Below are 57,671 nucleotides of genomic sequence, written 5' to 3' on the forward strand. Positions count from 1 at the left end.
GCACCGCGACATTGGTGATGCCGTGTTCCTTGGCGAGATAATAGGCGGTCGACAACCCGTGGCCGCCGCCACCGATGATGATGACGTCGTAGGATGCCTTCGGGTCCGGCTTGCGCCAGGCCGGCTTCCAGTCCTTGTTTCCCTTGAGCGCGTTCGCGAGCAGCGAAAGGGCCGAGTACTCTGCCATGGATATGATGTCCGTTTCGGGCGATGCGGCAGACTATAGAGCAGGCCGCACGCGCAAAGCCAATATTGCGCCATCGCCTTTCGACTGGCCGACGCTCCGGCCACCGCCAGATCAGCGCAGGTGCGGTCGGATCAGGCGACGAGTCCGGGTGACGGGGTCCTTCGCCGGCGCGCTGTTGATGGAGCATTGAACGAAAAAACCCGCCTGTGCGGCGGGTCGTTGGCGCAACTCAGCACCATGACTGAATATCTACCATAGCTGCCTTCACCCAGTCAAGAAAAAATTCCTATCGTAAAGCTGCCGGCACAACGGGACTGGCGGTCGTCAGGTCTTTGTTGCCCCGAGTTCGGAGCCCTGGCGGTCGGATGCGACGGCTTGCCCCATGATATGGCCGTCTTTATCAAGGACAGGCAAATTCAATTGCCATTGCCGCCTTGAGTCGCCAACAAATCATGTTTTTCAAATTGCTTCGTCTCGTCTTGATGTTCGCGCTTGTCCTTGCGGCGCCGCTTTCGTTCGATGCGTCGGCGCAAGGGCTTGGCCAGGCGCCTGCCGGACTGGTCGCCGACCAGCAGAAAATCCTTCAGGACCTGACGACCAAGACCGACAATTTCGACAAGAAGATCCAGCAGGACGGTGATGACGATGCCACTCTCGTCGATATCCGCCTGCAGCTCGAGGAGCTGTCGCGGCAATCGCTGAACAGCGCGCTGGCCTTCCGCACCCGCCTTAGCGAGATCAACAGCCGGCTCGAGCAACTCGGCCCGGCACCCGCCGCCGGCCAGCCGCCGGAGCCCGATATCGTCAGCACCGAGCGCCAGGCGCTGGTCTCCGAGAAGGCCGAGATCAACGCCGTCATCGCGCAGGCGCAGACGCTGTCGATCCGCATCAGCGGGATGATCGACAAGATCGGCAACATGCGCCGCGAGCTTTTCCGCAATCTCCTGACCAAGCGCTATGTGCTGTCGGATGCACTGAGCTCGCAGGTCCTTTCCGACGCCCGCGACGAATTCGGCAATTTCTACAAGGCGGTCTCGTCCTGGCTGAGCTTCGCCTTCAGGTTCAAGTTCCAGGCCGTTCTGGCGGCAACCTTCGTGGCGCTCGGGCTGGCCCTTGTGCTTCTGGTCGGCGGCCGGCGGTTGTTTGGACGGGTGTTCGAAGCCGATCCGTCCAATGAGGACCCGTCCTATCTCAGCCGCCTGTCGGTGGCCTTCTGGTCGACATTGCTGCCGACGCTGGCGGTCGGCGCCTTTCTGGGTTCGACGATTTTCTTTTTCAACTATTACAACGTTTTGCGCGGCGATATTGGCCTCTTCCTCAATGCGCTGGCGACCGTCATTGGGGGAGTGTTCTGCGTCAACCGGCTGGCCAATGCGGCACTCGAGCCGCGTCTGCCCAACTGGCGCCTGATCCCCGTCGAAACCGGGCCGGCGCGCTGGCTGGTTCGCCTGACCACCGCCATGGCGGTGGTCATCGGCGTCAACTATTTCCTGTCGATCGTCAACGACAATATGGGCTGGCCCCTTTCGCTGACCATTGCGCGCAGTTTCGGCGCCGCGTTGATCGTCGGCGTCATTCTGATCCTGATGGCGATGCTGAGACCGTTCAAGGCGCGTGACGGAAGCTGGCGCCCGTGGCCGGCATGGCTGCGCTATACTTCGCTGGCGCTCGGGTTTTTCACCATCATCGCAGCGCTGCTCGGCTATATCGGGCTCGCCCTTTTCGTTTCGTTCCAGGTCGTCGTCACCGGCACGGCGCTCGTCACCGCTTATATCGGCTTCCTGTCGGCACAGGCGATCGGCGACGAGGGCGCCTTCGCCAATACGTCGGTCGGGCGCTGGCTGTCGGCCAATTCCAGCTACGAGGACACCGCGCTCGACCAGCTCGGCCTTGTCGTCAGCGTGGCCATCAACGTGATGATCGTGCTGGTCTTCCTGCCGCTGATCCTGTTGATGTGGGGCTTCCAACTGGGCGACGTCCAGGCCTGGGCCTACAAACTGGCGACCGGGATTAATATCGGTTCGGTGACGATTTCGGTCACCGGCATCCTGTCGGGCATCGTCGTCTTCATCATCGGCTATTTCCTGACGCGCTGGTTCCAGGGCTGGCTCGACGGTTCGGTGATGGCGCGCGGCAAGGTCGACACGGGCGTGCGCAACTCGATCCGGCTGGCCGTCGGCTATGCCGGCGTGGCACTCGCGGCACTGATCGGCATCTCGGCGGCGGGCATCGATCTGTCCAGCCTGGCGCTGGTCGCCGGCGCGCTTTCCCTCGGCATCGGCTTTGGCCTGCAGAACGTGGTGTCGAACTTCGTCTCGGGCCTGATCCTGCTGGCCGAGCGGCCGTTCAAGGTCGGCGACTGGATCGTCGCCGGCGACATCAGCGGCACCGTCAAGAAGATCAGCGTGCGCGCCACCGAGATCGAGACCTTCCAGCGGCAGTCGGTGATCCTGCCCAATTCGAACCTGATCAACAACGCCGTCGGCAACTGGACGCACCGCAACAAGCTCGGCCGCATCGACATCAAGGTCGGCGTCGCCTATGGCAGCGACGTCAAGCAGGTGCACGCCGTCCTGCTCGAGATCGCCCGCGGTCATCCGCTGGTGCTGAAGAACCCCGAACCCTTCGTGCTGTTTTCCAATTTCGGGCCTGCCGCGCTGGAATTCGAGATCCGCCTGTTCCTGGCGGATGTGATGAACGGCAACATCGTGCAGAACGATATCCGCTTCACCGTGCTGGAGACGTTCAGCGACCAGCATATCGAGATACCCTCGACGCCACGCGCGGTCGTCGAGCCCAAGCATGCGAAGGCCTGGCCGACCGACGACGACAAGATCGAGGCCGATTTCGCCGAGCAGGAACGAGCAAAGGCGGAAGCCGCGGCCGAGGCCAAACGTCTAGCCAGATCGGGACGCAAGGCGAAGAAACCTGATCCGGATTAGATCGGCGGTCGGAAGGTTTCAGGCCGTCGAAACCAATTGCGGCATGAATGCGGCATTCAGTTGCGGTTCAGCTTCCATCTCATATAAGCTCCCATGCAAAGGCGAGGATGCCTTGCGAAATGCAACAGAGGCGGTGGGAACACCGATATTGCACATGTGGAAGTCTCTCGTCGCTGCCGTCGCCTTGCTCGCCGTGAGCGGCTCGGCCCATTCCGCCAGCGCGGTCAACAAGGACGCCGAGACCCGCACGCTGATCGTGACGGAAGGCGGCAGCAAGACCGACCTGGCGTTGGCCGCCGGCGAAACCGTGGAATTCTGCCCGAATGGCTGCTTCGTCACCTTGCCCAATGGCGACCTCGAAGCCCTGACCGGCTCGGAAACGGTCGAGATCTCGGGCGGCGTCGCCCGCATCAAGTAATTTCGACGGCATGCCTTGAAAGGCCGGACATTTGTCCGGCCTTTTATTGTTTTCGGTAACAGTTGTTTAACAATGACGCCGGAAATACCGCGGCGGCAGCCGCCCACAACCGGGCGTTTTAACGTTCGTTACGCCGTCTCCCCGCTATACGTCTTGCGAAGACGCCGACAAACGGCGCGGCGGGTTCGAGGCAGGGCAGGACGACATGGACGCGCGGTCCGACGGAAACGCAATACCGCTTGCGGTCGATCTCGACGGCACGCTGATCGCGACCGACCTGCTATGGGAAGGACTGTTCATCCTTCTCAAGAAGAACCCGCTCTACATTTTCCTCGTGCCTTTCTGGGCCGCCGCCGGGCCGGCCCGGCTGAAGCAGGCCATCGCCCAGCGCGTCGATATCGATCCCGCGTCGCTGCCTTACCGCGCGCCATTGCTCGACCGCATACGGGCCGAGCATGCCGAAGGCCGCAAGATCGTGCTGGCGACAGGCACGCCGCGCAAATTCGCCGACGCCATCGCTCGCCACCTCGGTGTCTTCGACAGGGTGCTTGCGACGGACGGGGTCGACAATCTGACTTCCGGCAAGAAACGTGCCTCGCTTGTCGCGGCCTATGGCGATGGCGGCTTCGACTATGCCGGCAACAGCCGCCATGATCTCCAGGTTTTCGATGCGGCACGCAGCGCGATCGTGGTGGCGCCGGACCGCCACGCCGCGCGCTGGCAGGCGGCGCATGGCGCCGAAACCATGTCGGCGCCGAAACCGACATTGCGGACCATCGTCAAAATGCTGCGCGTGCATCAGTGGCTGAAGAATTCGCTGATCGCGGTGCCGATGGTGCTGTCGCATGAATATTTCAACGCCGGCATGATCTGGGAGTGCGTGCTGGCGTTCATCTCGTTCAGCGCGGTGGCGTCGGCCATCTATATCCTCAACGATTTCTTCGACCTGGCGCTTGACCGCAAGCATGCCACCAAGCGTCACAGGCCATTCGCCAGCGGCGCGCTCTCCATCCCGTTCGGGATCGGCGCGATCGCGGTGCTGCTGGCGATCGGCATCGGCACAGGACTGTTTCTGGCGCCCGAATTCCTCGCCGTGCTCGGCGGCTACATGGCTGTCACCACGGCTTATTCGCTGTCATTCAAGCGCATGCTGCTGGTCGACGTGCTGACGCTGGCCGGCCTCTACACGATCCGCGTTCTGGCGGGCGCGGCCGCGACCGGCGTCGAGGTCTCGTTCTGGCTGCTCGCCTTCTCGATCTTCTTCTTCCTGTCGCTGGCGCTGGTGAAGCGCTTCGTCGAATTGCGCACCACGGCCATTCCACCCGGCGAGCGCATTGCCGGGCGCGGATATCGCACCGAGGACCAGGAGATTGTCGCTCAGGCCGGCATGGCTTCGGCCTTCTCCTCGGCACTGGTGCTGGCGCTCTACATGGACAGTGTCGCGGTGCGTGAGCTCTACCCGCATCCCTGGCTGATCTGGCCGCTGCCGCCGATCGTGCTTTATCTCACCATGCGGGTCTGGATCCTGGCGCGTCGCGATGAGATGCATGACGATCCGGTCGTGTTCATCATCCGCGACTGGCGCAGCCAGATCGTGGTGCTGATCGGCGCCGTGCTGCTGGTGATTGGGGGCTGGTAGACATGGCCGGCGAGCGCTTCGACAGCTTCGGGCGCGCGACGTTGCCCGCGCCCCGCGTCATCGGCATCGATGACGCGATCGTGTTGCTGAAGGGCGGCCAGGCCAGGCAAGCCTCGCTGCTTGCTTATGGCAATGGCAGATCCTACGGCGATTCCTGCCAGAACGAGGCCGGCGCGGTCGTCGACATGCGGCCGCTGAACCGCATCCGCGCCTTCAATGCCGAGACCGGCCTTCTCGAAGCGGATGCGGGCGTGCTTTTGTCCGACATCATTGCCCACGCCGCGCCCTACGGCTTCTTCCCGGCAGTCGTTCCGGGCACGCAGTTCGTCACGCTCGGCGGCGCCATAGCCAACGACGTCCACGGCAAGAACCATCACCGGCGCGGCACGTTCGGCTGCCATGTCGAAAGCCTCACGCTGCTGCGGTCCGATGGACAGACCTACCGCTGCTCCGCCACGGACAATCCGCGGTTGTTCCGGGCGACGATCGGCGGCATGGGGCTGACAGGCCTGATCCTGTCGGCCTCGATCCGGTTGATGCGGGTGCATTCCCTCGACATCATCGAGAAGGTGACGCCGTTTCGCGACCTGGGCGAGTTCTTCGACCTGGCCGAGGCGGCGGACCAGGCCAATGAATATGCCGTCGCCTGGATCGATCAGCTCGCCGGCGGCAGGCGCAGCGGGCGCGGCCTGCTGTTCACAGGCAACCACGCCGAGCATGGCTCGCACACCGCCGCGCGTGCCGGCGGCAATTTCGCGGTGCCGTTCCAGCCGCCTTTCAATGTGCTCAGCCGGCCGTTCCTGAGCGCCTTCAATGCGGCCTACCGATGGCGGAAGGGCCGCTCTGCCGCGCCGCGCCAGGTCGGCTACCAGGACTTCTTCTTCCCGCTGGACGGTGTGCGCGATTGGAACAGGCTTTACGGTCCGAACGGGCTGTTCCAGCACCAGAGCGTTGTGCCGGAAGAAGCCGCGCGTGAAGCGGTGCCGATGCTGCTCGCGGCTGCCAGGCGGGCGGGGCAGGGCTCGTTCCTCACTGTTCTGAAACGCTTCGGCGGCGTCCGATCCCCGGCGCTGCTCTCCTTCCCGCGGCCTGGCTACACGCTGACGCTGGATTTCCCCAACAGGGGAGCCGCGACCCTGGCATTGCTGGATGAACTCGACCGCATCGCCATCGGAGCCGGCGGAGCGGTCAACCCCTACAAGGATGCGCGCATGAGTGCCGCGACCTTCGCCGCGTCCTTTCCGGAGTGGTCGCGGCTGGAGGCGCAGCGCGATCCGGCCTTCATGTCCGGCTTCTGGGCGCGCACCGCGAAAAACATCGACCTGGGAAGGCGGGGCGCCGAGGCCGCCGAATAGATAAAATTGAAATGGATCTTGGTTAGCGACTGGTTAACGAGGAGATTTACTCAAAATATCCTTGTGAGTTCACGAAATCTTTTCGGGTTTGTAATAGAAGGCGTCACGGGTGGGTGAGCAGCTATGAAATATATCGTCTTCATTCTCTTTACGGTCATGACCAATGCGGCCGCGCAGCTGATGCTGAAGCAAGGCATGATGTCGCTTGGGCCGATCTCGTTCGAAGGCGCCAACCCGCTTATCAAGCTGTTGCAGATCGTCTTCAGCCCCTGGGTGTTCCTCGGCCTGTGCACCTTCGTCATTTCCATGGCCTCGCATCTCTACGTGCTGTCCAAGGTCGAGCTTTCCTTTGCCTATCCCTTCCTTAGCCTCGCCTATGTCGCCGTCGCGGTCTTCGCCTATTTCGTCTTCCGCGAGGACCTCAACGGCTGGCGCATCGCGGGTATCGCCTGCATCTGCGTGGGCACGGTGCTGATCGCCCAAAGCGGCCGAGACCTGGGTGACCGGGGACATGACGAACAGACCGTTTCCATCACTCCCGACAAGATCGGCACCAGCGAGATCGTTCGATGAGACATGTGATTTTCGGCGGCGACGGCTTTGTCGGCCGCCACCTTGCCCCGAAGCTCGTGGCGGATGGCGAGGAGGTTGTCGTCGCCGACATCGTCAAGAGCGACCTGGCGCATTATCGCAACGTCGGCTTCATCCATTGCGACGTGACCGATCCCGCATCGGTGGCGGCGGTTGGGCTGAAGGCCGACGACATGGTCTATAATCTGTCGGCAAAGATGCTGTCGCCGATCCAGGTGCGCGCCAAGCGGCACGATTTCTTCTTTCCGGTCAATTTCCATGGCACCGAGCATATCATGCAGGCGATGGACAAGGCTGGCGCACCCAGGCTTGTCCACTACACGACCGACATGATCTACGGCCATACGGTCACCTTCCCGATGACCGAGGAGCATCCGGTCGCGCCGCTCGGCGAATATGGCTGGTCGAAGCAGAAGACGGAGGAACTGGCCGCCGAATGGCGCAAGCGCGGCATGTCGATCTCGCTGTTTCGTCCGCGCCTGATCATCGGTCCCGGCCGCCTCGGCATCCTTGAAAAACTGTTCAAGCTGATCGACTGGAACCTTCCGGTGCCGATGATCGGCTCGGGCCGGAATCCATACCAGTTCATTTCTGTTTTCGATTGTGCGGAAGCTGCCCGCGCGGCCTGGAAAGCCGGCGTACCGAACGAGGCCTATAATCTGGGTTCGCTCAACCCGCCGCCGGTAAGGAAATTGCTCGGCGACCTGATCAGGCATGCCGGTTCGAAATCGATCCTGATTCCGACGCCGGGCTGGGCGGTGAAGCGCACGCTCGACCTGCTCGACCTGATGAACCTGCCGATTATGGATCCCGAGCAATATCTGATCGCCGACGAGGAGTGCGTGCTCGACGTCTCCAAAGCGGGACGCCAACTCGGCTGGGTGCCGCAACATCGCGACGAGGACATGCTGATCGCCGCCTACAGCGAATACCGCGCCAGGAAGGCCGGCCACGCCGTCGCCACCAAACATGTGCCCGCCGAATAGCAGCCCGCCAACAGTTTCATCTGCGCACGATCCCCGATCCTGCGCGCGGACAGGAGATTGAAATGACCGTCATGGCCAAACCCGATCAGGCGAGCGCGCGCACCATGGTCAGCGCGCCGGCGCTGTCGCCAGCCACCATCGCCAAGCCTGACCTGATCAGCGTCGAGCAGGCCAAGGCGATGGACGTCGCTGCGATGACCGACCTGTTCAAGGCGCATCTCAACCCGGGCCAGCTGCATTTCATGAAGCTGCTCGGCTTCCACAAGATCAAGATCGAGCGCGCCGAGGGCATGTTCTACATCGACCAGAACGGCCGCAAGATCCTGGATTTCTTCGGCGGCTTCGGTTCGCTGGCCTTCGGCCACAACCATCCGCGCATCCTCGAAGCGCGCAAGAAATTCCAGGAGGAGAAGCGCCAGGAGATCGCCATCGCCTTCATGTCGCAATATGCGGCCGCGTTGGCCCACAACATCGCCAAATGTTCGCCCGGCGATCTCGACATGGTGTTTCTGGGCTCGTCCGGCTCGGAAGCGATGGAAGCGGCGGTAAAACTCGCCGAGCGTGCCGCCGGCCCGAAGCGGCCGAAAATCGTCTATGCCGAGAATTCCTTCCACGGCAAGACCAAGGGTGTGCTGGCGATCACCGACGGCCAGCTCTACCGCGCCGATTTCAAGGTGGCGGACAATGCGGTCCGGATTCCGTTCGCCGACATCGAAGCGGTCGAGCGCGCATTCCGCGCCGATCCCGAGATCGGCGTCATCGTGCTGGAAACCATCCAGGGCGGCGGCGGCATCATCCAGGCGCCCGCGGAATATTGGCAGAAGCTGCGCGCATTGTGCGATCAATACGGTGTGCTGTGGGTGGCCGACGAAGTGCAGTGCGGCTATGGCCGCTCCGGCCGCTTCTATGCTTTCGAACATTATGGCGTCGTTCCCGACGTGACGGCGCTCGCCAAGTCGCTCGGCGGCGGCAAGGCGGCGGTCGGCGCGATGGTCGCCAGGCGCGAGATCTATATGAAGGCCTACGGCACGCCGAAGACGGCGATGATCCATGCCATGGCGACTTTCGGCGGCATGGGCGAGGCCTGCGTCACCTCGATCGAAGCGCTCAACGTTCTCTATGACGAGGGCCTGATCGACAATGCCGCCGCTACCGGCGAGTACCTTTTGCAGCGCCTCCAGGCACTGAAGGACAAATACCCCAAGATCATCAAGGACGTCCGCGGCAAGGGGCTCATGATCGGGCTCGAGTTCCATGATTTCTCGCAGACATTGCCGACCGTGTTGCGGCCGGTGGTCAGCGTGCTTGACGACAAGCTGAAGGGTTCGCTGTCGGGCTTCATCGGCGCGCTGCTGCTGCGTGACTATGACGTGCTCGTCGCCTTCACCGAGTACAACCGCAACGTCATCCGGCTCGAGCCGCCGCTGATCTGCCAGCGCGAGCATGTCGACCGGTTCGTCGATGCTTTCGACAGCCTTTTGTCGCGCGGCATTGTGGGAATCGTGAAGGATTTCGTCAAAAGCCAGGTTCGTTGAGCCCCACGACGATGCTGACCAAGTCGCCCACTCCGCAAAACCCGCTCGACCGGCTCACAGCGGCCGGCCTGGCGTGGGGCGAGGGGACCTATGCGCGGCTGGCGGCACCCATCGGCGCGGCGGCTTTCGCGCTCTACATCCTTTTGACGGCGCTGACGGCCTGGGTGATGCCCGATGCCAATTGGGACATGCTTCCCTATCTCGCCATATCAGAGGAAGGCACATACCCCGATGCGCAGGCGCTGCATGATTATGCCTACAACGCCGTCAAGGCCGGGATCTCGGCAGGTGACTACAAGACGCTAACCGATGATGGCGGCGGCTTCCGCAGCCACATGGCGGAGAATGCCGCCGACTTCCATTCGCTGCTCGGCATGTACCGGATCAAGTTCCTCTACGCCGAGATCCTGTCGACGCTGAGCGCGGCGATGTCCCCGGTCGAAGCGATGCGGCTGGTGCAGGTGGCCTCGGTGCTGCTGTTCGGCGCGATCACGCTGCTCTGGCTGCGCTCGGAAAAGGCCTTGGCGCTGGCGCCGGTGATCGGCGCGGTGTTGATCATGGCCGATTTCGGCGATGCGGCGCGCGCCTCGACGCCGGATCTGCTGACTTCGGCGCTGCTGCTCGGCGGGCTTTACGCCTATGTCAGGGGCCGCGAGGCGGCGACGGCGATCCTGCTCTTCCTCGCCTTCATGGTGCGGCCGGACAATATTGTCTTTCTTGCCGTTTTCGCCGTTCTGCTCATCGCCTTCCGGCAGCAGGCATGGGGTGCGCTGGTCGGTTTTGCGGCGTCCTTCGTCGCCTATTTCGCCATCTCGCACTGGGCGCATCATCCTGGCTGGTGGCCGCATCTGTGGTTCTCCAGCGTCGAGCAGCACTACAACATGGACGGGTTCGAGCCGCCGTTCTCCGTCGTTGCCTATCTCAAGGCATTTGCCGCATCGCTGCTGCGCGCCGTCAACCTGAACAGCTGGGTCGGCGTCTCGGTGCTGGCGCTGGCCGGCTGGTACGCGGTCGGCCGTGCCGGCTTCCGGCTCGACCGACGCGCCGGCATTCTGTTCGCGGCGCTCGTGCTCGGCGCGCTGGCTAAATTCACCGTCTTCCCGATCCACGACACGCGCATCTATTTCCCGCATCTGGTTCCGCCATTCCTGTTGCTGGCCACCCCTTTCATGGCGCTGTGGGCGACAGTCGGCCGTGACCAGCACCGCGCCGTCTTGCATGTCATTCCCGGAGACACGCCATGAGTTCGCTGTCCAGCCTGACGCGCATCGCGCTGTCGCTTGGCCTTCCGGCCGGTTTGCTCGACCGGGGGCCGTCGCTGCGCGGCACGAAATTCCTGGCCGGGGCGGCATTGAAAGCGCGCCTCGGCGGGACAAGGCGGCCCTTCCAGATGGTCAATGTCGGCGCCTGCGACGGCGCGCTGTTCGACGACGTCACGCCCTGGCTGCATCGCATTCCAGGCGCCCGTGCCCTGCTGGTCGAGCCGATCCCCTATAACCAGAAGCGCCTGCGCGCCAATTATCCCGATACCAGCCGCTTCATCATCGAGCCGGTTGCCGTCACGAAAACAAGGGGGACGATCACCGTCCACACCTTCGATGCCGCCGCGCTCGAGGCCGGCACGCTGCCGATCGAGTTCATCGGCTGCTCCTCGGTTACCGACACCAACCTGATGTCGGGCAAGAATGCCTGGGGCGAGGATGACGTGAATTTCAACAAATTCGCGCCCTATCTCAGGGACATCGAAGTGCCGTCCGAGACCTTGCAGACATTGCTCGACCGCAACGGCATCAGCCATATCGACGCCTTCCTCGTCGATTGCGAGGGCGCAGACTGGATGGTCTTCGAGCAACTCGATCTCCAACGCTACCGTCCGGGCATGATCAAGGTCGAGGTCGGCGCACTGCCCGCTCCGGAGATCGGCCAGATCGTGGTCAAGCTCAAGACCGCCGGCTACCAGGTCGGTTTCCAGGCCGAGGACATCTGGGCCTTCGCCTGACGGCAGCGATTTTCCTGATCCAAATCGGGTCGCGACGCATTCGCGGCGTGTCGCAAACAGGCGGTAGCGCGCTCATCGTCGTCTGCATATTGTGCGCCGATCAGACGGGCGCCGACGCCGCCCGCAACAGCACCTGGAGTCGCGGGCAATGGCAGAGTTTCCGAACAAGGCGAAGGTCGTCATCATCGGCCTGGGTGGCATTGTCGGCGCGTCGATCGCCCATCACCTGATCGAACGCGGCTGGGACGACATTGTCGGTATCGACAAATCAGGCATCCCGACCGACATCGGCTCGACGGCGCACGCTTCCGACTTCTGCTACACCACCAGCCACGATTTCCTGTCCTGCTGGACGACGCTCTACTCCATCGATTTCTACGAGAAGATGGGCCATTACGCGCGCATCGGCGGCCTCGAAGTCGCGCGCGTCGGCGATGACAGCCGCATGGACGAAATCAAGCGCAAGATCGCCTCGGCCAAGGCTTTTGGCACGCGCGCCCGGCTGATCGAACCGGCCGAGATCAAGGAGAAATTCCCGCTCATCGAAGAGGCAATGGTGCAGGGCGGCCTGTGGGATCCCGACGCCGGCCTGGTCATCCCGCGCTCGCAGACGGTCGCCGGCAAGCTCGTCGACCAGGCGGAAGCCTCGGGCAAGCTCAAATCCTTCGCCAACACGCCGGCCCGGTCGCTCGTTGTCAAGGACGGCCGCATCAGCGCCGTGGTGACTGACCGCGGCACCATCGAGGCCGACTACGTCATCGTCTGCGCCGGCATCTGGGGGCGGCTGATCGCCGAGATGGTGGGCGAGGACCTGCCCGTCATGCCGATCGACCATCCGCTCACCTTCTTCGGCCCCTACAACGAGTTCGCTGGCACGGGCAAGGAGATCGGCTGGCCGCTGCTGCGCGACCAGGGCAATTCCGCCTATATGCGCGACACCGGTGATCCCAAGACCGCCGAGGGCGGGCAGATCGAGTGGGGTTACTACGAAGAGACCAATCCACGCCTTTGCCATCCGCGCGACCTGCTCGAGAAGGACCAGGCCCGGCTTTCGCCTTCGCAGCGCGACCTCGACATGGAGCAGATCCTGGCGCCGCTGGAGCGCGCCATGGAACTGACGCCGATCCTGGGCGAACTCGGCTACAACGAAAGCCATTCCTTCAACGGCCTGCTGCAGGTGACGGCGGATGGCGGTCCGTCCATGGGCGAGAGCCAGAAGGTGAGGGGGCTGTGGTATGCCGTCGCCATCTGGGTCAAGGACGGCCCCGGCATGGGCAAGCTCATCGCCGACTGGATGACGGACGGCCGCACCTCGATCGACCATCACGCCATCGACTATGCGCGCTTCTATCCGCACCAGACCAAGGAGCAGTTCATCTGGGATCGCTGCACCGAGACGGCGATGAAGGTCTACAATCCTGCCGTGCATCCGCGCGAGCCCTTCTCCAAGGGCCGCAATATCAGGCGCTCGCCGTTCTGGGAGCGCGAGAAGGAACTCGGCGGCTATTTCATGGAGCTGGGCGGCTGGGAGCGCGCGCACGGCTATGCCGCCAACGAGCATCTTCTGGAGAAATACGCCAACCGGGTGCCGGTGCGCGAGAACGAATGGGACAACCGCCATTTCTGGCGCGTGTCCAATGCCGAGCATCTGGCGATGAGCGAAGACTGCGGCATCGTCAACCTGTCGCACTTTTCGATGTATGACATCGAGGGACCCGACCACGTCGCGCTGCTGGAGTGGCTGTGCGCGGCCAAGATCGGCGGCGACAACAATATCGGCAAGGGCATCTACACCCACTTCCTCGACGAGGAAGGCATGGTGCGCGCCGACTTCACGGTCATCCGCATGGCCGACCGCTGCCGTTTGATCGATGGCGCAGACGCCGGCCCGCGCGACTTCCAGTACATGCGCCGCACCGCGCAGGATAAAGGTTTCGATGTCACCATCACCGATGTGACGGAAAAATACGTCACCATCGGCATCTGGGGCCCGAACGCGCGAGCAACCCTGCAAAAGGTGGTCGAGAATCCCGAGGGCCTTGCGCTGGAGAATTTCCCGTTCGCCGCGATCAAGCCGATCCGGATCGCCGGCAAGGACGTCACCGCCTTCCGCATCTCCTATGTCGGCGAACAGGGATGGGAACTGCACATGCGCTACGAGGACGGCCTGGCCGTCTGGGATGCGCTGCGCTCGACCGGCGTCATGCCGTTCGGCGTCGAGACCTATGCCAATACGCGGCGCATGGAAAAGAGCCTGCGTTTGCAGAATGCCGATCTGCTCACCGAGTACAACCTGCTCGAGGCCGATCTTGCCCGCCCGAAAGTCAAGGAGAACGACTTCTGCGGCAAGGCCAAGCACCTGGAATACCGCGCCCGCGAGCACCAGCCGGCGATGCTGTGCACGCTGGTGATGACCGAAAACACCGATTCCAAGGGTGTGGCGCGTTATCCGGTGGGCACGATGCCGGTGCTGGACCCCGAGACCGGCGAGACGTTGGTCGACGAACTCGGCCGCCGTTCCTTCACCACGTCGGTCGCCTACGGCCCGACCATCGGCAAGAACATCGCGCTCGCCTATCTGCCATGGGCCTATGCCCAAGAGGGCCGCAAGCTGAAGGTGGAGTATTTCGGCGAGACCTATCCGGTCGAAGTCGCTGGTGTCGGCTACAAGCCGCTCTACGATCCGGAGAATCTGAAGCCGAGAAGCTAGGCAACCTCCCAGCAGGACTCGTGAGCAAATTTTTGGATAAGCCCGGCGGCCAAGGTCGGGCTTTTCTCTTTTTCGGCTGGCGATTCTGGCTTACCCTGCGGCATGTCTGCTTTTGCTCGCGCAAGACATCTGCTTTCAGGCGCCGCCGCCCTGGCGCTGATGCTGTGGCTGGCCCCGGTGTCGCTCGCGGACGAACCCGTCGACGTCGAACTGGTGCTGGCGGTCGACGTCTCGCTGTCCATGTCGGCGGACGAGCTCGAGATCCAGCGTCGCGGCTACGCGGCTGCATTGACGCACGATCATGTGCTGCAAGCCATCGCCGCCGGCGCTTATGGCAGGATCGCCGTTACTTATGTCGAATGGGCTGGCACCAACTCGCAGCACGTCATCGTGCCGTGGACGGTGATCTCCACTCGCGCCGACGCCGAGCAGGTGGTGGCGCGGCTGTCCGCCCAGCCTCCCAACAGCGCGCGGCGCACGTCTATCTCCGGCGCGCTGGAATTCGGCGCGGACCTTTTCGCAGAAAGTGGCTTTCAAGGGACGAAGCGGGTCATCGATATTTCCGGCGACGGCCCCAACAACCAGGGCGCGCCGGTCGATATCATCCGCGACGAGGTGGTCAAGCAAGGCATCGTCATAAACGGCTTGCCGCTGATGACCCGCGGCGGTTTCACCAGCGCCTACGATGTCAACGATCTCGACCGCTATTACAGCGACTGCGTCATCGGCGGTCCCGGAGCCTTCATGGTTCCGGTCAACGACTGGACGCAGTTTCCCGAAGCTATCCGCCGCAAGCTTGTGCTTGAGCTCGCCGGCCCGGCCTCGCCGCGGTCGGTTGACCAGGCCAATCGTCCGCCGGTGGTGCTGGCGCAGGCCGAACAAACCAGCGATTGCCTGGTCGGCGAAAAGATGTGGCGCAACCGCAATTGGATGCTCGATAGCCGCTGAGAAATTCCAGAAAAAGCGCATAGCGCTTTGCCGGTACGCGCGTAACGCTTTCCCTTTGGAATTGATTGAAAAAAATAGTTAAAGCGGTTCGGCGTTTCCGTGAAATGCCGAACTGTTCCAGGCTTGCCAGTCCGGCAGAAGCAGTGGCAAACTGATCTTGCCGCGCCATCCGGCGGGCGGGGTGACGCGGTCAAACCGAGGAAACACCAGATGAGACGTCTAGCTATCCTGACTGCGGTCGCGTCCATGCTTTACGCCGACGGCGCCAGCGCCCAATACGACGATCAGGCCGCCTGCATCATGTTCGAAAATGGCAATTTTCGCGGACGGTCGATCGCGCTCGGGGCCGACGATTCGGTCAATTTTCGCGGCCGCGAGTTCTGGAACGACCGCGTGTCGTCGGTGATCGTTCGCCGAGGCTGCACTCTCGTTGCCTATGAGGATTCGCGCAGGGGAGGCCGATCGATCGAGATCAGGCGCAGGGTCCGCGATTTCGGCGGTAGCGACTGGAACGACCGAATCTCGTCCGCGGAGTGCTACTGCGACCAGTATTGACGACAAGGTCCTCGGCCTTGCCGTTTTGTGGCGGCAAGGCGAACCTTCGTCGCCGACGATGTGGGCAAACACGGCCCTGTTCATTGACAGCCGGGCGGCGTCCGTGAACATTCCCCCAGAGAAAACAAAGGGGAACTGACATGAACAGGACCATTATCCTTACGCTGGCGCTTGCCGCCGGCTTGTCCGCGCCGGCGACGGCCGCCACATCGGTCACTATCGGGATCAGCGGCTGGACCGGCTTCGCGCCGCTAACGCTCGCCAAACAGGCGGGACTCTTCGAGAAGCACGGCCTCGACGTGACCTTGAAGAAAGTGCCGCAGGCCAGCCGCCCGCTCGCCATCGCCAGCGGCGACCTGCAATGCGCCGCCACCACGGTCGAGACGTGGCAGGTGTGGAACGCCAGCGGCGTGACCACCAAGCAGATCTTCCAGCTCGACAAATCCTACGGCGCCGACGGCATCGTGGTGCGCAACGACATCAAGACCGTCGCCGACCTCAAGGGCAAGACTGTCGCGTCCTCGGCGCCGGGCACCTCGCCCTATTTCCTGCTGGCCTGGGTGCTGAACAAGAACGGCATGTCGACAAAGGATGTCACGGTCGTCAATCTCGAGCCGGACGCGGCGGCGCAGGCCTTCCTTGCCGGCCAGAACGACGCGGCCGTCACCTATGAGCCGTTCATCTCGGCCGTGCGCGACAAGGCCGACCAGGGCCACATATTGGCGACCACGCTCGACTACCCGATGGTGCTCGACACGGTCGGCTGCACGCCCGAATTCCTCAAAGCCAATCCGGACGCCGCTAAGGCGCTTGCCGACAGCTATTTCGACGCGCTCGACCTGATCAAGAAGGACCCGCAGAAATCCTACGGCATCATGGGCGCGGACGTGAAACAGTCGGCCAAGGAGTTCGAGGATTCGGCGAAGTACCTGAAATGGGCCGACCGGGCGGAGAACAAGCAGTTCTTCACCAAGGAGTTCCAGGATTTCTCCAAGACCGCCGGCGAGCTTCTGCTGCAGATGGGGCTGATCAAGGAAGCGCCTGACGTCTCCACGCTGGCCGATACCAGCGCCGTGGCGAACTGAGCGGCCGCTGTCTTGCGGCGGCGCCCCGCGCCGCCGTTTCGCTTCCACAAGGACCGTTGTAAATGCCGCGCCCCCTGCATCCGATCTCGCCGGGCACGCGAACCGTGCTCGGCATTTCCTTCTTCGTGCTGTTCGTCGTTTTCTGGGCGTGGATCACGCTTGGCGGCCACGTCAACCGCATCTTTCTCGCCGATCCGCTGTCGATGCTGCGGGATGGCTGGCGGCTGCTGGTCGAGGACCGGTTCTGGCTCGACATACTGATCACCATCTGGCGCGTCTTCGGCGGCTTCGTGCTGGCATCGGCCGTCGCCGTGCCGCTGGGCATAGCGATGGGCGCGTGGAAACCTGTCGAGGCCTTCCTGGAGCCGTTCGTCTCCTTCGCCCGCTACCTGCCGGCCTCGGCCTTCATTCCGCTGCTCATCCTTTGGGCCGGCATAGGCGAACTGGAGAAGCTGCTGGTCATCTTCGTCGGCTCCGTGTTCCAGATCATCCTGATCATCGCGGTAAAGGTCGGCTCCACGCGTCGCGATCTCGTCGAGGCGGCCTACACGCTCGGGTCCACGGACAACGGCATCGTCAAGCGTGTGATCATGCCTGCCAATGCGCCCGAGATCGCCGAGACGCTGCGGCTGGTGCTCGGCTGGGCTTGGACCTATGTCATCGTCGCCGAACTGATCGGCTCGTCGTCGGGCATCGGCTACATGATCATCAACAGCCAGTCGCGGCTGGCAACGGGGCAGATCATCTTCGGCATCATCGTCATCGGACTGATCGGCCTGTTGTCCGACCTTGCCTTCAAGGCGCTTAATCGTTGGCTCTTCCCATGGAGCCTGGCATGAGCAAGCTTCTCATCGAGGGCGTCTCGCGCACGTTCGCCGGCGTGCGCGGCGGCTCACCGGTCCAGGCGCTGATGCCTGTCGACCTGGCGGTCGCGGCCAATGATTTCATCACCATCCTGGGACCTTCGGGATGCGGGAAGTCGACGCTCTTGCGCATCGTCGCCGGGCTGGAGGCGCCGAGCGAAGGGCGCGTGCTGCTCGACGGCAAAGCGGTGATCCGGCCGGGGCCGGATCGCGGCATGGTCTTCCAGTCCTATACGCTGTTCCCATGGCTGACGGTCGCCGAAAACATCGCCTTCGGCCTGCGCGAACGCGGCATGGCCGAGCGGGAGAGGGGCGAAATCGTCGCCTCCTATATCGACCTCGTCGGGCTGAAGGGCTTCGAGAACCACTGGCCGAAGCAACTTTCCGGCGGCATGCAGCAGCGCACGGCGATCGCCAGGGCGCTGGCCAATGACCCCGCGATCCTTTTGCTGGACGAGCCGTTCGGCGCGCTCGACAACCAGACGCGCGGGCTGATGCAGGAGTTGCTGCTCGGCATCTGGGAACGGCGCAAGAAGACGGTTCTGTTCGTCACCCACGACATCGAGGAGGCGATCTTCATGGCATCGCGCGTGGTGGTGATGACGGCCAGGCCCGGCCGGATCAAGTCGGACGTCGCCATCGACCTGCCGCACCCGCGCCACTACACGCTGAAGACCAGTCCGGAATTCTCCGTGTTGAAGGCGCGGCTGACCGAGGACATCCGCGTCGAGGCGATGCGATCGACAGAGGTGCTCTGAGGCGCGCCTCTATGCCGCCAGCAGCTGCTTGCGGTCGACGCGCTCCTGCTGCGGCGAGCGGGCGTAGAGCTCGCGGTAGCATTTCGAGAAATGCGAGGCCGAGACGAAGCCGCAGGCGACCGCCACCTCGACCACCGGCATCGAGGACTGGATCAAGAGATGCCTTGCACGGTCGAGGCGGATTTCGAGGTAGTAACGGGCCGGCGAGCGTCCCATCTCGGTGCGGAACAGCCGCTCGATCTGCCGGCGCGACAGGTCGACATGGTCGGCGATCTCGATCAGCGACAGCGGCTCCGACAGATTGCCTTCCATCAGTTCGATGATGGTCAGCACTTTCGAGTTCTGTACGCCGAGCCGGGCGCGCAGCGGCAGGCGCTGGCGGTCGGTGGGGCTGCGCACACGGTCGGTCAGCACCTGTTCGCAGACGCGGTTGACGAGATTCTCGTCGAAATCGTCGCCGATTAGCTTCAGCATCATGTCGAGCGCGGCGGTGCCGCCGGCGCAGGTGTAGATGTTCTGGTCGATCTCGAACAGGTCGGCAAAGACATTGGCCTTCGGGAATGCCTCGGAGAAGCCCGGCAGGTTCTCCCAATGGATGGCGCAGCGCTTGTTGGACAATAGGCCGGCAGCGGCCAGAACATGCGCGCCGGTGCACAGGCCGCCAACGGAGACGCCGCGATTGTATTCCTCGCGCAGCCAGGCAAAGGCGGACTTGTTCTGGTAGCGCTCGACATTGGTGCCGCTGCAGACGATGGCCATGTTGGGGCGATCCGGCCCTCCCATCTTCCTGCGCTCCTCCTCCAGCGAGGTGTTGACCGCGCATTCGACACCGTTCGAAGCGCGCACCGGCTTGCCGTCGATGCTGGCGAGGCGCCATCGATAGGCCTCGTAGCCGAGCATGCGATTGGCCGAGCGCAGCGGGTCGAGCGCCGTCGCAAAGGCGATCATGGTGAAGTCGGGAATGAGAAAAAATACAAACGATCGCTTGATCGGATGCTTAACGGCGTTCACGGGAACCTCACGCAGCCATGGCGCGAACAGAATGTCGCGAATAGCATAGCGACAACAGGAAAAACCATCCTTGTCAATCGGCTAAGGAGCTTTAGCAAGATTTAATTTGCGACATGGGTCGCAAATGGGCAATCGTGTTGCGATGCCGCGCAGCCGCGGCGCCGTCCATGATGGAAGCGCCGTCAGCGGTGTGCAAACAAACGCCGCCTCGGCGGAACCGGGCGGCGTCATCTATTCAGGCAGCGCGAGGGAGCGCTGCGTGCGGGATCGGTTCAGGCGACGAAACCGAGGCGTGCGGCAGCCATGGCGCCGGTCTGGCCGGGCATGGTGTTGGCAAGGCGCTGGCGCTCGAGGGCCGTGGTCAGGTTCATTTCGCGGCGAGGGAAAAGGCGGGCAAAAAGCTTCATGTTCATCTCCAATCGGTTGCTCAGACGGGTCGCCTTCGCTTGATGGAGTGGGGCAGCTCGTTTGCTGGCGTGGATATAGGCTTGTGTAAGTAAAAACTAAATCGCAAAAGCGAAGCACTTCATATGAAAAGCGACACGCAAGGCGGGAGCCTTTGTAGGCACTCCCGGATTTTTCGTTAGCTTACAAAGCGTTAGCTCAAAACCCAGCCGCTATGCGGCTTGTTCATATGCGCCATGCAGCGGCAGCATGGCTCCGAAATTCATGTGAACGCAAATAAAACGGCAAAACAGGTCGGTAAAACAAGAAGACCTGCCCGGCGGTTTGCGCGGCAGGCCTTCAATGCATGATACACACGGTTTACTTTGCTCCAGCCCAGGATCCGACGCCGGCGCGTATGCCGGCCTTCGTGTCGGCCGCTTCAGGCCAGCCAATATCCTTCTGCAGCTCGATCGGCAGGGAGCGGATGGCGCGTTCGGTCTGGTAGCGGGCGCGGGCCGCGCTGAATTCGGTCGCAAGCCGACCGATGGATGACAGGATAGACATTTCGATCTCCTCGTGTCGGGGCGGAAGTGCCCGGCAATGCCTTACGTCAGGTCTGTATCAGCTTCATTGCATGTCGAAGGCAGGTCTGTGTCGTGATCGTTTCGTGGCTGCCTTGGCAGCATCCTGCTTCGATGGAGTTGACTATGCGCCCGAACTGATGTTCAATCAAACGAAATGGAATGATAGTTTGCATCAGAAAAATTGAAGGTCGATCGTCATGAACGCCCCACTCAATCATCCGCTGCCGCTGCTGGACCTCGACGTGCTGCGCACTTTCGTGGCGATCGCCGAAACCGGCAGCTTCACCACCGCGGCCAATGCCGTCTTCCGTACGCCCTCGGCGGTCTCCATGCAGATCAAGAAGCTGGAAGATATTCTGGGCCGCTCGGTGTTCGCGCGCGATGCGCGCTCGGTGACGCTGACCACCGACGGGGAAATGCTGCTGGGCTATGCCCGTCGTCTGCTGTCGATCAATCGCGAGGCGGTGTCCAAGTTCATCATTCCCGACATTGTCGGCGTGGTGCGGCTGGGTTCGCCGGACGATTATGGCGAGCGCGTGCTGCCGCATGTGCTGAAGCGTTTTGCGCAGTCGCATCCATCGATCGCCGTCGACGTCACCATCGACCAGAGCAGCAATCTGCGCCGGCGCATGGATGACCGGGCGCTCGACATCACGCTGCTCACCAATTCCTACAAGACCAGCGCGCTCGGCGCCGAGGTGCTGTTGACGGAGCCGATCGTCTGGGCCGGCGCCAAGGGCGGCTGCGCGCATCTGCGCGAACCCTTGCCGGTGTCGCTGTGGGAAGAGGGCTGCGCCTGGCGGGCAGGGGCGCTCGAAGCGCTGAGCCGCGAGGGCCGCAACTACCGCATCGCCTATATGAGCGCGCATACGGCCGGCCAGCGCGCCGCCATCATGTCAGATCTCGCCGTGGCGCCGCTGCCGAAGTCTTTCCTCGGCAACGACATGGTCGAGCTCTGCCCCAAGGACGGCATGCCCGATATCGGCACCTACAACCTCGCCATGGTGGTAGCGCCGGACGCCAGCGCGCCGGTCAAGGCGGTGGCCGACCACATCCGGGCGACGTTCGAAGTCTTCCGGGAAACCGGCAAGTTCTGATCAACCGGGGTACTCTGACTGGAGGCCCTGCCCCGAAGCCTCGGTGGACGGCGCTTCGAAGCCTGCTCCGGCGCCTTCAACAGGGGGTGAGGGGTTCTCGGTCAGAAACGCCACGATCCGTTCGCGCGCGCGGCGCGATTCCGGCATATCGATCAGCGGCCAGACGTGGAACATGCCTTCCTCGTGCACGAGCTCTACCTCGACGCCAGCGGCCCGTGCTTTTTGTGCGAAGATCAGATTGTCGGGCGTGAGAAGATCGCGAGAGCCCGCCAGGAGCAATGTCCTGGGTAGTACCGAGAGATCGCCATAGACGGGGCTGATATGCCAGTCAGTCGGGTCTATTCCGGCACTGTAGAGCCGGATGGCCTCCCGTCCGCCCGCGATGCCCAGCCAGGGATCGTTCCGCTCCGCCTCGAACACCTCGGGGTTTGCAAGCGAGACGTCGAGGCCGGGTGAGATCAGCACATGGCGCGACGGCAAGGGCAGGCCTTCTTCGGCAGCCATCATGGTGAGCACCACGGCCATGTTGCCGCCGGCGGAATCGCCCATGAAGATTATGTCTTCCGCCTCCGTCTCGCCGAGCATCCGGCGATAGACGTCGCCGACCATGCCGAACATGGCGTGGAAGTCATGCTCGGGCGCGATGGGATAGATGGGCACAGTAAAGGCATAGCCCAGCCGGTCGGCCATGTCGGCGATCAGGTGCCAATGATAGGGCGTGATTTCAAAGACATAGGCGCCGCCGTGCAGATAGAGAACCCGCTTGCGCTCGCCGGCCCTGGGGGCGATCTCGTAGACGGGAAAGCCGTCGACGGTGCGCGTCTCGATGTTGAAGCGCTGCTGCACTGACACCGGAGGGTGATGGTCCTCTGTCCGGCGCGCCGCAGCGATCCAGCGCTGCAGGTTTTCCGGGCTGGAAAACGCCTTCTTGCGACTGTGCCTGAGCACGAAGGATACGACGTGGCTTTTCAAACTTGGCATGCGGATACACGAACTTCGGCGGCAGCCGACTAAGAGAAGTCCCCTTCATATTTGAAGATCGTGCCCTGGTCGAAGATGTCAAGATTTACGCTGTGTGCACACGTCGCTGTGATGGGCGCCGCATTTCTCGCGGGAGGGATCAGCGCTGCGGCAGAAGGGCTGCGCGCAGGCGGTTGCTGGTGACGGCCGGAGCCCCTCGCGGGCTCCGGCGCGTGCCGAGCAGTTTGCACTTTTCGGCGAAGGTCATCAGCGCGTAAAGCCCAAAAGCAGGGCGGAAAGCGCCGCCTGCGGGTCGCTGGGCGGCGAGGCCGGCCAGCCGATGTCTTTCTGGACATGCGCCGGCAGGCTGTTCAGGGCGCGGACGGCCTTGTTCCTGGCATGGGCCTGCCTGATGGTCGCACCGTAGCGGCCGAGATTTTCGAACATCGACATTTTCATCTCCCTTGAAGAACGGCGGCGGCCGAGGATTATCTTCGGCCGCCGTTCGATGCCGGGTAAATGCGCCTGCCATGTATCGGTCGGATTTCGCGAAAACGGTGATTTGGTTTCCGGATCAGTCATTCCGGAAACATTTGCATACAAATGAAATTGCAGGGCGATTGACACCCCCGAGCGATCGCTTCTTGGCCGCGTCCAAGAGGGCGTGCCGCGATCCTACCTAGCTTGCCCGTTGACAGCAGATGGCGGATGTCTGCTATTGTGCATTGCAGCATCGGGGGTGCGGGTAAGGAGTATGGCGTGAATGACATTCACAGTATCCAATACCTTCGAGGACTCGCCGCTTCCGCGGTAGTTTGCTTTCACATCAACGAACAGTTCGGCGGTCCGTTCGCGGTCGGTGCTGCTGGCGTCGACCTGTTTTTTGTCATCAGCGGTTTCATCATGTGGGTGACCACGGCCGATCGCCCTGCCAATCCACGGCGTTTCATATGGCGTCGGATTGTTCGCATCGTGCCGCTCTATTGGATCGTCACGGTGCTGACCGCGCTGGCAATTTTCCTCAAGCCGCAATTTCTCTACGGACATGTGCTGAGCCCGGAAAATTTTTTCGGCTCGCTGGTGTTTCTTCCGATCGTGCAGGATGGGGTACTTCATCCCGTGGTGATCCAGGGCTGGACGCTGTGCTATGAAATGATGTTTTACGTCATTTTCGCCTTGGCGCTCTTTTTAGGCGAGAAGCAGCGTTTTGCCGCGCTGATCGGCGTGCTGACGGTGATGGTCGCATCGAACTTGCTGCTCAAAGGCTACCGCTTTACCTCTCCCCTCATGCTCGAGTTCGCGGCCGGCATTGTTATCGGGCGGCTGTGGATGGAGGATATTCGGCTCCGGCTTGTGCCGGCGCTGGCGCTGGTTGTTGGCGGATTTCTCCTGTTGATGACGATCCAGATGCTTGACCCCGAGCTGCCTCGTGTTCTGCGTTGGGGTATTCCGGCGACCCTGATCGTTGCCGGAGCGGTTTTTGCCGAGCGTGCCAGACCGTTCAACCCCGTGGCCCTGCTTACATTTTTTGGTAGTGCCTCGTATTCGATCTACTTGTGGCATGTGCTGGTGGTTGTCGTGGTAACTGGCATCATGCTGCGGCTTGGGGTTCCGCCAAATTGGCAGCCGGCGCCGATTGCCTTGATCAGCATCGCGCTTTCCGCGATGCTTTACCTGTCGATTGAAAAGCCGCTGACGGGCTTTCTCAACCGGTCGCGCGTCAAAAGCATGCCGTTGCTGGCTCAGCGGCCCAGCTTGCGCTTGCCATCGAATGAGGCAAACGACTGACAAGCGGCCAAGGCGCCTCGGCGTTGCATTGTGCCCTAATTTTATTCCCGGCCACGTCGCGCGGCGTGGCCTTCGCGCGAGCGCCGGCGCGGGGTGGCGTCGCCGGCGATGCCGTCTTCGCTCACCGTCTTGCGCGGCGGCAGCTTCACCGCCGCCGACAGTTTCGGGAACGGATCGACCTTGTTCGGCAACGCCATCGCATAGACGAAGTGCTCCTGGAATTTGGGCTCCAGTGCGGTCTCGATCTTCTCGATCTGGCCCACCGTCTCCTCGATCTCGCGACGATAGCCGCGATTGAGCAGCGCCATGCGCGCGCCCGCGCCGGCGGCGTTGCCGACGGCCGAGACCTTGTCGAGGTCGCAATCGGGGATCAGGCCCAGCACCATGGCGTATTTCGGATCGATGAAGGAGCCGAAGGCGCCGGCGAAGTGGATGCGGTCGACATGCTCGGTGTTCTGCTTTTCCATCAACAGCTTGGTGCCGGCATAAAGTGCTGCCTTGGCGAGTTGGATGGCGCGCACGTCGGTCTGGGTGATGGTGATCTTCGGCTCGCCTTCCTTCAGCACGTAGGAGAAGGTGCGGCCGTTGGCGACGATACGCGGCGAGCGCATGCTGAGCGATCCGTCGACGACGCCGTCTTCGGAAATGATGCCGGCCAGATACATCTCCGCGACGATCTCGATGATGCCGGAGCCGCAAATGCCGGTGACGCCGGTCGCCTGCACGCTGTCGAGGAAGCCCGGCTCGTCGGACCACAGTTCAGAGCCGATGACGCGGTATTTCGGCTCGAGCGTGTCGGGATCGATGCGCACGCGCTCGATGGCGCCGGGCGCGGCGCGCTGGCCGCCGGAGATTTCGGCGCCTTCGAAGGCCGGACCGGTGGGCGAGGAAGCAGCCACGACCCGGGCACGATTGCCGAGCACGATCTCGGCGTTGGTGCCGACGTCGACGATCAGCATCATCTCGTCCTGACGATGCGGGCCCTCCGACAGCGTCACCGCCGCGGCGTCGGCGCCGACATGGCCGGCGATGCAGGGCAGCATGTAGAGACGTGCGCCCGGGTTGAGCTTGAGACCGATATCCGAGGCCTTGATGCGCACCGCGCCCGAGACGGCGAGCGCGAAGGGCGCGCCGCCGAGCTCGGTCGGATCGATGCCGAGGAACAGATGGTGCATGATCGGATTGCCGACGAAGACGGAATCCAGGATGTCGTTGCGCTGGACACTGCCTTCCGCGCAGACCTTGTCGACGAGGCCCGAGATCGCCTCGCGCACCGCGACCGTCATGCCTTCGCGGCCATCCGGGTTCATCATCACATAGGAGACGCGGCTCATCAGATCCTCGCCGAAGCGGATCTGCGGGTTCGACGTGCCTGACGAAGCGGCGACGCGGCCCGACAGCAGCGACACCAGATGCATGGCGATGGTGGTCGAGCCGATATCGCAGGCCAGCCCATAGGCCTCGTTCTTGAGGCCGGGCCACAAAGCGATGACGCGCGCGATATCGCTGTCGGCATCCTTGTGGATGGCGGCGGTCGCGGTCCAGTTGCCCTTGCGCAAGATGCCCTGCACCTGCGGCAGCAAATAGAAATCGAATTCGAGGTTCTTGAAGTTCCAGTCCTTCATCAGCGCGATCTTGAGCCGGTCGAGATCGCCTGAAGGATTGTGCATGTCGGGTTCTTCGATTTCGACATAGCACATGCGGATTGCCGTATCGCGCGCGATCACCCTGGTGTCGGCATCCTTGCGGATGGTCTGTGCGTTGATGACCGTGTCCTGCGGCACGTCGATGACAAGGTCGCCGAGGATCTGCGCCGAGCAGGAGAGGCGGCGCCGTTCCGGCAGGCCGCGCACGCGCTCATAGCGCTCTTCCTTGGGCCCCTTGGGCGAGATGTGGTCGTTGGAGGAGACGATCTTGTGCTTGGCGAAATTGCCTTCCTGCACCTCGATCTGGCAGCGCCCGCAAGTGGCGCGCCCGCCGCACACGCTCTCGACATAGACGCCGAGCTGGCGCGCGGCATCGAGCACCGGGGTGCCGACCGGAAACCGCCCGCGTTTGCCCGACGGCATGAACAGCACGAGCGGATCGGTGATGTTGGTATGCGAATTCACGATTGCGCGCTTATCCCCTTGCCATGCGGGCTTCACGACCGCCACGACGGCGACCGCCATTGCCGCCGCCTTCGCCTGGTGCATTGACCGCCGTCGGAGCGGCGACCGCTTGGCCGCCTTCGGCCGGCTTGTAATCCTTATAGGTGCGAATCCAGTTGGTGCAATTCTCGTCGGTGCCGTTCAGAACGTTGGCGCCGCGCACGGCTTCCATTTCCTGCGGACGCACCGGGTTCATGATGGCCGATGTCATGCCGGCGCCGATCACCATCGGGATGAAGGCGGCGTTGATGCCGTGGCGGTGCGGCAGGCCGAAGGAGATGTTGGACAGGCCGCAGGTGGTGTTGACCTTCAGTTCCTCGCGCAGGCGCCGCAGCAGGGCGAACACCTGGCGGCCGGCATCGCCGAGCGCGCCGATCGGCATGACCAGCGGGTCGACGACGACGTCATGCGCCGGAATGCCGAAATCGGCGCAGCGCTGCACGATCTTCTTGGCGACGGCGAAGCGCACATCCGGATCCATCGAAATGCCGGTCTCGTCATTGGAGATGGCGACGACCGGCACGTTGTATTTCTTGATCAGCGGCAGGATGGCTTCGAGTTTTTCCTCCTCGCCGGTGACGGAGTTGACCAGCGGACGGCCCTTGGCGACCTTGAGCGCCGCCTCGATCGCGGCGGTGACCGAGGAGTCGATCGACAGCGGCAGGTCGACCAGGCCCTGGACGATCTCCAGCGTCTGTACCAGCAATGCCGGCTCGGTCGCGTTGGGGTCGACGGCGGTGACGCCGGCATTGACGTCGAGCATGGTGGCGCCGCAAGCGGCCTGTTCCAGCGCGTCCTTGATGACGGTTTCGAAATTGCCGGCGATCATCTCGGCGGCGAGCTTCTTGCGGCCGGTCGGGTTGATGCGCTCGCCAATCACGCAGAAGGGCTGGTCGAAGCCGATGATGATTTCTCGTGTCGCCGAGGCAACGATGGTCCGGGTCATGAAATCTCTCCGTCGTGATATAAAGAGTTCTTTATATCGTTATCTCTTGTCGATCAAGCGAATGGTGGTTCTCCGCGCAAGTCAATGCGCGGTCTTCACCATGTCCACCTGGGTTTCGGTAACATCGTCGTGCAGGATATGGTCGAGCCGGTCGGCGACCATCTGGTCGTCGCGGCGGATTTCGCGCTTCCACGGCTGGCGGCCCTTCAGCACGCCCGATTCATCGACGATCTCGGCGACATACTCCTCCTGGCGGTAGGCCATCACATGGACGCCTGAAACGCCTGGGATTTCCTTCACCTCGTTGATGATGTCGATGCAGAGCTGCTTGCCTTCCTTCTTCTGGTCCTGGGCGCCTTCCAGCCGCTTGATGACGATATCGGGAATATGGATTCCCGGCACGTTGGAGCGGATCCATTTGGCGGTCTTGGCCGAGGCGAGCGGTCCGACACCGCACAGGACGAACACTTTCTCCGTGTGGCCGAGATCGCGTGCCTTTTGCATGAAGGTCTTGAACATCGGTACGTCGAAACAATACTGCGTTTGGACGAACTGAGCGCCGGCGGCGATCTTCTTGCCGAGATGGATCGGGCGGAAGTCGAAGGGCGGTGCGAACGGATTGACGGCCGCGCCGAGGAACAACTGCGGCGGCGTGGTAAGCTTGCGGCCGGACAGGAACTTGCCGTTGTCCCGCATGATGCGGATGGTTTCGAGCAGCGACATGGAATCGAGGTCGAACACCGGCTTGGCGCCGGGCTGGTCGCCGGCCTGCACGCCGTCGCCGGTCAGGCACAGCATGTTGGCGACGCCCATGGCAGCCCCGCCCAGCACGTCGCCCTGGATGGCAATGCGGTTCTTGTCCCGGCAGGCGATCTGCATGATCGGTGCGTAGCCCATACGGGTCAGGAGCGCGCAGATGCCGACCGACGACATATGGCAATTGGCGCCCGACGCATCGACGGCGTTGATGGCATCGACCCAGCCGTCGAAGATCTTCGCCCTGTTGTAGACGTCTTCGGGATCGGCGCTGTCGGGCGGGTTGAGCTCGGTGGTAACCGCGAATTCACCGCGTCGCAGGACGCGTTCGAGCCGGCCGCGCGAGGTGTGGCCGGGCAAGGGGTCGAGCGGCAGATGGATGCCGGCCGGGTTCTCGTCACGCTGGCGGGCGATCATGCGGCCGCTCCGGTCGTCCCATCGGCCGCGGCTTCACGGGCCGCTGCCGCCTGCGCGGTGACGCGCAGCCAGGCGGACGTTTCGCGCAGCGACTGGTCGACCGGCTTCTGCACGGCGAGAATCCTGTCGCCGTGCTCCATGTTGCGCGCCCCCTCCCAGGCCTTGACCCAGACGCAAGGCATGTCGGGCTCCACCTCGCAATTGCCGTTGGCGCGCACGCCGCCACAGGGGCCGTTGCGCAGCTGTTTTGGGCAGTTCATCGGGCACGACATGCCGGTCGAGGACAGGATGCACTGGCCGCACATGCGGCAGTCGAACATGAAGCCCTTGACGCGCTTTTCGACAAACTTCACCGGGGCCTCGACACGGCTGTAACCGATACCTTTCCACAAGGGATGCAGCAGAAGGAACATGTCGGCGAAGCGGGCATAGAACCATTCGAGCAGGCGCGAGTGCCGGACCGACCACAATCTCACCGCGAAGGAGCGCTGCACGCGGCGCTGTGGCGACACGTCGGCCGGCTTGTAGTCGGATTTCGGTGCCGCCTTCTTGACCAGGGTCGCCTGGGTGATCGGCTGGAGAGCCGGGCTCTCCTTGGCGGGAATGGTTTCAGACATTTTCTTTGCCGCCCGCCTTCACCAGAGCGATCAGCCGCTCGCGGTCATATTTCGCGTCGATGTCCTGGAATGCCTTCTCGACCTCGGCTTCGAGGTCGTCGCCGACCGGAACCGGATCGGCCTTGCGCCATTCGGCCAGATAGTCGTCGGTGCCGCCGGCGCCGGTGCGCATGGCGCACATGTCGATCGCCTCGGTGAAGCGCAACGGCAGTTCGCGCTTGGCGTTCTGGCGGCCTTTCCTGACGATGACCTGGGCAGGGATGTCGCGCCAGTAGACGACGATCAGATCGGCCATGAATTCTCACTCCTCGATCTGCGAGCATTGCCGCATGCGCAATTGGGCCGCTTGTTATGGGACGACGCGCGCGCATTCAAAAGCGACGCATTTGGATGTCGTAAAATGAAAGGCAATCTTCAATGTCGGCCTGAGGTAGAAATCAGCAGGAATGATCGATGCTGCCATCGAAGCCATTGTGCCTCAGATCGGCAATGCGGACGATCATGCTCCGTTTGGGATCGAATGGAAGATCCTGAAAAGCGAAGTCGCGATAGAAGTCTCTTACGCCTTCGTCCAGCGGGTGTGTGATAACGCCGAAGCAGCCGATATTGCTGGAAAACCGCACCGCCGTCCTGAGCGCAAACAGGAGAAGGGAGCGCCCGCCGCCGCGTCCCTGATATTTGCGATCGACGGCCAACTGGCCGAGCAGGATTACCGGAATGGGATCAGGCCGATTACGCTGTGCCGATTTGGGCAGGTATGCGCGTTCGATATGGCCAGCGCTCAGCGCAACGTAAGCCGCTATCCCACCGGTTTCGGAATCACAGATGAGGCTCGTCCGCGACAATCCATCCTGCTGGTTGCGCCATGCATGACGGCGAAGCCAGTTGTTCAACGACTCGCGACCGCAATCGAAAGCGTCCCAGTCGTCATCCCCGGCGAGCGGACGGGGTGGCGTCAGTCCCGCCATACTGGCCTGGACGCAGCAAGCCTTTGCAGTCTGGGCTCGGTCTTTGGTGTCGATTTCGCCCAGGCCTCGAATTGTTCCCAATCGACGACGGGAATAACGACGACACGACCGCCCAAAACCTCCATCTCGGCGGCCTCAACAGCCTTGCGCCGAATGAAGTCGCTCAGATTTGTATGAGCCTGCTTGGCGGCGGCCTCGAGAATGTCACGCTCGTCCGAGGTGACGCGAACGCTGACAGGCGCCATGCTGGACATCGATAGGGCTCCATATTTTGTATGACAATAGCATACGATCGCCCGTATCGCCAGCGCTACCAGATGCCGGTTCTGAGCCCGGTCCAGAGATAGAACCAGATCGTCGGGTGGTACCACTGTTTAGATGGCAGGCTTGGATCGAACGTCACGAGTTTTCCGGCCAGAGCATCGCTGACCGCCTCGACGCAGATGTCGCGCGAAAACGCCGTTTGGCGCAGCGCATAGCTTGAGATCGTGTCGCCTGGTTTCGGCTGGCCGTATGCCTGTTTCAGCACGCCGCCCGTGTCCACGCCGGCATCGACCAGATGCACCGTGGTGCCGAAATTCGCGGAATCGCCTGATGCCAAAGCCCAGTAGCCGCCGTTCATGCCGCGATATTTCGGCGTGATGCCTGCGTGATAGTTGAGCACCGGGCAAGGCATCCTGGCCAACATGTCCTTCGACAGGAGTCGGCAGCCGTTAAGCAGGACGACGCCTGGCTGGATTCTCTGGATCGCCGCGAGACACTCCGGCCCATTGGCCGAGGCAACATGGATGATCTCCTGGCCCGGCCGCGGCTCGGTATCGAGCTTCTCCTGCGCAATCAACCGGGCGGCATGGCTGGCGTAGAGCCGCTTGCCCAGCCTGCTCAGCACCATCGTGCCGAACTGGCCGATGGCCTGCAGCCAGCCCTGGCGACGGGCACGGCCAAGCAGCAATCGCTTTTTGGATTCAGGGACTTCCAGGATCACGATGACTGGGCCGACACGATCGGCAATGGCGTTGACCATTGCCCATACGTGCTGGCCGCCTCCGGTGACAACCACGATCGGTCTCGGATTGGTTTCCGGTACTGCCATTGATCTTGCCACCCCCGGGACCAACTGCCACGGCCGGAGATTAGACGAGGCGGGTTAATCCTTGGTATGCCGGAGCCGTCAGGAAGGCTCCGCTCAGCGCTTGAACTCCATGATGTCGAGCTTCGATTCGTAATAGGGAGCGGGGAACTCGATGCGCCATTCCCCGGCGCTATTGCGGAAGGCGTAGCCGACCTGGTCGGTCCGGGGGCCGCTGCCATAGGGTTTTGCCTGATCGTTGTTGACGGAACCGGAGCCGAGATAGATCGCACGCTTTTCGCCGTCGTCGAAGAAGCGGCCCTTGGTGCGCTGCGAGCCGGTGAGCTTTTCCAGCCGCCAGCCGGAGCCGTCGTCGGTCACCCTGCATTTGAACCAGCCATAGATAACGAGCGGGCTCAGCCCGCCCACCTTGATGGTGCGGCATTGCCACTTGCCGGTGAGGTCCTTGTCGGAGAAGGCAACCAGCGGCTTGGCAAGCAAGGCGTCGAGTTGCCTGACCTCGCCAGGATTGCCCGCCTTCGCCTCGGCAAGAGCCGCCTTGCGCGTCTCGCCATATTTGTCCAGCCGCGCCTTGTCGGCGGCGGTGATCAGCTTCTGCACCTCGCCGTCGGCAAGCGCGGGCAAGGTGCAGCAGAGAAGGCCGGCAACGGCAAGCATCGGGCGAAGGGTCATCGGCATTCCTCGTCGGTGTCCGGCAGCCGACCGCTGGACGGCGCCTTTGCATGGCTTGCGCGCAATTTACCCATTCGCGGCAGGCTGTCATCCGTGCTTAACAACGAAACCACGCCGCGATCCAAATTAAGGCAATTGGCCTGGGAACAGATCAAGGCCATTCTCCAGTAGAAGGCGGCGATCCGTCCTGTCTTCGCCTTCGGAAAGGGCGATAATCGCCAATCGCCGCGCAAGAGGGCCGCAGCCCGGCCAGCGTCAGACGTCAGCCGCGGCCTTGGCCAGCCCAGCCGTCAGATCGCCATAGCCTGTCGCGCGCCGCTCATAGACGAGGCCAAGCAGTTTCGCGGCCTTTTCCGCGACCTTGTCGAGCTCCGGATCGTCGGTCTGGGCCAGGTAGATCAGCTTCTCGTAATTGCCGAAATAGTCCTTGATCAGCTCCGGATGCCTGTCGAGACCGAGCGGCTTCATGAAGAAGGCATCGAATTGGCGGCAGAGGAAATCGGTCATGTAGAAGGACATCATGTCGTCGTCGGCGACCTTCGCATAGGCATCCATGCCCTGGTAGAAGGCGAAGCAATGCGGACCGGCCATGCGTTCGACGCCATGCTTCTCGCAGACCCGATCGAGCAGGCCGCCGGTGCCGCAATCGGCGTAACCGACGAAGATGTTGCTGTAGCCTTCCGCCTTGGCCTTTTCGATGGCCTTGTCCATCGCCGGCGCGATGCGGTCCGGATAGAAATGAAACTCGGCCGGGAGGCATGTCAATTCGAGGTGATGGAGCCCGAGCTGTTCCTTGACGGCCAACACCTCGCGCGCAATCATCCCGCAGGCGATGATGAGCAGCTTGTCCGCTTGATTCTGCTTGGGTCTGGGCATCTTCATGAAACCAGCCGAGCCGGCTTTCGTTGCTGTGGGGCGATCTACCGAGAGAGGGATAAACCGTCGATGAAACTGTTACGCATTGCGCCAATCGCAATCCTGGCTTGTGCCTTGGCCCTTTCGGCCTGTGCCAACACCGTCCGCGGCGTCGGCAGGGATATCAAGTCTACCGCGAAAGCCGTTGACGATACCGTCAAGAAACCCTGACCGCCGCTCCCAACATCTGGGAACAAAAAAGCCGCGCTGCAAGGCGCGGCTTCGTTTGTTGAGCGTCCGCCTTGCCTTGTATCAGGCGGAAGCGCGCACATTGTGTTTACGCTTCATGTAGTCCTTGGCCGTCTCGACCGCCACAGCGGCGTCGCGGCAATAGGCGTCGGCGCCGACCGCCTTGCCGAATTCCTCGTTCAGCGGCGCGCCTCCGACCAGGACCACGTAGTCGTCGCGGATGCCCTTTTCCTTCATCGTGTCGATGACGACCTTCATGTAGGGCATGGTCGTGGTCAGCAGCGCCGACATGCCGATAATGTCCGGCTGGTGCTGCTCGATGGCATCGAGATATTTCTCGACCGCATTGTTGATGCCAAGATCGATGACGTCGAAGCCGGCGCCTTCCATCATCATGCCGACGAGGTTCTTGCCGATGTCGTGGATGTCGCCCTTGACGGTGCCGATCACCATCTTGCCCTGCTTGGGCGCGCCGGTGGCGGCGAGCAGCGGGCGCAGGATGAACATGCCGGCCTTCATCGCATTGGCCGACAGCAACACTTCGGGAACGAACAGGATGCCGTCGCGAAAATCCTCGCCGACGATGCGCATGCCTTCGACCAGCGCTTCCGTGAGCACCTTGTAGGGTGCCCAGCCGCGCTCGAGCAGGATGCGCGTGCCTTCCTCGATCTCTTCCTTCAGACCGTCGTAGAGATCGTCGTGCATCTGCTGCACCAACTCGTCGTCGGAAAGCTCGGAGAGGATAATCTCGTCGTCGGACATTGTTTCTCAGGCTCCTTGCTGCCGGGAACGACCATGGCAGCTTAAAATCAACGCGCCAATACCTAACCCGCAAGGGGCGGGTATCCATAGCTGATTTGCGACTTCCCGCAAAAGGAAAGCGACTGAAAAATCTATCGGTTTTCTTGTCGATTTTGCGACAGGCGTTGGCGCGGACGGGCCGTTTCGAATAGGGTGCATGGCTACGATCCGCCGGAAGCCGCGGTAGGCGGCCACAACGGTTCCGGGCCGGGCGCTAGTCAAGCCGGTCCAAATTCAGGGAAGAACGATCATGAGCGAACACGCGGCAGTGGACCAGGAAGCGTCAAACGCGCGACGTGGACGCGGCGCCAGCGGCGGAGCGGCGGCAAGGCGGGCAGCGCGGTCGGGCGGCGGTCCCGGCACCCAGCTCACCTACATCAAGCGCAAGATCAACGTCTATGAAGTGCTCGACGAGGAAGGCCTGGCGCTGATCGAGAAGAACACCGACACGGTGCTCGAAGAAATCGGCATCATCTTCCGCGACGATGCGGAGGCGTTGCAGCTGTGGAAAGAGGCGGGCGCCGACGTCAAGGGCGAGCGCGTGCATTTCCCGAAGGGGCTCTGCCGTTCGCTCTTGAAGACCGCGCCCTCCATCTACACCCAGCATGCCCGCAATTCCGAACGCTCGGTGCAGATCGGCGGCAATGCTACCGTCTTCGCCCCGGTCTACGGACCGCCCTTCGTGCGCGACCTCGACGGCGTCCGCCGTTACGCGACGATCGAGGATTTCCAGAATTTCGTGAAGCTCGCCTACATGGCGCCTTCGATCCACCATTCGGGCGGCACCGTGTGCGAGCCGGTCGACGTACCGGTCAACAAGCGCCATCTCGACATGATCTACGCGCACATCAAATATTCCGACAAGCCGTTCATGGGCTCGGTCACCGCACCGGAACGTGCTGAAGACACGGTCGCCATGGCCAAGCTGGTGTTCGGCGACGACTTCGTCGAAAACAACACGGTCCTGACCAGCCTGATCAACGCCAACTCGCCGATGGTCTTCGACGAGACCATGCTTGGCGCGCTGAAGGTCTATGCGCGCCACAACCAGGCCTGCATCGTCACGCCGTTCATCCTCGCCGGCGCGATGAGCCCGGTGACGGTGGCCGGCACGCTGACCCAGGTGCTTGCCGAGGTGCTTGCCGGCGCTTCGTTCACGCAGCTGATCCGGCCGGGCGCGCCGGTGCTGTTCGGCACGTTCGCCTCGTCGATCTCGATGCAGTCGGGCGCGCCGACCTTCGGCACGCCGGAGCCGTCGCTGGTATCCTACGGCGCCGCACAGCTCGCACGGCGCCTCGGCCTGCCGTTCCGCACCGGCGGTTCGCTCTGCGCCTCGAAAATCCCCGACGCGCAGGCAGCTTATGAAAGCGCCAACACGCTGAACTCGACCATTCTGGCCGGCACCAATTTCGTCCTCCATTCGGCCGGCTGGCTCGAGGGCGGGCTGGCGTCCTGCTACGAAAAATTCATGATGGACATCGACCAGCTCGGCATGACGCAAAAATTCTCCGAAGGCGTCGACCTGTCGGAAAACGGCCAGGCGATGGACGCCATCCGCCAAGTCGGGCCGGGCAGCCACTATCTCGGCTGCGACCACACGCAGGCGAATTTCCAGACTGCCTTCTATCGCTCCAACATCGCCGACAACAATTCCTACGAGCAGTGGCTGGCCGAAGGCGAGAAGACCGCGCCGCAGCGCGCCAACGAACTCGCCCGCCGCTGGCTGGAATCTTATGAGGCGCCGCATCTCGATCCGGCGATCGACGAAGCGCTGAAGGACTTCATCGCCAAGAAGAAGGGGTCGATGCCCGACGCCTTCACGTGAAAGGAGCCCGAGTCAGGCGGGGCTAAAGTCGCCAACATCATCCACAAGGAAGTCTGGCGGAGCGCCTTCTCCGATCCGGTCAAGAAGGGATGATTCCTTCGCGCGGCAGGATGGAGGAGATTGCGGCCGCGCTTGGCGCCGACGGCCTCATCCTGCGTGGCGGCTTCACCTTTGGGGACGGCGAGGCGGCGCCTTGTGGCCGCTCCGGTGCACCAACCAGGTCGGCGCTGCTGGTGGGACAGGCGGGGGCAGCACCCTGGCCGCATTTTCTGCGCTGGCGTGAAAAGCAGCCGCGAGCAATCGCCAATCCGCTCGACACCTGGTCCCGGCAGGTCATAGGCGCGGTCGCGGAAGAATTCGGCGCACGCGCCGTGTCGCCGTCCGACAAGCCCTATCTGCCGTTCCAGCGATGGGCGATGCGGGCCGAGGGCCTGAAGCCGTCACCGCTCGGGATCCTCATGCATCCGCGATATGGGCTTTGGCATGCCTATCGCGGCGCGCTGCTGTTCGAGGACGAGATCGCGCTCCCGGAGGCTCGCGAGGCGGTCCATCTTTGCGACACCTGTGTCGACAAACCGTGCCTGAAATCCTGTCCGGTCGATGCCTATTCCATCCAAGGCTTCGCCTACCAGGCCTGCCTGGCGCATGTGCGCGGGCCGAGTGGCGGGCCCTGTTGTGACGGCGGCTGCCTTGACCGCAACGCCTGTCCCTATGGCACAGCCTATCGCTACCCCTCAGAGGTGCAGGCCTTCCACATGGCAGCGTTCGCGGGCCGGTAAGCTCGTCGCGCTGCCGCACGAAATGTTGACTGCCAAAATCAGGCAACAGCTTGCCCTGTCGGCGTGCCCGGATATGTATCGCCCAGCAACCGAACGGAGCTGGCGATGCCGAAACAGGACCTTCAGATCAAGACCAGGGACGGTATGGCGAGGGCGGGGCTGTTCCGCCCGGCCAACGCTTCCCCGCCCAAGGCCGGCATCATCCTCTATATGGATGCCTTCGGCCCGCGCCCCGCGCTCGACGGCATGGCCGAGCGGCTGGCGGAGGAGGGCTACGCGGTTCTGGTGCCCGATCTCTTCTATCGCAACGCGCCCTACGGTCCTTTCGATGCCAAGACCGCCTTCGTCGAGGAGAGAACCAAGGTGCCGCTAATGGCGCTGATCAGCGGCACGACGCAGGAGATGACGATTGCCGACAGCGGCGCCTTCCTCGACGCACTCGCTGCCGAAGGCGTCACCGGGCCGATCGGCGTTGTCGGCTATTGCATGGGCGGCGCGCGGGCGCTGAACGCAGCCGCCTCCTATCCGGATCGCATCAGGGCGGCGGCCAGTTTCCATGGCGGCAATCTCGCCACCGACGCGGCCGACAGTCCGCACCGCAAGGCGGGGTCGGTCAAGGCACGCGTCCATGTCGGCATGGCCGGCGTCGACAGGAGTTTTCCGCCCGAACAATCAGCGCGGCTGGCCGAGGCGTTCAGGGCGGCGGAAGTCGATTACGTGCTGGAGAATTATGTCGGCATGGCGCATGGCTGGTGCGTGCCGGACCACAGCGTCTACAACGAAGATGGCGCCGAGCGGCATTGGAACCGGTTGATCACCCTGTTTTCCGAGACGCTCGGGTAAAGCCAATCTTCGAGAGGTCGGCGCCGCCCCTCATCCGCCCTTCGGGCACCTTCTCCCGTAGAACGGGGAGAAGGAAGAGGTACCAGTAAAAAAATCTTTCCCTCACCCCAAGGATTGGCCATTAGCCTTCGTCCAACAGGCAAATGATGGCGATGATGCTGGATGAGAGCGAAGCCTCCGACGCCGAACTGATCGGGCGGGCGAAGGGCGGAGACAGGGGAGCTTTCGGCGCGTTGCTCGAAAGGCACTATGACTTCGTCTATCGCGCCGCCTACCGCTGGTGCGGTCGGAAGGCGGATGCCGAAGACATCGCCCAGGAAGTCTGCGTCCGGCTCGGCAAGGCGATCCGCGACTATCGCGGCGGCAGCGCCTTCACCACGTGGCTCTATGCCATGACGCTGAACGCCGCGCGCGACATGATGCGCAAGAGCGCCCGCGAGACGGTCAAGACCGAAGCCTATGGCGTCCATGCGCTGATTTCGGGCGAGGATCCTGCCGAGAACGAGGATCCTGCCGAGGCGATGTGGGTCGCGGTGCGGCAACTGCCCGACAAGCAGCGCGACGCCGTGCTGCTGGTCTATGGCGAGGGCTTGAGCCACGCCGCCGCCGCCGAGGCGATGGCGATCTCGGAGACGACGGTTTCCTGGCACATCCATGAAGCGAAGAAACGGCTGAAGACGCTCATGCGTTCAGCCAGGGAAGTGTGACCATGGTCGACGAGAACGAACTCAAGAGGCTGCGCGACATAGTGATCCCGGCTCCCGGCGAGAGCGCGAAGGCGCGCGCCTTCGAGGCCGCCTTGCGCGCCTATGATGAGGAAAATATTTCCGCCGTCAGCCAAGGATCGGCCGGCGGCCTTCGTCTCACAGAGCGAGCACGAAAGCTCTGGAGCGAAATCATGCAAAAGAAACTCATTGCCACGCCGGCTATTGCCGGGCTCGTCGCGCTGCCGATCGCCGGATACGCCACTTTCCATATGCTGAGGGAACAGCCGTCCACTTTCGGCGGCGGCGAAAAGATCACCGAGACGCTGGCCGACAAGCCCGCCACGGTGAAGCCGCTGGCTAAACAGGCCACGGGCGATCAGGCGATCGACAAACCGCTCGCAACGAGCGCGCCTGAGAAAGACAAGAAGACCGACGCGGAAAGCCGCGACGAAACGGAGGCCTTGGCGGCGCCGAGCAAATCCGAATCGGCCGTTGCTGGAGGCCTGGCGCCGCAGAATGCGCAGGAACAGGTTGCGCCGGCGGAACCTGCGCCACCTGCGCCAACGGGCGCGTTCGCCCTGGATAGCACTGCCGCGCCTAGCACGTCGCGAGCCGCACGCATGTCCAAAATGATAGCACCGCAGCAGCCGGCCGTGGCGCCGGCGGACCAGATCGCACCACCGGAGGAAAATCGCGACCGCGTCCAGGATTTTAAGACCAATCCGGTACATTCGGCACTCGAGGACCCGGTCTCGACCTTTTCGATCGACGTCGACACCGCCTCCTATTCCTTCGTGCGCCGTTCGCTGAAGGAGGGCTTCCTGCCGCAGGCCGACACGGTGCGGGTCGAGGAGATGATCAACTACTTCCCCTATGACTGGAAGGGGCCGGATGCGGCGTCGACGCCGTTCAATTCGACCGTCAGCGTCATGCCGACGCCGTGGAACGCGCACAGCAAGCTGATGCATGTCGCCATCAAGGGTTTCGACGTCAAGCCGGCCGAGCAGCCCAAGGCCAATCTGGTGTTCCTGATCGACGTCTCGGGCTCGATGGACGAACCGGATAAATTGCCGCTGCTCAAGGCGGCATTCCGGCTGCTGGTCAGCAAGCTGAAGGCCGACGACACCATCTCGATCGTCACCTATGCCGGCGATGCCGGCACGGTGCTGATGCCGACAAAGGTTGCCGAGAAGGACAAGATCCTCAACGCCATCGACAATTTGCAGCCGGGTGGCTCGACGGCCGGCGAGGCCGGCATCAAGGAGGCCTACAAGTTGGCCGAGCAGTCCTTCATCAAGGACGGCATCAACCGCGTGATGCTCGCCACCGACGGCGACTTCAATGTCGGCCAGAGCGACGACGACGATCTCAAGCGCCTTATCGAACAAGAGCGCAAGAGCGGCGTCTTCCTGTCGGTGTTCGGTTTCGGCCGCGGCAATCTGAACGACCAGATGATGCAGACCATCGCGCAGAACGGCAACGGCACCGCCGCCTATATCGACACGCTGGCCGAGGCGGAAAAGGTGCTGGTCGAGGATGCCTCCTCGACGCTGTTCCCCATCGCCAAGGACGTGAAGATCCAGGTCGAGTTCAATCCGCAGAAGGTCTCGGAGTACAGGCTGATCGGCTATGAGACCCGCGCCTTGAACCGCGAGGATTTCAACAATGACCGCGTCGATGCCGGCGAGATCGGTTCGGGCCATTCGGTCACCGCGATCTACGAGATCACGCCCAAGGGCAGCGGCGGCGAACAGATCGAACCGCTTCGCTATGGCCAGGCCGCGGTGAACAATGGTGGCGTCGCCAATGCGGACGAATACGCCTTCGTCAAGATACGCTATAAGCTGCCCAACGAGGACCTCTCGAAGCTGATCACCACGCCGGTGACGTCGGCCAACGAGGTTGCGTCTTTCGACCAGGCCACCACCGACCAGCGTTTCTCCGTCGCGGTCGCGGCCTTCGGCCAGAAACTGCGCGACGAGGATGCGACGGCGAAGTTCGGCTATGACAGGATCATGGAGATCGCCACTGCCGCCCGGGGGGCCGACCCGTTTGGGTACAGGTCCGAGTTCCTCTCGCTTGTGCGCCTTGCCTCGGCGCTGGGCGGCAATCGGTAGTGATGACGGCCGGTTTCTTTCAGATGAGATCGTTCTGACGTGAGAAACCGAACCACGGGCGGGTGAGGCAGGCCGGCGAGGGGACATTCCTGCCGGCCTTTTCTTGCGGAATTTGCGATCCGTTAAATTGCGCGGCATTTCCGGTACCGGATCGCAATTTCCTCTTGTTACGCCGGATAGGTGTGTGGGGCTGAGGGAGCCGGAATTGCAGATCAGGACTACCGCCAACTCGACACCGCCGGCACGGGACGCTTCGGCGGCCGCCCAATCAGCCGAATCCAGGCGCATCGGCGACGATGTCGCGCAGGCGCGCCACACCGCCATGTCGGCTCTGACCAACGACCGTTTCCGCATCATGCTGGAGCAGATCACCGATCCGGTTTCATCCGGAGCGCTGATGACGATGCGCGGCGACAATGTCGTCGATCTCAAATCGGCGCAGTCGAGCTACGCTGACAACAGCGAATAATTAGAAAGCGGTGGCTTCAGGCCCGGCTGCGGCGACGCTCGCGGCGGGCCTCGCTGGTCTCGGCGGTGTCCGCCGTGGCCACCTTGTTGCGCATCGGACCGATGCGCTCGACGATCGTCTCGACGGTCGGACGATCCGCCTTGCTGTGGGCGTCGAGCGCCTTGCGCATGGCGGCCAGGTGCTGGAACGAGGTGCCGCAGCAGCCGCCGATGATTTTCGCGCCGCCGTCGACGGCAAGGCGCACATAGTCGGCCATCAGTTCGGGCGTGCCGGAATAGTGGATCTCGGTGCCGCGGAATTCGGGAATGCCGCAATTGCCCTTGACGATCACGGTCGCCTCCGGCTTCGCCTGCGTCATGTCGAGCAGCGAGGCGAGGATGTCGGAAGCGCCGACGCCGCAATTGGCGCCGACGCCGAGCGGGGCTTGCGACAAGCCATCGGCGACGCCGTGTATGTCCTTCGGCAGCAGGCCCATCATGGTGCGGCCGGCGGTGTCGAAGGAACCGGTATAGGTATAGGGCAGGCCGACGCGGATCGCCGCTTGGGCGGCGGCACGGATCTCGTCGGGCGCCGACATGGTCTCGATCCAGGCGACCTCGGCGCCGCCCTCCTTGAGGCCTTCGATCTGCTCGGCGAAGGCGTCGACCGCCTCGTCATAGGTCATGGCGCCGAGCGGCACCAGCAACTCACCGGTCGGGCCAACGGAGCCGGCGACGATCACCTTGCGCCCGGCCTTGTCGGCAACGGCGCGGGCGATCTCGGCGGCGCGCTTGTTCAGAGCGTGCACGCGGTCCTGGGCATGATGCAGCTTCAGCCGGTGACGGGTGCCGCCGAAGGAGTTGGTCAGGATGATGTCGGCGCCGGCATCGACGAAATTCTGGTGCAGGCTGGTGATGGTGTCGGGCTTGGTCTCGTTCAGCAGCTCCGGCGCCTCGCCAGCCTCCAGACCCATTGCGAACAAATTGGTGCCCGTGGCGCCGTCAGCCAAAAGCACGCCTTTTTGCGCCAGCAGCGCGTCGATCGGGTTGGTCGTCGTCATCGGATTGGCTTTCATGTTCTGAATTCGGATAAGGATATAAAGAAGTCTTTATGTCCAGTCAATGAAATAGCGACGGCGGAGTCGCAGTTGAAGGGCGCGGTTACGGGTGCCGCTGTCATGCGGAACCTGATGGAAACGACAGGCCAGCCAGATTGCGCGCGAAGCTTGCTGCCTCATGCGGGTTGACGTCGGCGGCCCGGATCAGATTGTCGAAATGCCGGGTCAAGGCCTGGACCGGCTGGGTGGCATTCAGCACGACGTACATGTCGCCGACATAGATGGCGGCGCGGTAAGGTCCGAAAATGGTGAGCGGGATCGAATAGCGCATGCGGCCGTCGTAGAGAAACAGCCGGAAAGTTGGATAGAGATCGTCAAGCAGCGTCGCCATATGGGCGAGTTGCTGCCGACGGTCGGCCTCCGGAAAGCGGTCCCAGACGCCGAGGCCGCGTGCAAAAATCTCCAGCGTGTGACGCGGCATGCAGACTTCCATGTCGGTTTCCGGGCGCCGGTTGTATTCGATGCGGTATTGGGTCTCGCTGGCCTGTGCGAGCCTGCTCCTGTTGGTGATGTTTGCCTCATAGTCGACCAGCGCGTGGGTCCGCAGAAGATCGGGGATGCCGGCCGGCACATAGCGGATCTTGGTGCCCGCGGCCTCGGCGAACCATCTGGCCAGAAGCGTGCGGTCGAAACCGTCGGGGGCTTCCTCGATCTCCAGGCTTTCGCGGATTTCACCGGTGACGCCCTCGTCCTGGCTGAGGCCGAGCAGCCAATCCAGCGACACTTTGAACTCGGCCGCGATGTTGAGCAGCGTTTCGGCCCGCGGCAAGCGCGTCGACGCGCCCGACATCAGCTGCGACAGCGCCGACCGATCGATGCCGACGGCGGTGGCGAAGGCGGACTGGTTGAGGTCGGACCTTGTCAGGAGCAACTTGAGACGCTCCCGAAAGATTGCTGACAGATCTCGTTTGTCCATCTTCCAAGTCTCCGAATCATGAGGAAAAATTTTCGCCGAGACGTCCTGACGAGGCGCTCCAGGCGTAAATGAATCCCTAGGTCTGTTTACAATCTGTAACATCTGCGGTTGAAAATGCGCAATCGCAACATTTTGTACACTTTGTCTCGTTGAGTGGAATCGTTTCTCCTGACACTATGCTGTCAGGAGCCACTGGGGTTCCGGCGACTGAGGGGCAGTGGTCGATAGCATGACTGGCAAGAGCATCAGGCGACGCAATACACCGGCCATCGAGTGGCCAACCGTAGCCCTCGCTTTCTTCTGTTACGGAGCATGGCTCGCCACCGGCCTTCTGCTCTGGCCGTCCTATCCGATCTTCGCGCTCGCTCTCCTCGGTTTCATCCTGGCACTTCAGTCGTCGATCATGCACGAAGTGCTGCACGGCCATCCGACGCGCGATGCCCTGATCAACGAGGCTTTCGTCTTCCTGCCGATCGGTCTGGTCTGGCCGTTCCGCCGCTTCAAGACGCTTCATCTGCGCCATCATGCCGACGAGCGCCTGACCGATCCGCTCGACGATCCGGAAAGCTACTACCAGGCGCTTTGGCAGCATGACGACCTGCCGCGAGCAATGAAATTCCTGCTCAGGATCAACAACACCATGGCCGGCCGGTTCTTTCTCGGTCCCTGGCTGTCCTGCATCGGCTTCTTCATCGACGACGCCAAACATATGATGGCCGGCGACAAGGCCATCCGCAAAGCCTGGCTGCTGCATGCGATCGGCCTCGCCGTCGTGGCGCCGATCGTGCAGTTCGGCTTTGGCATTCCGCTTTGGCTCTATATTCTCCCGGTGTGGCTCGGCCAGTCGCTGATCGCGATCCGCACCTTTGCCGAGCATCAATGGTCCGAGCATCCCGAAGGCCGCACGGTGATCATCGAGCGCTCGCCGCTGTCGTTCCTGTTCCTCAACAACAATTTGCACTTCGTCCACCACAAGACACCAACGGTGGCCTGGTACAGACTGCCCCAGCTGTTTCGTGAACGTCGCGAGGAATGGCTGCGGATGAACAATGGCTATGCCTATCCCAACTATTTCGCGCTGATCAGGTCCTATGCTTTCAAGGCCAAGGAGCCGATCGTGCATCCGGTGTTGCGGCGCCAGCCGGAGCCGGGCAGGGCATTCAAGCCGCGCGTCAGGGCGCGCAACATCAGCGGGCTCGGCACCGCGCCAGTCCCGGCCGAGCCGCCCAAGGAATGAAGCCCGCGACACGACGGACGGTGTCGGCTATCTCAAATCCGACGCCGCGTTTTTGTGAACCTCTCTCCAGATTTAATGGTCAGATCCCGGCATGAGCGAATTCGTTGCAGCGCTGCCGATGTATGACTGGCCGGAAGTGCGCCGCGAGGTCGACGCCCAATGGGCACTGCTGCGCGACGCCTTCCGTCAAGGGGGGATAATCCATGCGCCGGAGACCGTCATTCGCCGCAACGGCGATCTGCCGCCGGTGCCGGGCGGCATTCATAGTGCCACCGGCGTTCTGATCGCGCCCGACCCCGCGACATTGCCGCCGGACGCGCTCGATTTTCACCAGCTCTGGCTGCATCCCGCACTGCTGTTCGCGCAGACTTGCTGGGGGCCGATGGAGCTTGGCCTGGCCGGCCATGTGCAGGTTGTCGGCCAGCCGAGCTATGACGTCTACGAAGGCGGCCAGGGCGAGCTTTATTCGAGCGCGCTGGTGATGCGGGCGGACGGCAAGGCGTCGGTGCCTGCGCCTGGCAATGGCAGGCCCGTCATCCCGCTCGATCTGATCCGGGGCAAGCGCTTCACCTTCAACAGCCTCGATTCCATGTCCGGTATCATCGCGCCGACGCGCGACCTGGAGGCGTTGGGCGAAAGCCTTGATGTGTTTTCCTCGCGCAGCGAAAGCGGCGGACATCGCGCTTCGATCGTCGCCGTGGCCGAGGGCAGGGCCGATGTCGCGGCGATCGACTGCGAGAGCTGGGCGCTGGCGCAGCGCTTCGAGCCGGCGGCCAGCCAGGTGAAGGTCGTCGGCTGGACGGGCCTGCGCAAGGGCCTGCCCTTCATCACCGCGAAAGCGACGCCGGAAAAAACGGTTGCCGCGATGCGCGAGGCCCTTGCCGGCTTAGCCGAGCAGCCTCGCATCCAGCGGATAGGTTGAAAGCTTTTCGTTGCCGGTGCCGGTGACCAGGATCTGTTCCTCGATCTTGACACCCTCGCGCCCGCCGAGCCTGCCGATATAGCTCTCCACGCACAGCACCATGCCTGGCTCGATCACGCCGTCGGGCGTGTCCGATGTCCAGTCGTCGGCATGCGGCAAGGTGGGGTATTCGTCGGCCAGCCCGACGCCATGGTAGAGCACACCATAGCGGGTCGGGAAACAGTCGCCGGGCGGCACCGCCGAGCGGTCGACAAGGTCGCGGAAGGCGGTGCCCGGCTGTATCAATTCGGTGTTGTGCGCGATCTGGTCGGCGGCGATGCGGAAAAGATCGCGCTGTTCGTCGGTTGGCTTCACATCCCCGCACAGCCAGGTGCGCGACAGGTCGGCGCAGAAGCCGTAGGGGCCGATCAGGTCGGTGTCGAAGGCGACGAGATCGCCCGCCTCGATGAGGCGCGAGGAGCATTCCTGGAACCAGGGGTTGGTGCGCGGGCCGGATGCCAACAGCCGCGTCTCGATCCATTCGCCGCCGCGGGCAATGTTGCCGCGGTGCAGTTCGGCCCATAATTCATTCTCAGTGATGCCGGGCTTCAGCGCCTGTTCCATCTCGCCCATTGCCGCCTCGCAGGCGAGGATGGCGCGGCGCATGGCAAGGATCTCGTCCGGGGATTTGACCAGCCGGGCGTTCTCCATCACCGCTTCGCCATTGCCGATGGAAATGCCGCGGCGCGCAAGTTCCTCGACGCCTTCCGGATTGATGTGGTCGACCGCGATGCGGCTGTTGCCGCCGCCATGTTCCCGCACCAGATCGGCGATCCCGCCCGCCCAGCGGCGGACCTTCTGCTCGGTGAGTTCGCCGCTGTACAGATACATCCACGAGACGGCGGGGCGAACCTCGTCGACGACGCCGGAATGGTCCGACAGATGTTCGCAGGAGAAATAGTCGAACAGCACCACCGGCCCTTCGGTGGCGACGAAACAATGCCGTGTCGGGTTGTGCGCCACCCAAAGCTGCATGTTCGTGGAATCGGTCGCATAGCGGATGTTGATGGGATCGTAGAGCAGCGCGCCGGCGTAGCCCCGGCGCCTCAGCTCGGTGCGGATGCGTTCCAGCCGGTATTGGCGCATTTCGGCCAAGTCGGGGGCGGCAATGCCTGCCGCCGCCCATTCCGCTTCGGCTGTCGCGCCGTAGCCCAGCACATGCTGGTTGAGATCAGCCGCCTTCTGGCGGGAGGCCTCGCGCAGCGCCTCGATCGAGCCCGGCACAAACGGCATGATCTTGCGGTGGCGGCCGAAGCTCCCCTTTGGCGCCGCGCTGTCCATGGCGAAACCTCAGCTCCGCATCTTCTCGCCGCTCGGGTCGAACGGCGCCTCGACATTGATGCGGGCCGGACGGCGATGGCCGAGGATTTCGATCTCGAACAGGCCGGCACTTTCATCCTCGGCCAGCGCCGCCGGCACGTAGCCCTGCGCCATCGACTTCTGGATATAGTGGGCATAGCCGCCGGAGGTAACCCAACCGACCACGCGCCAGTCGCCGTCGACGATGCCGCGCACGGCGGATGCGCCTTGTGCCGCCTTGGAGCCCCGCACTTCCTTGCCGGCCGCATCGAAGCGCGGCGCGCCAAAGCCATGCGGCTTTTCCACCGTACCGTAGTCCTTGCCGACCTTGGCCCAGATCGGCTCGTCACCCATCACGTCGGCGTCGGCCGCCTCGACGATAAAGGACACGCGGCGCAGCTTCGGTCCTTCGGCCCGTTCCCTGGCGGCCGCGTCGCGGCCGATGAAGTCGTTCTTCTCCAGCTTGATGAAGCGGTCCATCGAGCCTTCGAACGGTCCGTAGATCGGCCGCAATTCGCGGAACCAGGTCGGGAAGTTCTTTTCCAGGCGCATCGAGAGCAGGGCGCGCATGCCGAAATCGACCAGCCCGAATTCTTCGCCTGCGTCCTTGATCGCCTTGTAAACCAGGCGCTGATAGGCTGGCGCCATCCAGATCTCGTAGCCGAGGTCGCCGGTATAGGTAATGCGGTTGACCATGCAGGGGGCGCCGCCGACCGCCATTTCGCGGAAATCCATGAAGCGGAAGGCCTTGGTCGAGATGTCGACATCGACCAGCTTCTGCAGGAGGTCCCGCGACTTCGGTCCGGCAATCGACAGGCCGACCAGCGTCTGGTCGAAGCGGTGGATGCGCACCTCTGACGTCCTTGGACCATCCTTCGGCAGGTGCTTTTCGAACCATCGCATGTGATATTTCTGCGCGGCCGACGAGCCCCAGATCATGAAGCGTTCTTCCGCGGCCTTGGCGATGGTGAAGTCGCCGATCAGCTTGCCGAATTCGTTGATCATCGGGGTCAGCACGATGCGGCCCGCCTTCGGCATGCGGTTGGTCATCAGCCGGTTGAGGAAATCCTCCGCCCCCGGTCCGGAGACCTCGTATTTGGCGAAGTTGGCGATTTCGGTGACGCCGACGCGCTCGCGCGTGCCGCGCACTTCCTCGCCGATCGGGCCAAAATCGTTGGAGCGGTGGAAGGAGACGATATCCTTGGGCTCCTTGCCCTTCGGCGCGAACCATAGCGGGGTCTCAAGGCCCCAGGAGTCGCCCATGACGGCGTTGTTGGCGAGCATGGTGTCGTAAAGCGGCGTCGTCTGCGCCGGGCGTGCTGCCGGCAGTTCCTCATTGGGGAAGCGGATTGAGAAGCGGCGCGAATAGTTCTCGCGCACCTTGGCGTTGGTGTAGCGCAGGCTCGCCCATTCGCCGAAGCGGGCGACGTCCATGCCCCAGACGTCGAAGCCGGGATCGCCATGCACCATCCAGTTGGACAGCGCCAGGCCGACACCGCCGCCCTGGCTGAAGCCGGCCATGACGGCGCAGGCGCACCAGAAGTTGGTCAGGCCCTGCACCGGGCCGACCAGGGGATTGCCATCCAATGCGAAAGTGAAGGGACCGTTGATGATCTGCTTGATGCCGGCCTTCTCGATGCCGGGGAAATGCTTGAAGCCGACCTCCAGCGACGGCGCGATGCGGTCGAGGTCGGGCTGCAACAGCTCGTGGCCGAAATCCCAGGGCGTGTTGACCGGCGACCACGGCTTGCACGCCTTTTCGTAAGTGCCGAGCAGGATGCCGTTGCGCTCCTGGCGGGTGTAGATCTCGCCCTTGAAATCCATCACGCCGATCATCTCGCGGCCGGTCGATTTGTTGAATTCCTCGACCTCCGGCATGGGTTCGGTCAGGAGATACATGTGCTCCATGGCGAGCACCGGCAGCTCGAGGCCGACCATGCGGCCGATCTCGCGCGCCCACAGGCCGCCGCAGTTGACGACATGCTCGGCGTGAACCGTGCCTTGTTCGGTGATGACGTTCCAGGTGCCGTCGACCTGCTGCGTCAGTTCGACGACGCGGTTGCGCAGCACGATCTCGGCGCCGAGTTTCTTCGCCGCCTTCGAGTACGCAATCGTGGTGCCGGACGGATCCAGATGGCCTTCGACCGGATCCCACATGGCGCCGACGAAATTCGTCTCGTCCATCAGCGGGAACATCGCCTTGGCCTCGGATGGCGTGATCAGCTCGGTATCCATGCCGAGGTAGCGACCCTTGGCGTGGGCAAGCCGCAGGAAGTCCATGCGCTCGGGCGAATCGGCCATCATCACGCCGCCGGTCAGGTGCAGCGAACAGGACTGGCCGGAAAGCTCCTCGATCTCCTTGTAGAGCTGCACGGTATAGGCCTGCAGCTTGGCGACGTTGGGGTCGCCGTTGAGCGTATGGAAGCCGCCCGCCGCGTGCCAGGACGAGCCGGAAGTGAGCTCCGAACGTTCGATCAGCATGATGTCGGTCCAGCCGGCCTTGGCCAGGTGATAGAGCACCGAGCAGCCGACGACGCCGCCGCCGATGACAACCGCTTTTACATGGGATTTCATGAAGATAGGTCCGTTTTTGAAGAGATTGAATCGGGTGAGTGCGGTGTGAAAACAAGGCGGAGGTCGGATGCAGCGATGTTTTCGGTCAGCCTGCCGTCGAGCGCGGCAAGGACGGTTTCACAGACGGGAGTACGATGTTTCAGGACGTCATGGCTCGAGAGGCGCAGGATCGAATAGCCTTGGGCGCGCATGAAATCGTCGCGGCGGCGGTCATAGGGACTGTCGGCGTGCTGTGAGTCGTCGATTTCAACGACCAGCCATTTTTCGCGGCAACAGAAGTCGGCGTAGTATGGTCCGATAGAGAACTGGCGTGTGAACTTGTAGCGACCAAGTCTGCGGGCTTTTAGTTCGAGCCAAAGCAGTGCTTCGGCCTGATTGTTGCCTTGCCTGAGTTTCCTGGCTCTCTGGGTTGTAACTGACTTTCGGCGACTGCGGGTTTTACGAGCGGCTTCCCCCACTCCGTCGCTGCTTCGCAGCGCCACCTCTCCCCCCTCCGGAGGGAGAGGAAGGGAGCCAGCCCGGCCAAGCTCACGCCCTTCCTCTCCCCCGTCGATCGGGGGAGAGGTGTCGAGCGCAGCTCGACGGAGTGGGGGTCGACCGTTCATCGAATCCATACGCGTGATCAGTTCATCGACAACGCAGACGATCAAAAATCGGTCGGGGCGCCGCCTTCGGCGCGGCGCTTCTGGACGAAGGCGTTGAGCTCTTCGCGGATCGCCGGGTCCATGTAGGGCTCGTCATAGGAGGCCAGCCGCTCCTTCCACACCTTGTTGGCCTTTTCGAGCGCCGTCGGCGAGCCGGCTTCGGCCCAGGTCTCGAAATTGCGCCAGTCGGACAGGATCGGCGAGTAGAAGGCGGTCTTGTAGCGATCCTGCGTGTGCTGTGTGCCGAAGAAGTGGCCACCGGGGCCGACCGACTGGATGGCGTCGAAGCCAAGCGCCTGTTCGGACAGGTCGAGCGGGGTCAAGAATTCCGCCACCATCTGCAACAGGTCGATGTCGAGGATGGTCTTCTCGTAGGAGCAGCGCAGGCCGCCTTCGAGCCAGCCGGCGGCGTGCATCATCAAATTGCCGCCGCCCTGGATGGCGCCCCACAGCGAGAACACGCTTTCATAGGCGGCCTGTGCGTCGACCGTGTTGGCGGCGCAAGTGTTGGAGGTGCGGTAGGGGATGTTATAGCGGCGGGCGAGCTGGCCGCCGACGAGCTGCGCCTTCATGTATTCGGGCGTGCCGAAGGCGGGCGCACCGGACTTCATGTCGACATTGGAGGTGAAGCCGCCATAACCGACCGGCGCGCCCTTCCTGACCATCTGAGCAAACGCGATGCCGGACAACGCCTCGGCGTTCTGCTGCACCAGCGCGCCGGCAATGGTCACCGGCGCCATGGCGCCCGACAGGGTGAACGGCGTGACGATGACGACCTGGCCCTTGCTCGACATCTGGATGATGCCTTCCATCATCGGCACGTCGAGTTTCAGCGGCGAATTGGTGTTGATGATGGTGAAAACGGACGGTTCTTCGAGCAACTGCTCGTGGCTGATGCCGCGCGCGATGCGGGTGATCTCGATGCCGTCGACATTTCGTTCCTTGCCGAGCGAATAGATGTGGAACACCTTGTCGGTCAGCGTGGCGAGGTCGCGGATGCATTCGAGGTGGCGGACGGAGGGGTGGATGTCGATCGGCTCGACCGGATAGCCGCCCGTGCAGTTCAGTATGTTGTGCATCTGCGCCAGGCGCAGGAAATTGCGATAGTCCTGCTGGTTGCCGGGCCGGCGGCCACGATCGATGTCCGAGCAATTGGGCGCCGAGGCCATCATCGAGATGATCAGGTTGTCGCCGCCGAAGCGCACATTGTGCGCGGGGTTGCGGGCATGGATAGTGAATTCAGGTGGGCAGTGCGACACCAGATCGAGGATCATGTCGCTGTCGAAGCGCACGCGCTCGCTGCCTTCGCGCACGTCGGCGCCATGTTCCTTCATAATGCGGCGGGCTTCGTCATGCAGGACGTCGACACCGATCTCCTTCAGCACCCGCAGCGAGGCCAGGTGGATCGATTCCAGCTCGTCGTCGGAAACCAGCTTGGTCGGCTGGAGCGGGATTTTCAGCTGGCGGAACGGCGGCTGCTCGAACGCGGCCGAGCCGCCTGCGCGTTTTCCGGCGCGGCCGCCGCGGCGGGCACGATCGGTTGCCAATGCCGGTTCGGCGGGTTGAAGGGCGGCGGTCATGAGGGGCCTCGTACGATGCGAAAGTGGGCGGCATAATGGACCGGCGGCTGTCCGGCCATTGCGGAGGCGGCGACCACTAGAGCGAGGGAAGCGACATGCCGGAACGGCAGCTGCGTGGTCCCGAGGCGGGCCCGCGGATAAGGGGGCGCCATTCGTTGCAGTATCGTCTTTTGCTTCTGATAAACTTGTGCGTCGAATATCTCCGGAGGGAGAGCCATGCCTGACGTCGTCAAAGTGCGTGCCGCCACCAACAACGAAGTCGCGTTCCTCTCCTGGGACCTCGACGGGATGATCCCGGGCTGCCTGGGCTTCGAGATCGTTCGCCTCTATCCCGACACCGGCGAGGAGCGTTGCCTGGCTTCCTGGGTGCCCTTCAAGGGACAGCGCAACAAGGACTGGATCCCCCAGGATACCGGCGTCTGGCCGGTGCAGAAGACATTCTGGCGCGATCTCACTGTCCGGCGGCGCCGCGACAGCCTGGATGTCAGGCCAGACGGCGAAATGATCGCCTACCGGGTGCGTCCGGTCGGCGATATGAAGGCCGGGCTCGATCCCGTGCCGGTGCGCCCGGAAAAGACCTATACCGGCCCAGCGCGGCCGCTGGGCTATCTCGGCCGGGGCGCGGTCAGTCCGCCGATCTTCCTCGGCCAGATGTTCGGCAAGGCGCGCGTCGCCTTCACAAATGGCGTGCTGTCGACGCAATGGATGTCGCGCGCGCTGGCCGAGGCCGGCATCAAGCTCGGGCAGCGCGACAAGATCAGGGCTGTGCTGCAGGACCCGACCAGCAAGATACGCGCCTACCTGCATGGCGACGTGCCTGATGTGCTGACCAGCCTGCTGAAGCGGGCCAAGGCCGAAGGCGGCACGGTCAGGCTTGCGCTCTACGAGCTTGGCGACGACGAACTGTGCGACGCAATCATTGCCGCCAGGGATGTCGTGGAGGTCATTCTTTCCAACTCGGGCAGGGATGACCAGACGAAGGCCTGGGACGCTGGCAACGCGCCTTACAGGAAGCGGCTGCACGACGCAGGCGTCGCGGTGACGGATCGCCTGTTCAACAACAACCATATCGGCCACAACAAGTTCGCCGTCTATCGCGATGCCCAGGGCAAGCCGCAATCGGTGATGACGGGCAGCACCAACTGGACCTCGACGGGCATTTGCGGGCAATCCAACAACGCCTTCATCCGCGACGACCCGGCGATGGCCGAGATATTCGACGCCTACTGGCAGCGCATGAAGGCCGACCTGTTCCCGCCGCCGGCCACGGAAAGCGCCGCCGGCCATGTCGCGCAGACGCAAGGCGTGCCGTTTCGCAGGGAAAACCACAGGCCAAACCCGCTCAACGGCGCCACGGCGGCGCTGGACGGCATGACGGTGTGGTTCTCGCCCAATGATCCCGAGCGCAACAAGAAGGACATCTCGGTGCGGCCGGTCGATCTCGAGGACCTCTTCGCCCGCATCAAGGCAGCCAAGCGCGCCGTGCTGTTCCTGGTGTTCAATCCTTCGCGGCTCGGCGACAATTCGATCGTCGACCAGGCGGTGGCGGCGGCAAGGGCCGATCCGAAGCTGATCGTGCAAGGGGCAATCAGCGATGAGACCGCCATGCCCAATTATGTCGCGCCGACCAAGGATCCGGTCACCCATAAATCAAACAGGGACGGCAAGTCGCCCTTCGTCTATCCGGAGAAGGTCTGGGAGGCGCCGAACGTTTCCATCGTGCGGGTGGCGAACCTGACCGGCGCCACGATCGCCCGCGATTTCCAGGCGGAGGTGCTGACCGTCGGCCATGCCATCGTGCACGACAAGATCGTCATCATCGATCCGATGGAGGACAACGCAACGGTCGTCACCGGCAGCCACAATCTCGGCTATAAGGCTTCCTACGAGAACGACGAGAACATGGTGATCGTCGAAGGCGACAAGACCTTCGCCGCGGCCTATGCCGTGCATATGCTCGACGTGTTCGACCACTACAAGTTCCGCGCCTGGCGCAGGACCATCGGCAAAGGCCCTTCGGATGACGATGGGCTCTCCATCGACGACAAGTGGCTGAAGCCTTACGCGCAAGGCAGGAAAGGCGCGATCGCACGGTATTTTCCATAGTGCTGCCGGCAGGTGCTGACGGCTTTTGACGCGAGCCTTCCGGTGCACGGCGCCGGCCGTTGGCGCAAGCGGATTTCGCTGTCCGGCCCTTCCTTTCCCGTGATCGAACCGGTAGCTGATGGCTTGCCGATCCGCAGGTCGGCGATTCACTCATGGAACGGCAGCATGGTCGCGACCGGCTCGAGCCAAGGCGAAGCGGCAACGCAGTGGGCAGCGCTCGCCGGCGTCACCGCAGCGCTGGCGATGTTCGGCGCCGCGCAAGGGCTGAGCTCGCCGCTGTTCACGCTGCTGATGCAGAAGCAAGGCATGTCGCCGGGCCTGATCGGCCTGTCGGCGGCGATGATGCCGGTTGGCTTGATCCTGTCTGCCTCGTTCGTGCCCGCCGCCGTGCGGCTGGTCGGCGCCCGCACGCTCGCCGTCGGCTGCTCGCTGATCGGTGCGCTGTGCTTCCTGGGCATCGGCTATCTGCAGGACTGGGTGGCGTGGTTCGTCCTCCGTTTCATCATCGGCGTGGTCATCAACCCGCTCTATATCCTCGGCGAGGTGTGGGCGCTGTCGCTGGCGCCGCCGGCGCGACGCGGCCGGGTGATGGGCGTGTTCAACACGCTGATGGGGGCCGGCTACGCGGCTGGGCCTTTCACACTGACCCTGCTCGGCACGTCGGGCTGGGCTCCCTTCAGCGTCGGCATTGGCGGGTTCGTGCTCTGCGCCGTCATTCTGCGCCTTGTCTCCTCAAAGCTCACCGGTTTCGAGGATGACGGCCAGCCAGCCGGCAGCTTTATCGGTTTTGCCCGGCTGGCGCCGGCGCTGCTGCTGGCGGTGCTGGTCTCGGCAGCGGTCCAGCAAAGCACCTATGCGCTGGTTCCGGTCTTCGGCGCCGGCTATGGCTTGCCGGAAGCCGTGCTCGCCGCTCTGGTGATGGCGTTATCCTTGGGCAATATCCTGCTGCAGATCCCGCTCGGCCTGCTCGCCGAACGCTTCGGCGGCCGCCCCATGATCCTGGCCTGTGCGGTGGCGACCACCGTTTGCGCGCTTCTGCTGCCGCTGCTGATCACGACGCCGCTGATCTGGGCGGTGCTGCTGGTGATGGGAGCGGTCGGCTATGGCGTCTACACGATGGCGTTGGTGGAACTCGGCAGCCGCTTCAAGGGCTCGCTGCTGGTCACCGGCAACGCCGCTTTCGCCTTGTTGTGGGGCGTTGGCGGCATTGTCGGTCCGCCCAGCGCCGGTCTGCTGATGCAGGCGATCGGGCCTTTGGGATTGCCGGCGGTGATCGTCGGCCTGGACGCGCTGCTGGTCGCCTTCGTGCTCTACAGATCGGCCAGCCGCAGAGGCTCCTGACAGGGTTTGGCCGGAACAAGCGTGGGTTCGGGCTTTGGGGCTTACGGCTGTCGGGTCGAAACGCTAAGCCTGCAGCCGAGAGGCGATGTGGATCATGGACCGGGTGGAACCGAAGCGCGACGATACGATGCAGTGGGCAGCGATCACCGGTGTGATCGCAACCGTGTCGGTGTTCGCCATCGCGCAGGGACTGTCCTATCCGCTCTTGAGCTTCATCCTGCAGCGGCAGGGCGTTTCGCCTGTCATGATCGGCCTGTCGGCGGCGATGACGCCGATTGGCTTCATCGTCTCGTCGCCGCTCATCCCGTCACTGGCGCGGCGGTTCGGGGCAGGGCGCACGGCGCTGACCTGCGCGGCGCTTTCGGCGGTCGTGCTGGCGCTGATCGGCTGGACACAGAACGTCTATCTCTGGTTTCCGCTGCGGTTCCTGATCGGCGCGGTGACCAATCCGCTCTATGTCTTAAGCGAAATCTGGGTGATCGCGCTGGCGCCGCCGGCCCGGCGCGGCCGCATCATGGGCGTCTATTCCACGATCATCTCGGCCGGCTTCGCCGCCGGGCCGCTTTGCCTGCTGGCCGTCGGTACGGAGGGCTGGCCGCCATTCCTGGTCGGCATTTCCGCTTTCATCTTCTGCGGCGGGTGCCTCGCCCTGGTGGTCGGGCGCCTGCCTAAGGTCGACGAAGCCGGGCATCGGCTTTCGGTGATGGGCTTCATGCCGCTCGCCTGGCTGCTTTTGTCGGCAGTAATCGTGGCTGCCGGCTTCGAGCAGGCGGTGTTGGCGCTGTTGCCCGTCTACGGCACGCATTATGGCATCGCCGAGAACCGCAATCGGCCCTGCTGTCGACGATGATCGCCGGCAACATCGCCATGCAGGTGCCGCTCGGCCTGCTGGCCGAGGGGCTGACGGCGCGCCTGGTGCGGTTCATCTGCCTGGTGCTGACGCTGCTCGGCTGTCTGCTGCTGCCGCTATTGATCGAAACGCCGCTGGTCTGGCCGATGATCTTCGTCTGGGGCGCGGTGTCCTACGGCATTTATACGATGGCGATCATCGAACTCGGCGAGCGTTTCAGCGGCTCGGCGCTAATTGCCGGCAATGCCGCTTTCTCCCTGATGTGGGGCGTCGGCGGCATCCTCGTTCCGCCGCTTGCGGGCGGCGTGATGGACGGGATCGGCGCGAGCGGCCTGCCGGTGACGCTCGGCGCGATCTGCCTGGCGCTGGCGGCTGCGACCGTCATCCGGCGGCGGATCGTGTGACGGCCTGAAGCGATCTGCCGCGATGACGCGGCTTCAACACCTTGAATCCGGCGCCCTTTGACGCGATGTAGGCAGGGCCGCCCCCCGATTTCCCGGAGACCCCCATGACCATTTCGACGACAAAGCCTGGCTTGGCGACCGATGATCCCTTTCTTTGGCTGGAGGAAAGGACGAGCAAGGAGGCGCTCGACTGGGTACATCGCCAGAACGAAGTCACGGTGGCGCAATTGCAGGGCGATCCGTCCTACCAGGCGTCGTTCGAAACCGCGCTCGATCTGATGACCGCCGAGGACAACATAGCCGTCGGCTCCGCGCTCAACGGCTACGTCTATAATTTCTGGCAGGACAAGACCAATGTGTTGGGCCTGTGGCGCCGCACGACGGTGGCTTCCTACAAGACCGACAGACCGGACTGGGAAACCATCATCGACTTCGACCAGCTCGCGGCGAAGGAGGGAGTGAAGTGGGTGTTCGGCGGCGCCAGCCGGCTCTACCCCGATTTCAACCGCTGCCTGGTTTCGATGTCGCCTGATGGCGGTGACGCCAGCGAGATGCGCGAATTCGACATCGCCGCCAAATCGTTCGTCGAGGACGGTTTTCGCGCGCCCGCTTCCAAGTCCGGTTTCGGCTGGCTCGACAAGGATACGGTGATCGTCTCGGCAGCCTTCGAAGAGGCCGACAAGACCGAATCCGGCTACCCGCGCGTCGTCAAATTGTGGACGCGCGGCACGGACCTTGAAGACGCGACGCCGATCTTCGAAGCGCAGAAGGAAGACCTCGCCGTCGGCGCCGGCCTGGAGTTCGATGGCGAGAAGCGGCATTTGTTTCTAACGCGGACGCTCAACTTCTTTGCATCGCACAGTTTCCTGCGTCTCCCGTCAGGTGAAAACAGACGCATTCCGTTGCCCGACGACGTTACCGACACGGCGCTTTTCAAGGACCAGATGGTGTTTGGCGTGCGTACGCCTTGGAGGGCGCCGGATGGCACGTCCTGCAGGCCGGACGGGCTCTATTCGTTCGATTTCGCGCATTGGATCGAGACCGGCAGTTTCGGCGTCATCGAGACCTTGCTCGCGCCGGCGCATCGCGTGTCCATCGCCACTCTTGCCAGGACGCAGGACCGCCTATTCATCAGCCTGATGGACAATGTGCGCGGCAAGGTTGTGGCCTGCGAACGCAGGGACGGCGCCTGGTCGCTGAAACCGGTCGCGTTGCCGGAAAACGGCACGGTAGGCATCAGCCATGCCGAACATTTCGGCGCCAGCGTCTCCTTCTCTTTCACCGATTTCCTGACGCCGAGCTCGATCATCTGGTCCGACGACAATGGCGAGACGCTCGCCACAGTGAAGTCGCAGCCGTCGCGATTCGATGCTTCGCAGCTCGTCTCGGAACAGTTCGAGGCGCGCTCGAAGGACGGCACGATGATTCCCTATTTCGTCGTCAGGCGGCGTGACCAGAAGGGCCCGGTGCCGACGCTGCTCTACGGCTATGGCGGCTTCGAAGTGCCTTTGCTGCCTGGCTATGCCGGCGTGCGCGGCAGGCTGTGGCTGGAGAAGGGCAATGCCTATGTGCAGGCCTGCATCCGCGGCGGGGGCGAGTTCGGCCCGGCCTGGCACCAGGCAGCGCTCAAGGGCAACCGGCAGAACGCTTTCGACGATTTCGCGGCGGTCGCGCAGGATGTCGTCAGGCGCGGCATTGCGACAGCTGCCTCGCTCAGCATCCAGGGCGGCTCGAATGGCGGCCTGCTGACGGGCGTCTCGTTGACGCAGCATCCGGAGCTGTTCGGCGCCGTCATCATCGAGGTGCCGCTGCTCGACATGCTGCGCTACACCGAATTGCCGCCCGGCGCTTCGTGGATGGCCGAATATGGCGATCCGTCGAAGCCGGAAGATGCGACCTGGCTGGCCGCCTACTCGCCTTACCAGCATGTCGAGGCCGGTGCCTATCCGCCGGTGCTGCTCACCACCTCGACCGCCGACGACCGGGTGCATCCCGGCCATGCGC

Annotated in this window: 51 protein-coding genes and 1 pseudogene (2 of these 52 cut by a window edge); 29 read left to right on the forward strand and 23 right to left on the reverse strand. The window is 63.2% G+C overall.

What is annotated here, in order from left to right:
- Positions 1-187, reverse strand: the 5' end (the start) of a protein-coding gene (locus tag LB547_RS01310; protein ID WP_140760790.1) for a sarcosine oxidase subunit beta. 1,073 nt of this gene lie to the left of the window's left edge; the window shows 187 of its 1,260 coding nt (coding positions 1-187); the start codon lies at positions 185-187; its stop codon lies beyond the left edge, outside the window.
- Positions 188-639: 452 nt separating this feature from the next.
- On the opposite strand from LB547_RS01310, the gene LB547_RS01315 reads away from it, so the two are divergent.
- From LB547_RS01315 to LB547_RS01385, 15 genes are all read left to right on the forward strand, one after another.
- Positions 640-3,129: a mechanosensitive ion channel family protein gene (locus LB547_RS01315; RefSeq protein WP_140760775.1), complete on the forward strand. Its 2,490-nt coding sequence runs from the start codon at positions 640-642 to the stop codon at positions 3,127-3,129.
- A gap of 154 nt (positions 3,130-3,283) precedes the next feature.
- Complete coding sequence (locus tag LB547_RS01320) at positions 3,284-3,547, forward strand: hypothetical protein (protein ID WP_140521120.1); 264 nt, start codon at positions 3,284-3,286, stop codon at positions 3,545-3,547.
- A 205-nt stretch (positions 3,548-3,752) separates the two neighbouring features.
- Entirely contained in the window at positions 3,753-5,186 is a 1,434-nt protein-coding gene (locus LB547_RS01325; protein WP_140623250.1) for a UbiA family prenyltransferase, read from the forward strand.
- A 2-nt stretch (positions 5,187-5,188) separates the two neighbouring features.
- Entirely contained in the window at positions 5,189-6,541 is a 1,353-nt protein-coding gene (locus tag LB547_RS01330) for an FAD-binding oxidoreductase (protein WP_140495631.1), read from the forward strand.
- A 123-nt stretch (positions 6,542-6,664) separates the two neighbouring features.
- Entirely contained in the window at positions 6,665-7,114 is a 450-nt protein-coding gene (locus LB547_RS01335) for an EamA family transporter (RefSeq protein ID WP_140760762.1), read from the forward strand.
- On the forward strand, positions 7,111-8,118 hold the full coding sequence (locus LB547_RS01340) for an NAD-dependent epimerase/dehydratase family protein (protein WP_140760757.1): 1,008 nt from the start codon (positions 7,111-7,113) through the stop codon (positions 8,116-8,118). The genes LB547_RS01335 and LB547_RS01340 overlap by 4 nt, the downstream gene beginning before the upstream one ends.
- A gap of 104 nt (positions 8,119-8,222) precedes the next feature.
- Positions 8,223-9,653 (forward strand): aspartate aminotransferase family protein, encoded by a 1,431-nt coding sequence (locus LB547_RS01345; protein WP_181173456.1) that lies wholly within the window; start codon positions 8,223-8,225, stop codon positions 9,651-9,653.
- An 11-nt stretch (positions 9,654-9,664) separates the two neighbouring features.
- Positions 9,665-10,897, forward strand: a complete 1,233-nt coding sequence (locus tag LB547_RS01350) for a DUF2029 domain-containing protein (RefSeq protein ID WP_140760750.1) — start codon at positions 9,665-9,667, stop codon at positions 10,895-10,897.
- Positions 10,894-11,652, forward strand: coding sequence for an FkbM family methyltransferase (locus LB547_RS01355; protein ID WP_140760746.1), 759 nt, complete (start codon positions 10,894-10,896; stop codon positions 11,650-11,652). The genes LB547_RS01350 and LB547_RS01355 overlap by 4 nt, the downstream gene beginning before the upstream one ends.
- Positions 11,653-11,800: 148 nt before the next feature.
- On the forward strand, positions 11,801-14,362 hold the full coding sequence (locus LB547_RS01360) for a GcvT family protein (RefSeq protein WP_140521113.1): 2,562 nt from the start codon (positions 11,801-11,803) through the stop codon (positions 14,360-14,362).
- A gap of 102 nt (positions 14,363-14,464) precedes the next feature.
- Complete coding sequence (locus LB547_RS01365) at positions 14,465-15,310, forward strand: DUF1194 domain-containing protein (RefSeq protein ID WP_140564158.1); 846 nt, start codon at positions 14,465-14,467, stop codon at positions 15,308-15,310.
- Between the two features lie 210 nt (positions 15,311-15,520).
- Positions 15,521-15,865 carry a peptidase inhibitor family I36 protein gene (locus LB547_RS01370; RefSeq protein ID WP_140495638.1) on the forward strand — a complete coding sequence of 115 codons (345 nt, stop codon included), beginning with the start codon at positions 15,521-15,523 and terminating at the stop codon, positions 15,863-15,865.
- 140 nt (positions 15,866-16,005) lie between these two features.
- Positions 16,006-16,950 (forward strand): ABC transporter substrate-binding protein, encoded by a 945-nt coding sequence (locus LB547_RS01375; protein WP_140555034.1) that lies wholly within the window; start codon positions 16,006-16,008, stop codon positions 16,948-16,950.
- A 62-nt stretch (positions 16,951-17,012) separates the two neighbouring features.
- On the forward strand, positions 17,013-17,789 hold the full coding sequence (locus LB547_RS01380; protein WP_140495640.1) for an ABC transporter permease: 777 nt from the start codon (positions 17,013-17,015) through the stop codon (positions 17,787-17,789).
- Complete coding sequence (locus tag LB547_RS01385) at positions 17,786-18,571, forward strand: ABC transporter ATP-binding protein (protein ID WP_140675238.1); 786 nt, start codon at positions 17,786-17,788, stop codon at positions 18,569-18,571. Before LB547_RS01380 ends, LB547_RS01385 begins: the two co-directional genes overlap by 4 nt.
- A gap of 9 nt (positions 18,572-18,580) precedes the next feature.
- Here the strand turns inward: LB547_RS01385 and LB547_RS01390 are convergent, their stop codons facing one another.
- From LB547_RS01390 to LB547_RS01395, 3 genes are all read right to left on the reverse strand, one after another.
- Entirely contained in the window at positions 18,581-19,519 is a 939-nt protein-coding gene (locus tag LB547_RS01390; RefSeq protein WP_263482988.1) for a GlxA family transcriptional regulator, read from the reverse strand.
- Positions 19,520-19,854: 335 nt separating this feature from the next.
- On the reverse strand, positions 19,855-19,989 hold the full coding sequence (locus LB547_RS32270) for a hypothetical protein (protein ID WP_127853696.1): 135 nt from the start codon (positions 19,987-19,989) through the stop codon (positions 19,855-19,857).
- A 358-nt stretch (positions 19,990-20,347) separates the two neighbouring features.
- On the reverse strand, positions 20,348-20,533 hold the full coding sequence (locus LB547_RS01395; RefSeq protein WP_140495643.1) for a hypothetical protein: 186 nt from the start codon (positions 20,531-20,533) through the stop codon (positions 20,348-20,350).
- A 217-nt stretch (positions 20,534-20,750) separates the two neighbouring features.
- Here LB547_RS01395 and LB547_RS01400 point away from each other — a divergent pair, with 217 nt between their 5' ends.
- Entirely contained in the window at positions 20,751-21,650 is a 900-nt protein-coding gene (locus LB547_RS01400; protein WP_140495644.1) for a LysR substrate-binding domain-containing protein, read from the forward strand.
- On the opposite strand, the gene LB547_RS01405 is transcribed toward LB547_RS01400, so the two are convergent.
- Both LB547_RS01405 and LB547_RS32470 read right to left on the reverse strand, forming a co-directional pair.
- Positions 21,651-22,631, reverse strand: a complete 981-nt coding sequence (locus tag LB547_RS01405) for an alpha/beta hydrolase (protein WP_140559611.1) — start codon at positions 22,629-22,631, stop codon at positions 21,651-21,653.
- Between the two features lie 246 nt (positions 22,632-22,877).
- Complete coding sequence (locus LB547_RS32470) at positions 22,878-23,237, reverse strand: hypothetical protein (protein WP_318012538.1); 360 nt, start codon at positions 23,235-23,237, stop codon at positions 22,878-22,880.
- Positions 23,238-23,369: 132 nt separating this feature from the next.
- Here LB547_RS32470 and LB547_RS01415 point away from each other — a divergent pair, with 132 nt between their 5' ends.
- Positions 23,370-24,398, forward strand: a complete 1,029-nt coding sequence (locus LB547_RS01415) for an acyltransferase family protein (RefSeq protein ID WP_224619890.1) — start codon at positions 23,370-23,372, stop codon at positions 24,396-24,398.
- 41 nt (positions 24,399-24,439) lie between these two features.
- On the opposite strand, the gene LB547_RS01420 is transcribed toward LB547_RS01415, so the two are convergent.
- The 11 genes from LB547_RS01420 to LB547_RS01470 form a co-directional block, all read right to left on the reverse strand.
- Positions 24,440-26,569 carry an ASKHA domain-containing protein gene (locus tag LB547_RS01420; protein WP_140559613.1) on the reverse strand — a complete coding sequence of 710 codons (2,130 nt, stop codon included), beginning with the start codon at positions 26,567-26,569 and terminating at the stop codon, positions 24,440-24,442.
- Positions 26,520-27,494 carry a methyltetrahydrofolate cobalamin methyltransferase gene (locus LB547_RS01425; RefSeq protein ID WP_140495648.1) on the reverse strand — a complete coding sequence of 325 codons (975 nt, stop codon included), beginning with the start codon at positions 27,492-27,494 and terminating at the stop codon, positions 26,520-26,522. Before LB547_RS01425 ends, LB547_RS01420 begins: the two co-directional genes overlap by 50 nt.
- A gap of 81 nt (positions 27,495-27,575) precedes the next feature.
- Positions 27,576-28,667 carry a methylenetetrahydrofolate reductase gene (locus tag LB547_RS01430; RefSeq protein ID WP_140760739.1) on the reverse strand — a complete coding sequence of 364 codons (1,092 nt, stop codon included), beginning with the start codon at positions 28,665-28,667 and terminating at the stop codon, positions 27,576-27,578.
- A complete protein-coding gene (locus LB547_RS01435; protein ID WP_140670275.1) occupies positions 28,664-29,284 on the reverse strand; it encodes a methylenetetrahydrofolate reductase C-terminal domain-containing protein in 621 nt (206 codons plus the stop codon). The genes LB547_RS01430 and LB547_RS01435 overlap by 4 nt, the downstream gene beginning before the upstream one ends.
- Positions 29,277-29,579, reverse strand: a complete 303-nt coding sequence (locus tag LB547_RS01440; RefSeq protein ID WP_140495651.1) for a virulence factor — start codon at positions 29,577-29,579, stop codon at positions 29,277-29,279. Before LB547_RS01440 ends, LB547_RS01435 begins: the two co-directional genes overlap by 8 nt.
- A gap of 142 nt (positions 29,580-29,721) precedes the next feature.
- Positions 29,722-30,252 carry a GNAT family N-acetyltransferase gene (locus tag LB547_RS01445; RefSeq protein ID WP_140760736.1) on the reverse strand — a complete coding sequence of 177 codons (531 nt, stop codon included), beginning with the start codon at positions 30,250-30,252 and terminating at the stop codon, positions 29,722-29,724.
- On the reverse strand, positions 30,240-30,506 hold the full coding sequence (locus LB547_RS01450) for a DUF1778 domain-containing protein (protein ID WP_140521108.1): 267 nt from the start codon (positions 30,504-30,506) through the stop codon (positions 30,240-30,242). The genes LB547_RS01445 and LB547_RS01450 overlap by 13 nt, the downstream gene beginning before the upstream one ends.
- Positions 30,507-30,562: 56 nt before the next feature.
- On the reverse strand, positions 30,563-31,345 hold the full coding sequence (locus LB547_RS01455) for a formyl transferase (protein WP_140631091.1): 783 nt from the start codon (positions 31,343-31,345) through the stop codon (positions 30,563-30,565).
- 93 nt (positions 31,346-31,438) lie between these two features.
- Complete coding sequence (locus LB547_RS01460) at positions 31,439-32,014, reverse strand: DUF4893 domain-containing protein (RefSeq protein ID WP_140664535.1); 576 nt, start codon at positions 32,012-32,014, stop codon at positions 31,439-31,441.
- A gap of 255 nt (positions 32,015-32,269) precedes the next feature.
- Positions 32,270-32,896 carry a DUF1638 domain-containing protein gene (locus LB547_RS01465; RefSeq protein WP_140555044.1) on the reverse strand — a complete coding sequence of 209 codons (627 nt, stop codon included), beginning with the start codon at positions 32,894-32,896 and terminating at the stop codon, positions 32,270-32,272.
- Between the two features lie 285 nt (positions 32,897-33,181).
- Positions 33,182-33,880, reverse strand: a complete 699-nt coding sequence (locus LB547_RS01470; RefSeq protein WP_140495658.1) for a corrinoid protein — start codon at positions 33,878-33,880, stop codon at positions 33,182-33,184.
- Between the two features lie 289 nt (positions 33,881-34,169).
- Here LB547_RS01470 and LB547_RS01475 point away from each other — a divergent pair, with 289 nt between their 5' ends.
- From LB547_RS01475 to LB547_RS01500, 6 genes are all read left to right on the forward strand, one after another.
- Complete coding sequence (locus tag LB547_RS01475) at positions 34,170-35,744, forward strand: trimethylamine methyltransferase family protein (protein ID WP_140559618.1); 1,575 nt, start codon at positions 34,170-34,172, stop codon at positions 35,742-35,744.
- An 89-nt stretch (positions 35,745-35,833) separates the two neighbouring features.
- A complete protein-coding gene (locus LB547_RS01480) occupies positions 35,834-36,523 on the forward strand; it encodes a 4Fe-4S dicluster domain-containing protein (RefSeq protein WP_140495660.1) in 690 nt (229 codons plus the stop codon).
- Positions 36,524-36,628: 105 nt separating this feature from the next.
- A complete protein-coding gene (locus LB547_RS01485) occupies positions 36,629-37,366 on the forward strand; it encodes a dienelactone hydrolase family protein (RefSeq protein ID WP_140760728.1) in 738 nt (245 codons plus the stop codon).
- A gap of 146 nt (positions 37,367-37,512) precedes the next feature.
- On the forward strand, positions 37,513-38,073 hold the full coding sequence (locus tag LB547_RS01490; protein WP_140760720.1) for an RNA polymerase sigma factor: 561 nt from the start codon (positions 37,513-37,515) through the stop codon (positions 38,071-38,073).
- 2 nt (positions 38,074-38,075) lie between these two features.
- Positions 38,076-40,190, forward strand: coding sequence for a vWA domain-containing protein (locus tag LB547_RS01495; RefSeq protein WP_140760717.1), 2,115 nt, complete (start codon positions 38,076-38,078; stop codon positions 40,188-40,190).
- A gap of 205 nt (positions 40,191-40,395) precedes the next feature.
- Positions 40,396-40,659 (forward strand): hypothetical protein, encoded by a 264-nt coding sequence (locus tag LB547_RS01500; protein ID WP_181169919.1) that lies wholly within the window; start codon positions 40,396-40,398, stop codon positions 40,657-40,659.
- A 16-nt stretch (positions 40,660-40,675) separates the two neighbouring features.
- Here LB547_RS01500 and bmt read toward each other — a convergent pair whose 3' ends face one another.
- Together bmt and LB547_RS01510 are read right to left on the reverse strand one after the other, a co-directional pair.
- Positions 40,676-41,698 carry a betaine--homocysteine S-methyltransferase gene (gene bmt, locus LB547_RS01505; RefSeq protein ID WP_181177985.1) on the reverse strand — a complete coding sequence of 341 codons (1,023 nt, stop codon included), beginning with the start codon at positions 41,696-41,698 and terminating at the stop codon, positions 40,676-40,678.
- 115 nt (positions 41,699-41,813) lie between these two features.
- Positions 41,814-42,671 carry a helix-turn-helix domain-containing protein gene (locus LB547_RS01510; RefSeq protein WP_140495665.1) on the reverse strand — a complete coding sequence of 286 codons (858 nt, stop codon included), beginning with the start codon at positions 42,669-42,671 and terminating at the stop codon, positions 41,814-41,816.
- Positions 42,672-42,900: 229 nt separating this feature from the next.
- Between LB547_RS01510 and LB547_RS01515 the strand changes: the two genes are divergently transcribed.
- Both LB547_RS01515 and LB547_RS01520 read left to right on the forward strand, forming a co-directional pair.
- A complete protein-coding gene (locus tag LB547_RS01515; RefSeq protein WP_140760710.1) occupies positions 42,901-43,908 on the forward strand; it encodes a fatty acid desaturase in 1,008 nt (335 codons plus the stop codon).
- 91 nt (positions 43,909-43,999) lie between these two features.
- Positions 44,000-44,830, forward strand: a complete 831-nt coding sequence (locus LB547_RS01520; protein WP_140760705.1) for a phosphate/phosphite/phosphonate ABC transporter substrate-binding protein — start codon at positions 44,000-44,002, stop codon at positions 44,828-44,830.
- On the opposite strand, the gene LB547_RS01525 is transcribed toward LB547_RS01520, so the two are convergent.
- From LB547_RS01525 to LB547_RS01540, 4 genes are all read right to left on the reverse strand, one after another.
- Entirely contained in the window at positions 44,795-46,150 is a 1,356-nt protein-coding gene (locus tag LB547_RS01525) for a M24 family metallopeptidase (RefSeq protein WP_140760702.1), read from the reverse strand. The genes LB547_RS01520 and LB547_RS01525 overlap by 36 nt on opposite strands.
- 9 nt (positions 46,151-46,159) lie before the next feature.
- Positions 46,160-48,742, reverse strand: a complete 2,583-nt coding sequence (locus LB547_RS01530) for a GcvT family protein (RefSeq protein WP_224655898.1) — start codon at positions 48,740-48,742, stop codon at positions 46,160-46,162.
- Positions 48,739-49,224, reverse strand: coding sequence for an endonuclease domain-containing protein (locus LB547_RS01535; RefSeq protein WP_140762714.1), 486 nt, complete (start codon positions 49,222-49,224; stop codon positions 48,739-48,741). Before LB547_RS01535 ends, LB547_RS01530 begins: the two co-directional genes overlap by 4 nt.
- A gap of 164 nt (positions 49,225-49,388) precedes the next feature.
- Positions 49,389-50,966 carry a trimethylamine methyltransferase family protein gene (locus tag LB547_RS01540; RefSeq protein WP_140521093.1) on the reverse strand — a complete coding sequence of 526 codons (1,578 nt, stop codon included), beginning with the start codon at positions 50,964-50,966 and terminating at the stop codon, positions 49,389-49,391.
- Positions 50,967-51,182: 216 nt separating this feature from the next.
- Here LB547_RS01540 and LB547_RS01545 point away from each other — a divergent pair, with 216 nt between their 5' ends.
- From LB547_RS01545 to LB547_RS01560, 4 genes and pseudogenes are all read left to right on the forward strand, one after another.
- Positions 51,183-53,072, forward strand: coding sequence for a phospholipase D-like domain-containing protein (locus LB547_RS01545; RefSeq protein WP_140762717.1), 1,890 nt, complete (start codon positions 51,183-51,185; stop codon positions 53,070-53,072).
- A gap of 165 nt (positions 53,073-53,237) precedes the next feature.
- Positions 53,238-54,413, forward strand: a complete 1,176-nt coding sequence (locus LB547_RS01550; protein WP_140517268.1) for an MFS transporter — start codon at positions 53,238-53,240, stop codon at positions 54,411-54,413.
- 127 nt (positions 54,414-54,540) lie between these two features.
- Positions 54,541-55,667, forward strand: a pseudogene (locus LB547_RS01555) (MFS transporter).
- A gap of 104 nt (positions 55,668-55,771) precedes the next feature.
- On the forward strand, positions 55,772-57,671 hold the 5' portion of the coding sequence (locus LB547_RS01560) for a prolyl oligopeptidase family serine peptidase (protein WP_140762721.1). The gene runs 161 nt beyond the window's last position; only the first 1,900 of its 2,061 coding nucleotides appear in the window; its start codon is at positions 55,772-55,774; its stop codon lies off the right edge, out of view.

Origin of the sequence: Mesorhizobium sp. B264B1B (assembly GCF_020165765.1) — a bacterium.
GTDB lineage: Bacteria > Pseudomonadota > Alphaproteobacteria > Rhizobiales > Rhizobiaceae > Mesorhizobium.

Excerpts from the sequence above, each read along its gene's own strand:
- bmt (WP_181177985.1), bottom strand. The coding sequence starts at position 41,698 with ATGACGACGACCAACCCGATCGACGCGCTGCTGGCGCAAAAAGGCGTG.
- LB547_RS01350 (WP_140760750.1), top strand. The coding sequence starts at position 9,665 with ATGCTGACCAAGTCGCCCACTCCGCAAAACCCGCTCGACCGGCTCACA.
- LB547_RS01390 (WP_263482988.1), bottom strand. The coding sequence starts at position 19,519 with ATGATCGCCTTTGCGACGGCGCTCGACCCGCTGCGCTCGGCCAATCGC.
- LB547_RS01530 (WP_224655898.1), bottom strand. The coding sequence starts at position 48,742 with ATGAAATCCCATGTAAAAGCGGTTGTCATCGGCGGCGGCGTCGTCGGC.
- LB547_RS01375 (WP_140555034.1), top strand. The coding sequence starts at position 16,006 with ATGAACAGGACCATTATCCTTACGCTGGCGCTTGCCGCCGGCTTGTCC.
- LB547_RS01380 (WP_140495640.1), top strand. The coding sequence starts at position 17,013 with ATGCCGCGCCCCCTGCATCCGATCTCGCCGGGCACGCGAACCGTGCTC.
- LB547_RS01445 (WP_140760736.1), bottom strand. The coding sequence starts at position 30,252 with ATGGCGGGACTGACGCCACCCCGTCCGCTCGCCGGGGATGACGACTGG.
- LB547_RS01510 (WP_140495665.1), bottom strand. The coding sequence starts at position 42,671 with ATGGACAAACGAGATCTGTCAGCAATCTTTCGGGAGCGTCTCAAGTTG.
- LB547_RS01545 (WP_140762717.1), top strand. The coding sequence starts at position 51,183 with ATGCCTGACGTCGTCAAAGTGCGTGCCGCCACCAACAACGAAGTCGCG.
- LB547_RS01485 (WP_140760728.1), top strand. The coding sequence starts at position 36,629 with ATGCCGAAACAGGACCTTCAGATCAAGACCAGGGACGGTATGGCGAGG.
- LB547_RS01360 (WP_140521113.1), top strand. The coding sequence starts at position 11,801 with ATGGCAGAGTTTCCGAACAAGGCGAAGGTCGTCATCATCGGCCTGGGT.
- LB547_RS01420 (WP_140559613.1), bottom strand. The coding sequence starts at position 26,569 with ATGGCGGTCGCCGTCGTGGCGGTCGTGAAGCCCGCATGGCAAGGGGAT.
- LB547_RS01470 (WP_140495658.1), bottom strand. The coding sequence starts at position 33,880 with ATGTCCGACGACGAGATTATCCTCTCCGAGCTTTCCGACGACGAGTTG.
- LB547_RS01395 (WP_140495643.1), bottom strand. The coding sequence starts at position 20,533 with ATGTCTATCCTGTCATCCATCGGTCGGCTTGCGACCGAATTCAGCGCG.
- LB547_RS01465 (WP_140555044.1), bottom strand. The coding sequence starts at position 32,896 with ATGAAGATGCCCAGACCCAAGCAGAATCAAGCGGACAAGCTGCTCATC.
- LB547_RS01490 (WP_140760720.1), top strand. The coding sequence starts at position 37,513 with ATGGCGATGATGCTGGATGAGAGCGAAGCCTCCGACGCCGAACTGATC.
- LB547_RS01355 (WP_140760746.1), top strand. The coding sequence starts at position 10,894 with ATGAGTTCGCTGTCCAGCCTGACGCGCATCGCGCTGTCGCTTGGCCTT.
- LB547_RS01340 (WP_140760757.1), top strand. The coding sequence starts at position 7,111 with ATGAGACATGTGATTTTCGGCGGCGACGGCTTTGTCGGCCGCCACCTT.
- LB547_RS01325 (WP_140623250.1), top strand. The coding sequence starts at position 3,753 with ATGGACGCGCGGTCCGACGGAAACGCAATACCGCTTGCGGTCGATCTC.
- LB547_RS01450 (WP_140521108.1), bottom strand. The coding sequence starts at position 30,506 with ATGTCCAGCATGGCGCCTGTCAGCGTTCGCGTCACCTCGGACGAGCGT.
- LB547_RS01320 (WP_140521120.1), top strand. The coding sequence starts at position 3,284 with ATGTGGAAGTCTCTCGTCGCTGCCGTCGCCTTGCTCGCCGTGAGCGGC.
- LB547_RS01495 (WP_140760717.1), top strand. The coding sequence starts at position 38,076 with ATGGTCGACGAGAACGAACTCAAGAGGCTGCGCGACATAGTGATCCCG.
- LB547_RS01480 (WP_140495660.1), top strand. The coding sequence starts at position 35,834 with ATGATTCCTTCGCGCGGCAGGATGGAGGAGATTGCGGCCGCGCTTGGC.
- LB547_RS01515 (WP_140760710.1), top strand. The coding sequence starts at position 42,901 with ATGACTGGCAAGAGCATCAGGCGACGCAATACACCGGCCATCGAGTGG.
- LB547_RS01550 (WP_140517268.1), top strand. The coding sequence starts at position 53,238 with ATGGTCGCGACCGGCTCGAGCCAAGGCGAAGCGGCAACGCAGTGGGCA.
- LB547_RS01525 (WP_140760702.1), bottom strand. The coding sequence starts at position 46,150 with ATGGACAGCGCGGCGCCAAAGGGGAGCTTCGGCCGCCACCGCAAGATC.
- LB547_RS01330 (WP_140495631.1), top strand. The coding sequence starts at position 5,189 with ATGGCCGGCGAGCGCTTCGACAGCTTCGGGCGCGCGACGTTGCCCGCG.
- LB547_RS01460 (WP_140664535.1), bottom strand. The coding sequence starts at position 32,014 with ATGACCCTTCGCCCGATGCTTGCCGTTGCCGGCCTTCTCTGCTGCACC.
- LB547_RS01430 (WP_140760739.1), bottom strand. The coding sequence starts at position 28,667 with ATGATCGCCCGCCAGCGTGACGAGAACCCGGCCGGCATCCATCTGCCG.
- LB547_RS01425 (WP_140495648.1), bottom strand. The coding sequence starts at position 27,494 with ATGACCCGGACCATCGTTGCCTCGGCGACACGAGAAATCATCATCGGC.
- LB547_RS01335 (WP_140760762.1), top strand. The coding sequence starts at position 6,665 with ATGAAATATATCGTCTTCATTCTCTTTACGGTCATGACCAATGCGGCC.
- LB547_RS01315 (WP_140760775.1), top strand. The coding sequence starts at position 640 with ATGTTTTTCAAATTGCTTCGTCTCGTCTTGATGTTCGCGCTTGTCCTT.
- LB547_RS01440 (WP_140495651.1), bottom strand. The coding sequence starts at position 29,579 with ATGGCCGATCTGATCGTCGTCTACTGGCGCGACATCCCTGCCCAGGTC.
- LB547_RS01400 (WP_140495644.1), top strand. The coding sequence starts at position 20,751 with ATGAACGCCCCACTCAATCATCCGCTGCCGCTGCTGGACCTCGACGTG.
- LB547_RS01345 (WP_181173456.1), top strand. The coding sequence starts at position 8,223 with ATGGTCAGCGCGCCGGCGCTGTCGCCAGCCACCATCGCCAAGCCTGAC.
- LB547_RS01370 (WP_140495638.1), top strand. The coding sequence starts at position 15,521 with ATGAGACGTCTAGCTATCCTGACTGCGGTCGCGTCCATGCTTTACGCC.
- LB547_RS01475 (WP_140559618.1), top strand. The coding sequence starts at position 34,170 with ATGAGCGAACACGCGGCAGTGGACCAGGAAGCGTCAAACGCGCGACGT.
- LB547_RS01520 (WP_140760705.1), top strand. The coding sequence starts at position 44,000 with ATGAGCGAATTCGTTGCAGCGCTGCCGATGTATGACTGGCCGGAAGTG.
- LB547_RS01540 (WP_140521093.1), bottom strand. The coding sequence starts at position 50,966 with ATGACCGCCGCCCTTCAACCCGCCGAACCGGCATTGGCAACCGATCGT.
- LB547_RS01385 (WP_140675238.1), top strand. The coding sequence starts at position 17,786 with ATGAGCAAGCTTCTCATCGAGGGCGTCTCGCGCACGTTCGCCGGCGTG.
- LB547_RS32270 (WP_127853696.1), bottom strand. The coding sequence starts at position 19,989 with ATGAAGCTTTTTGCCCGCCTTTTCCCTCGCCGCGAAATGAACCTGACC.
- LB547_RS01435 (WP_140670275.1), bottom strand. The coding sequence starts at position 29,284 with ATGTCTGAAACCATTCCCGCCAAGGAGAGCCCGGCTCTCCAGCCGATC.
- LB547_RS01455 (WP_140631091.1), bottom strand. The coding sequence starts at position 31,345 with ATGGCAGTACCGGAAACCAATCCGAGACCGATCGTGGTTGTCACCGGA.
- LB547_RS01365 (WP_140564158.1), top strand. The coding sequence starts at position 14,465 with ATGTCTGCTTTTGCTCGCGCAAGACATCTGCTTTCAGGCGCCGCCGCC.
- LB547_RS01405 (WP_140559611.1), bottom strand. The coding sequence starts at position 22,631 with ATGCCAAGTTTGAAAAGCCACGTCGTATCCTTCGTGCTCAGGCACAGT.